The 57449-nt window shown below is 66.6% G+C and carries 53 protein-coding genes and 1 riboswitch (1 of these 54 running past the window's edge); of the genes, 36 read left to right on the top strand and 17 right to left on the bottom strand.

Translation table 11 applies throughout. The features are described 5' to 3' along the window. From Q7514_RS07565 to tsaD, 7 genes are all read left to right on the top strand, one after another. On the top strand, positions 1 to 1119 hold a 1119-nt coding region (locus tag Q7514_RS07565; protein WP_330132657.1), incomplete at its 5' end, for an NAD(P)H-hydrate dehydratase. A 58-nt stretch (positions 1120 to 1177) separates the two neighbouring features. Beyond that, on the top strand, positions 1178 to 2359 hold the full coding sequence (alr, locus tag Q7514_RS07570) for an alanine racemase (RefSeq protein ID WP_408016053.1): 1182 nt from the start codon (positions 1178 to 1180) through the stop codon (positions 2357 to 2359). Further along, positions 2356 to 3414 carry an alpha/beta fold hydrolase gene (locus tag Q7514_RS07575; protein WP_330132658.1) on the top strand — a complete coding sequence of 353 codons (1059 nt, stop codon included), beginning with the start codon at positions 2356 to 2358 and terminating at the stop codon, positions 3412 to 3414. The genes alr and Q7514_RS07575 overlap by 4 nt, the downstream gene beginning before the upstream one ends. Beyond that, positions 3380 to 3871: a tRNA (adenosine(37)-N6)-threonylcarbamoyltransferase complex ATPase subunit type 1 TsaE gene (tsaE, locus tag Q7514_RS07580; RefSeq protein WP_408016054.1), complete on the top strand. Its 492-nt coding sequence runs from the start codon at positions 3380 to 3382 to the stop codon at positions 3869 to 3871. The genes Q7514_RS07575 and tsaE overlap by 35 nt, the downstream gene beginning before the upstream one ends. 49 nt (positions 3872 to 3920) lie before the next feature. After that, positions 3921 to 4592: a tRNA (adenosine(37)-N6)-threonylcarbamoyltransferase complex dimerization subunit type 1 TsaB gene (tsaB, locus tag Q7514_RS07585; RefSeq protein ID WP_330132660.1), complete on the top strand. Its 672-nt coding sequence runs from the start codon at positions 3921 to 3923 to the stop codon at positions 4590 to 4592. Continuing rightward, positions 4589 to 5068, top strand: a complete 480-nt coding sequence (gene rimI / locus Q7514_RS07590) for a ribosomal protein S18-alanine N-acetyltransferase (protein ID WP_330132661.1) — start codon at positions 4589 to 4591, stop codon at positions 5066 to 5068. Before tsaB ends, rimI begins: the two co-directional genes overlap by 4 nt. Positions 5069 to 5082: 14 nt before the next feature. After that, positions 5083 to 6111, top strand: a complete 1029-nt coding sequence (gene tsaD, locus Q7514_RS07595; protein WP_330133072.1) for a tRNA (adenosine(37)-N6)-threonylcarbamoyltransferase complex transferase subunit TsaD — start codon at positions 5083 to 5085, stop codon at positions 6109 to 6111. A 25-nt stretch (positions 6112 to 6136) separates the two neighbouring features. On the opposite strand, the gene Q7514_RS07600 is transcribed toward tsaD, so the two are convergent. Further along, entirely contained in the window at positions 6137 to 7843 is a 1707-nt protein-coding gene (locus tag Q7514_RS07600) for an Hsp70 family protein (protein WP_330132662.1), read from the bottom strand. Positions 7844 to 8157: 314 nt separating this feature from the next. Between Q7514_RS07600 and groES the strand changes: the two genes are divergently transcribed. Both groES and groL read left to right on the top strand, forming a co-directional pair. Next, positions 8158 to 8460 carry a co-chaperone GroES gene (groES, locus tag Q7514_RS07605; RefSeq protein WP_006550071.1) on the top strand — a complete coding sequence of 101 codons (303 nt, stop codon included), beginning with the start codon at positions 8158 to 8160 and terminating at the stop codon, positions 8458 to 8460. 87 nt (positions 8461 to 8547) lie between these two features. Continuing rightward, a complete protein-coding gene (groL, locus tag Q7514_RS07610; RefSeq protein ID WP_330132663.1) occupies positions 8548 to 10164 on the top strand; it encodes a chaperonin GroEL in 1617 nt (538 codons plus the stop codon). 175 nt (positions 10165 to 10339) lie between these two features. Here groL and Q7514_RS07615 read toward each other — a convergent pair whose 3' ends face one another. Then, complete coding sequence (locus Q7514_RS07615) at positions 10340 to 10633, bottom strand: WhiB family transcriptional regulator (protein WP_054719026.1); 294 nt, start codon at positions 10631 to 10633, stop codon at positions 10340 to 10342. A gap of 536 nt (positions 10634 to 11169) precedes the next feature. On the opposite strand from Q7514_RS07615, the gene Q7514_RS07620 reads away from it, so the two are divergent. From Q7514_RS07620 to Q7514_RS07630, 3 genes are all read left to right on the top strand, one after another. Then, positions 11170 to 12063, top strand: coding sequence for a hypothetical protein (locus Q7514_RS07620; protein ID WP_330132664.1), 894 nt, complete (start codon positions 11170 to 11172; stop codon positions 12061 to 12063). 123 nt (positions 12064 to 12186) lie between these two features. Further along, positions 12187 to 12765, top strand: a complete 579-nt coding sequence (locus Q7514_RS07625; RefSeq protein WP_132471039.1) for a sigma-70 family RNA polymerase sigma factor — start codon at positions 12187 to 12189, stop codon at positions 12763 to 12765. Continuing rightward, complete coding sequence (locus Q7514_RS07630) at positions 12758 to 13786, top strand: anti-sigma-D factor RsdA (RefSeq protein WP_330132665.1); 1029 nt, start codon at positions 12758 to 12760, stop codon at positions 13784 to 13786. The genes Q7514_RS07625 and Q7514_RS07630 overlap by 8 nt, the downstream gene beginning before the upstream one ends. An 84-nt stretch (positions 13787 to 13870) precedes the next feature. Here Q7514_RS07630 and Q7514_RS07635 read toward each other — a convergent pair whose 3' ends face one another. Continuing rightward, positions 13871 to 14281 carry a DUF5319 domain-containing protein gene (locus tag Q7514_RS07635; protein ID WP_054713782.1) on the bottom strand — a complete coding sequence of 137 codons (411 nt, stop codon included), beginning with the start codon at positions 14279 to 14281 and terminating at the stop codon, positions 13871 to 13873. A 243-nt stretch (positions 14282 to 14524) separates the two neighbouring features. On the opposite strand from Q7514_RS07635, the gene guaB reads away from it, so the two are divergent. The 4 genes from guaB (at position 14525) to guaA (ending at position 20837) form a co-directional block, all read left to right on the top strand. Further along, the gene (gene guaB, locus Q7514_RS07640; RefSeq protein WP_330132666.1) at positions 14525 to 16048 is read left to right on the top strand and encodes an IMP dehydrogenase; all 1524 of its coding nucleotides are present in this window, start codon (positions 14525 to 14527) and stop codon (positions 16046 to 16048) included. A 71-nt stretch (positions 16049 to 16119) separates the two neighbouring features. Then, positions 16120 to 17259: a GuaB3 family IMP dehydrogenase-related protein gene (locus Q7514_RS07645; RefSeq protein WP_330132667.1), complete on the top strand. Its 1140-nt coding sequence runs from the start codon at positions 16120 to 16122 to the stop codon at positions 17257 to 17259. Between the two features lie 199 nt (positions 17260 to 17458). Beyond that, positions 17459 to 19186: a GMC family oxidoreductase gene (locus Q7514_RS07650; protein WP_330132668.1), complete on the top strand. Its 1728-nt coding sequence runs from the start codon at positions 17459 to 17461 to the stop codon at positions 19184 to 19186. A gap of 79 nt (positions 19187 to 19265) precedes the next feature. Further along, a complete protein-coding gene (gene guaA, locus Q7514_RS07655; RefSeq protein ID WP_330132669.1) occupies positions 19266 to 20837 on the top strand; it encodes a glutamine-hydrolyzing GMP synthase in 1572 nt (523 codons plus the stop codon). 71 nt (positions 20838 to 20908) lie between these two features. Here guaA and Q7514_RS07660 read toward each other — a convergent pair whose 3' ends face one another. Together Q7514_RS07660 and Q7514_RS07665 are read right to left on the bottom strand one after the other, a co-directional pair. Then, the gene (locus tag Q7514_RS07660) at positions 20909 to 21130 is read right to left on the bottom strand and encodes a hypothetical protein (RefSeq protein ID WP_330133073.1); all 222 of its coding nucleotides are present in this window, start codon (positions 21128 to 21130) and stop codon (positions 20909 to 20911) included. Between the two features lie 25 nt (positions 21131 to 21155). Then, positions 21156 to 22586, bottom strand: coding sequence for a PspC domain-containing protein (locus Q7514_RS07665; RefSeq protein WP_330132670.1), 1431 nt, complete (start codon positions 22584 to 22586; stop codon positions 21156 to 21158). A gap of 97 nt (positions 22587 to 22683) precedes the next feature. On the opposite strand from Q7514_RS07665, the gene Q7514_RS07670 reads away from it, so the two are divergent. Further along, entirely contained in the window at positions 22684 to 24021 is a 1338-nt protein-coding gene (locus Q7514_RS07670) for an ATP-binding protein (protein ID WP_408016055.1), read from the top strand. Then, complete coding sequence (locus Q7514_RS07675) at positions 24018 to 24704, top strand: response regulator transcription factor (protein WP_330132672.1); 687 nt, start codon at positions 24018 to 24020, stop codon at positions 24702 to 24704. The genes Q7514_RS07670 and Q7514_RS07675 overlap by 4 nt, the downstream gene beginning before the upstream one ends. Positions 24705 to 24729: 25 nt before the next feature. Here the strand turns inward: Q7514_RS07675 and Q7514_RS07680 are convergent, their stop codons facing one another. After that, positions 24730 to 25191 (bottom strand): hypothetical protein, encoded by a 462-nt coding sequence (locus Q7514_RS07680; protein ID WP_330133074.1) that lies wholly within the window; start codon positions 25189 to 25191, stop codon positions 24730 to 24732. A gap of 106 nt (positions 25192 to 25297) precedes the next feature. Next, positions 25298 to 26494, bottom strand: a complete 1197-nt coding sequence (locus tag Q7514_RS07685) for a serine/threonine-protein kinase (RefSeq protein WP_330132673.1) — start codon at positions 26492 to 26494, stop codon at positions 25298 to 25300. Positions 26495 to 26693: 199 nt separating this feature from the next. Here Q7514_RS07685 and Q7514_RS07690 point away from each other — a divergent pair, with 199 nt between their 5' ends. Both Q7514_RS07690 and Q7514_RS07695 read left to right on the top strand, forming a co-directional pair. Beyond that, positions 26694 to 27500, top strand: a complete 807-nt coding sequence (locus tag Q7514_RS07690) for a hypothetical protein (RefSeq protein ID WP_330133075.1) — start codon at positions 26694 to 26696, stop codon at positions 27498 to 27500. Further along, positions 27497 to 29071, top strand: coding sequence for a DNA polymerase Y family protein (locus Q7514_RS07695; RefSeq protein ID WP_330132674.1), 1575 nt, complete (start codon positions 27497 to 27499; stop codon positions 29069 to 29071). The genes Q7514_RS07690 and Q7514_RS07695 overlap by 4 nt, the downstream gene beginning before the upstream one ends. A 17-nt stretch (positions 29072 to 29088) precedes the next feature. Here Q7514_RS07695 and Q7514_RS07700 read toward each other — a convergent pair whose 3' ends face one another. Beyond that, a complete protein-coding gene (locus Q7514_RS07700; RefSeq protein ID WP_330132675.1) occupies positions 29089 to 29565 on the bottom strand; it encodes a DoxX family protein in 477 nt (158 codons plus the stop codon). A gap of 172 nt (positions 29566 to 29737) precedes the next feature. Here Q7514_RS07700 and Q7514_RS07705 point away from each other — a divergent pair, with 172 nt between their 5' ends. The 3 genes from Q7514_RS07705 to Q7514_RS07715 are packed head-to-tail and all read left to right on the top strand — an operon-like array spanning position 29738 to position 32014. After that, positions 29738 to 30499: an alpha/beta fold hydrolase gene (locus tag Q7514_RS07705; protein ID WP_330132676.1), complete on the top strand. Its 762-nt coding sequence runs from the start codon at positions 29738 to 29740 to the stop codon at positions 30497 to 30499. A 29-nt stretch (positions 30500 to 30528) separates the two neighbouring features. Then, complete coding sequence (locus Q7514_RS07710; RefSeq protein WP_330132677.1) at positions 30529 to 31056, top strand: hypothetical protein; 528 nt, start codon at positions 30529 to 30531, stop codon at positions 31054 to 31056. Positions 31057 to 31108: 52 nt separating this feature from the next. After that, a complete protein-coding gene (locus Q7514_RS07715; RefSeq protein ID WP_330132678.1) occupies positions 31109 to 32014 on the top strand; it encodes a sucrase ferredoxin in 906 nt (301 codons plus the stop codon). A 16-nt stretch (positions 32015 to 32030) separates the two neighbouring features. On the opposite strand, the gene Q7514_RS07720 is transcribed toward Q7514_RS07715, so the two are convergent. Beyond that, positions 32031 to 32741, bottom strand: coding sequence for a TetR/AcrR family transcriptional regulator (locus Q7514_RS07720; protein WP_330132679.1), 711 nt, complete (start codon positions 32739 to 32741; stop codon positions 32031 to 32033). An 81-nt stretch (positions 32742 to 32822) separates the two neighbouring features. On the opposite strand from Q7514_RS07720, the gene Q7514_RS07725 reads away from it, so the two are divergent. After that, complete coding sequence (locus Q7514_RS07725) at positions 32823 to 34010, top strand: FAD-dependent monooxygenase (protein ID WP_330132680.1); 1188 nt, start codon at positions 32823 to 32825, stop codon at positions 34008 to 34010. Between the two features lie 24 nt (positions 34011 to 34034). On the opposite strand, the gene Q7514_RS07730 is transcribed toward Q7514_RS07725, so the two are convergent. From Q7514_RS07730 to Q7514_RS07740, 3 genes are all read right to left on the bottom strand, one after another. Further along, the gene (locus Q7514_RS07730; RefSeq protein WP_330132681.1) at positions 34035 to 36158 is read right to left on the bottom strand and encodes an MMPL family transporter; all 2124 of its coding nucleotides are present in this window, start codon (positions 36156 to 36158) and stop codon (positions 34035 to 34037) included. Between the two features lie 285 nt (positions 36159 to 36443). Continuing rightward, the gene (locus tag Q7514_RS07735) at positions 36444 to 38021 is read right to left on the bottom strand and encodes a multicopper oxidase family protein (RefSeq protein WP_330132682.1); all 1578 of its coding nucleotides are present in this window, start codon (positions 38019 to 38021) and stop codon (positions 36444 to 36446) included. Between the two features lie 99 nt (positions 38022 to 38120). Continuing rightward, entirely contained in the window at positions 38121 to 39353 is a 1233-nt protein-coding gene (locus Q7514_RS07740) for an HNH endonuclease signature motif containing protein (RefSeq protein WP_330132683.1), read from the bottom strand. A 109-nt stretch (positions 39354 to 39462) separates the two neighbouring features. Here Q7514_RS07740 and Q7514_RS07745 point away from each other — a divergent pair, with 109 nt between their 5' ends. After that, positions 39463 to 40371: a D-isomer specific 2-hydroxyacid dehydrogenase family protein gene (locus Q7514_RS07745; RefSeq protein WP_330132684.1), complete on the top strand. Its 909-nt coding sequence runs from the start codon at positions 39463 to 39465 to the stop codon at positions 40369 to 40371. Between the two features lie 25 nt (positions 40372 to 40396). On the opposite strand, the gene Q7514_RS07750 is transcribed toward Q7514_RS07745, so the two are convergent. After that, positions 40397 to 40735 (bottom strand): DUF6191 domain-containing protein, encoded by a 339-nt coding sequence (locus Q7514_RS07750; RefSeq protein WP_330132685.1) that lies wholly within the window; start codon positions 40733 to 40735, stop codon positions 40397 to 40399. A gap of 188 nt (positions 40736 to 40923) precedes the next feature. On the opposite strand from Q7514_RS07750, the gene Q7514_RS07755 reads away from it, so the two are divergent. Genes Q7514_RS07755 through Q7514_RS07765 form a run of 3 tightly spaced genes read left to right on the top strand, consistent with a single transcriptional unit; the run spans position 40924 to position 45369 of the window. Then, positions 40924 to 44175: an error-prone DNA polymerase gene (locus tag Q7514_RS07755; protein WP_330132686.1), complete on the top strand. Its 3252-nt coding sequence runs from the start codon at positions 40924 to 40926 to the stop codon at positions 44173 to 44175. Positions 44176 to 44186: 11 nt separating this feature from the next. Further along, on the top strand, positions 44187 to 45068 hold the full coding sequence (locus Q7514_RS07760; protein ID WP_330132687.1) for a DUF4349 domain-containing protein: 882 nt from the start codon (positions 44187 to 44189) through the stop codon (positions 45066 to 45068). Then, positions 45061 to 45369, top strand: coding sequence for a rhodanese-like domain-containing protein (locus tag Q7514_RS07765; RefSeq protein ID WP_330132688.1), 309 nt, complete (start codon positions 45061 to 45063; stop codon positions 45367 to 45369). The genes Q7514_RS07760 and Q7514_RS07765 overlap by 8 nt, the downstream gene beginning before the upstream one ends. A 102-nt stretch (positions 45370 to 45471) precedes the next feature. On the opposite strand, the gene Q7514_RS07770 is transcribed toward Q7514_RS07765, so the two are convergent. Further along, positions 45472 to 45936: a tRNA (cytidine(34)-2'-O)-methyltransferase gene (locus tag Q7514_RS07770; RefSeq protein ID WP_330132689.1), complete on the bottom strand. Its 465-nt coding sequence runs from the start codon at positions 45934 to 45936 to the stop codon at positions 45472 to 45474. A 119-nt stretch (positions 45937 to 46055) separates the two neighbouring features. On the opposite strand from Q7514_RS07770, the gene Q7514_RS07775 reads away from it, so the two are divergent. The 3 genes from Q7514_RS07775 (at position 46056) to Q7514_RS07785 (ending at position 48742) form a co-directional block, all read left to right on the top strand. Continuing rightward, positions 46056 to 47525 carry a wax ester/triacylglycerol synthase domain-containing protein gene (locus tag Q7514_RS07775; RefSeq protein WP_330132690.1) on the top strand — a complete coding sequence of 490 codons (1470 nt, stop codon included), beginning with the start codon at positions 46056 to 46058 and terminating at the stop codon, positions 47523 to 47525. Between the two features lie 65 nt (positions 47526 to 47590). Further along, the gene (locus Q7514_RS07780) at positions 47591 to 48445 is read left to right on the top strand and encodes a bifunctional methylenetetrahydrofolate dehydrogenase/methenyltetrahydrofolate cyclohydrolase (protein WP_199233140.1); all 855 of its coding nucleotides are present in this window, start codon (positions 47591 to 47593) and stop codon (positions 48443 to 48445) included. Between the two features lie 12 nt (positions 48446 to 48457). Next, positions 48458 to 48742: a DUF3017 domain-containing protein gene (locus Q7514_RS07785; RefSeq protein ID WP_054718000.1), complete on the top strand. Its 285-nt coding sequence runs from the start codon at positions 48458 to 48460 to the stop codon at positions 48740 to 48742. 12 nt (positions 48743 to 48754) lie between these two features. Here the strand turns inward: Q7514_RS07785 and metX are convergent, their stop codons facing one another. Continuing rightward, on the bottom strand, positions 48755 to 49882 hold the full coding sequence (gene metX, locus Q7514_RS07790) for a homoserine O-acetyltransferase MetX (protein ID WP_330132691.1): 1128 nt from the start codon (positions 49880 to 49882) through the stop codon (positions 48755 to 48757). A 111-nt stretch (positions 49883 to 49993) separates the two neighbouring features. Further along, positions 49994 to 50108: riboswitch (SAM riboswitch) on the bottom strand. Between the two features lie 276 nt (positions 50109 to 50384). Here metX and Q7514_RS07795 point away from each other — a divergent pair. From Q7514_RS07795 to Q7514_RS07815, 5 genes are all read left to right on the top strand, one after another. Then, a complete protein-coding gene (locus Q7514_RS07795) occupies positions 50385 to 51608 on the top strand; it encodes an NADP-dependent isocitrate dehydrogenase (RefSeq protein WP_330132692.1) in 1224 nt (407 codons plus the stop codon). Between the two features lie 104 nt (positions 51609 to 51712). Next, a complete protein-coding gene (locus tag Q7514_RS07800) occupies positions 51713 to 52516 on the top strand; it encodes an exodeoxyribonuclease III (protein ID WP_330132693.1) in 804 nt (267 codons plus the stop codon). Positions 52517 to 52600: 84 nt separating this feature from the next. Beyond that, positions 52601 to 53650: a tryptophan--tRNA ligase gene (gene trpS, locus Q7514_RS07805; protein ID WP_330132694.1), complete on the top strand. Its 1050-nt coding sequence runs from the start codon at positions 52601 to 52603 to the stop codon at positions 53648 to 53650. An 18-nt stretch (positions 53651 to 53668) separates the two neighbouring features. Further along, complete coding sequence (locus Q7514_RS07810) at positions 53669 to 54724, top strand: YhjD/YihY/BrkB family envelope integrity protein (protein ID WP_330132695.1); 1056 nt, start codon at positions 53669 to 53671, stop codon at positions 54722 to 54724. An 86-nt stretch (positions 54725 to 54810) separates the two neighbouring features. After that, a complete protein-coding gene (locus tag Q7514_RS07815; RefSeq protein ID WP_330132696.1) occupies positions 54811 to 55851 on the top strand; it encodes an NAD(P)-dependent alcohol dehydrogenase in 1041 nt (346 codons plus the stop codon). A 175-nt stretch (positions 55852 to 56026) separates the two neighbouring features. Here Q7514_RS07815 and Q7514_RS07820 read toward each other — a convergent pair whose 3' ends face one another. Continuing rightward, positions 56027 to 56806 carry a succinate dehydrogenase iron-sulfur subunit gene (locus tag Q7514_RS07820; protein WP_054718349.1) on the bottom strand — a complete coding sequence of 260 codons (780 nt, stop codon included), beginning with the start codon at positions 56804 to 56806 and terminating at the stop codon, positions 56027 to 56029. Further along, on the bottom strand, positions 56806 to 57449 hold the 3' end of the coding sequence (gene sdhA, locus Q7514_RS07825; protein WP_330132697.1) for a succinate dehydrogenase flavoprotein subunit. The gene runs 1108 nt beyond the window's last position; only the last 644 of its 1752 coding nucleotides appear in the window; the start codon falls outside the window, past its right edge — the gene reads right to left on this strand; the stop codon is at positions 56806 to 56808. Before sdhA ends, Q7514_RS07820 begins: the two co-directional genes overlap by 1 nt.

Genomic DNA, 57449 nt, shown 5'->3' on the forward strand with positions numbered 1-57449 from the left:
CTCGGTGATCCCGACCTCGTGCTGGACGGCATCGTCGGAATCTCCGGCCGCGGTTCGCTGCGCCCGGCAGCAGCTGCTCTCGTCGAGGCGAACACCGCGCCGATCGTCGCGATCGACACGCCGAGCGGTGTCGACCCGGATACCGGCGTGGTCGACGGTCCGGCGGTGACCGCCGCTCTCACGGTGACGTTCGGCGCCCGGAAACCCGTGCATGTCCTCGCGCCGGCCCGATGCGGTCGCGTCGAACTGGTCGACATCGGTCTCGATCTCCCGCCCGCTGACCTGGTGGCGGTGGAGCCCGCCGAGTTGGGCGCGATCTGGCCGGTGCCCGGGCCCGACGACGACAAGTACAGCCAGGGCGTGGTCGGCATCGTGGCAGGCAGCGCGCAATATCCGGGAGCAGGGGTGCTGTGCACGGGAGCCGCGGTGGCCGCGACCTCCGGGATGGTGCGCTACGTCGGTAGTGCGGCAGCGGAGGTGCTCGCGCGCTTTCCGGAGGTCGTCGCGGCTCCGACATTCGACGCTGCGGCCCGGGCGCAGGCGTGGGTGGTCGGGCCGGGCGGCGGCACCGACGCGCAGGCGGAGAAGACCCTGCGCGACGTTCTGGCGACCGATCTGCCGGTACTCGTCGACGCCGACGGCCTGACGATCCTCGCGCGCAATCCGTCACTCGTGCGGGGCCGGTCCGCACCGACACTGCTGACCCCGCACGCCGGGGAGTTCGCGCGGCTCACCGGCAGCGACCCGCATCCGGACCGGGTCGTGGCGGCGCGGCGGCTCGCCGCCCAATGGCAGGTGCATGTGCTGCTCAAGGGCCGCGCGACACTCATAGCCCGACCCGACGGACACACGTTCGTCAACGACGCAGGTGGGTCGTGGGCGTCGACCGCGGGCGCCGGGGACCTCCTGGCGGGGATCGTGGGAGCGTTGATGTCGTCGGGCATGCCTGTCGACCTGGCTGCCGCTGCGGGTGCCCGTGCGCACGCACTTGCCGCAAATCTCGCAGCGCGGGGTGAGAGCGGTGAGAGCGCAGGAACCGCACCGGTATCGGCGAGCAGCATCGCCGAGTATCTCCGCGCCGCTGTGCGGATACTTCGGACCCACGCGTCCGAATCGTAATCGGACACACCCGGGCTCCCTGAAGACGCCGATCACCTCGGTGGCAGGATCAATACATGTGACCGCCCTGCAACGCACACCGTCCACCGGCCGCCGATCGCTTCCCCAAGCGGAGGCGATCATCGATCTGGACGCGGTCGTACACAACGTCAGGCGCCTTCGGGACTACGCCGGGGACGCAGCGGTCATGGCGGTGGTCAAGGCCGACGCCTACAACCACGGTGCCGTCCCCGTCGCCCGCGCCGCGCTCGCGGCCGGCGCGCGTGAACTGGGCGTCACCACGCTCGCAGAGGGGCTCGAGCTGCGCGCTGCCGGCATCGATGCGCCGGTGCTGTCGTGGCTGCACACGGTCGATGCCGACTACGCGCCCGCGATCGCAGCCGGAATCGAACTCGGTGTGTCGTCGCCGCGGCACCTCGCGGCCATCGTCGCGGCCGCAGAGAGCATCGGTGAAACCGCCGTCATCACCGCCAAGGTCGACACCGGACTCAACCGAAACGGTGTGGCACGCGACGAATGGCCCGAATTCGTGCGGGACGTCGCCCGCGGGCAGGCGGCCGGAGCGGTGCGACTGCGTGGATTGTTCTCACACCTCGCCCACGGCGACGAACTCGGTCACCCCGAGATCGATTCACAGCGCGACAGGCTCCACCAGGCAGCCGATGACCTTCGGCGCGCGTCACTGCCTCCGGAAGTCGTTCATCTGGCGAATTCTGCAGCCACCGTCACCCGCCCTGACCTGCGATTCGACATGGTTCGGCCCGGAATTGCGATATATGGGCTGACACCGATCCCCGAGCAAGGCGATTTCGGGTTCCGGCCGGCGATGACACTGCGAACAAGGGTGGCGCTCGTGAAGAAGGTCTCGGCAGGTTCGGGGGTGTCCTACGGGCACCGCTGGATCGCCCCTGCCGACACGACCGTGGCGCTTCTGCCGATGGGGTACGCCGACGGGATCCGGCGCAATCTCAGTGGCCGGATCGACGTTCTGCTGGGCGGACGCCGACGTCCCCAACTGGGTCGGGTGTGCATGGACCAGGTCGTCGTCGACCTCGGTCCGGACGGCGGGGGAGTACAGGAGGGCGACGAAGCGTTGTTCTTCGGTGACGGACGTCTCGGAGAACCGGGTGCCCAGGACTGGGCCGAGCTCCTGGACACGATCAACTACGAGATCGTGACCGGGATCGGTGGCCGAACCGTCCGCACCTATGTAGGTGGCGAAGGAGGCGAGTTGCGATGACGCTGATGGGTCGAATGGGTCTGCTGGGCGCGAGCCTGGTGACGCTTGCATCATCCGCGGGGCTGTACGCCGTGCGGAGCGCCGGGATGCCTGCACACGAGCTGTATCGGGACGAGGACTTCGACGCCGTTCTCCGTCTGCCGAAGAGGATCGTCATGACAGATGACGGCGTCCCACTCGTCGTGCGTGAATCCGGATCGTCACGCGCTCCGCTGACCGTCGTTTTCGTGCACGGTTACTGCCTGCGCATGCAGTCGTGGCATCTGCAGTATCGGCACGTGCTCGAGCGGTGGGGTGAGGACGTCCGGATGGTGTTCTACGACCAGCGCGGCCACGGCGAATCCGGTATGCCCGACCCCAAGTCGTGCACCATCGCTCAACTCGGACGCGACCTCGGCCGGGTCATCGACGAGACGACCCCCGGCGGGCCGGTCGTGGTGATCGGCCATTCGATGGGCGGCATGACGACGATCGCGCTCGCGTCGCAGCGCCCCGATCTGTTCGAGTCCCGGATCGTGGGTGCCGGGCTGCTTGCGACCACCGCGGCGGGTCTCAGCCGGACGGGGCTCGGCCGGAACCTCGAGAACCCCGTCATCGACGCCTTCCGATATGCCGCGCGTACCGCGCCCGGATTCGTGCAGGCGGCACGCGGTATGGCCCGTGCGGTCGTCACGCCGATACTGCGCGCGGCGTCGTACGGGACAGTGGTCAGTCCGCGCCTCGTCGCGTTGTCCGATCGGATGCTCGACGAGACCTCGGTAGTGACGATCGTGAACTTCCTGCGCACCCTCGAACTGCACGACGAATCCGCTGCGCTGTCCGTGCTGGGTTCGGTGCCGTCGCTCGTGCTCTGTGGCGACGCCGACATGGTGATCCCGTTCGCGAGCTCCGAGAAACTCGCCGAGGCGCTCCCCGGGTCCGAACTCAAGCGGGTCCGTGGCGGCGGACATCTCGTGCAGTTCGAGTTCCCGGAGGTCGTCAACCGTGGGATCGACCGGCTGATCCAGCGAGGCTTCGCACATGACATCTCGACGAGGCGAGCCGCAATTGTCTGACTTCGCACGCCACATCGAATTGCCGACCGTCGAGGACACCGAGGCGTTCGGGCGCCGACTCGCCCGAGACCTCCGCGCCGGCGACCTCGTAGTACTCGATGGTCCACTCGGGGCAGGTAAGACCGCGTTGACGAGGGGGCTCGCAGCCGGCCTCGGAGTGCAGGGCCGTGTGACGTCGCCGACGTTCGTCATCGCTCGGGAACACCGGCCGGGGCCGCGTGAAGGTGCGCCACCGGTGGGTCTGGTCCATGTCGATGCGTACCGACTGGGCGACGGCCCGGACGCCCTCGACGAACTCGATGCACTGGACCTCGACACCGATCTCGGTGCGGCCGTCGTCGTGGTCGAGTGGGGCGGAGGGCTCGTCGAGAAGCTCACCGACCGGCACCTGCGGGTGCGATTGCGTCGTGATCCCGAGTCAGATGTGCGTCGGGCGGAATGGGCCTGGGTCGACTGACCGGCGCTGAGGCCCTGGCAGGACTGCGGACCGGGTATCCTGGTGAATCGTGCTTGTGCTCGCCGTCGATACCTCAACACCCGTCGTGACCTCGGGGCTCGTCCGACTCGGCAGTGAGGGAGACGCATCCCACATCTCCACGGTTGCCGTGCGTCTGACCGACAATCCCCGGGCCCACGCAGAGATCCTCACCCCGCAGATCCTCGAGTGCTTCGATGAGTGCGGATGCGTACCGGCAGACCTCGACGCGATCGTCGTGGGTGTCGGACCGGGGCCGTTCACCGGGCTGCGCGTCGGCATGGTCACCGCCGCGGCATTCGGCGACGCCCTCGGGGTTCCGGTCCACGGTGTCTGCAGCCTGGATGCGATCGCGCAGGACGTGCACGGTGGAACACCCGACGGCGGCGATCTGCTCGTGGTCACGGACGCCCGACGTCGTGAGGTGTACTTCGCTCGGTATGACGGATCCCGGCGTCGTGTCGAGGGGCCCGATGTCCGCAAGCCTGCGGACGTGCCGTCGGCGCCCTCGCAACGGGTCGCGGGGTCGGCCCAGCATGCCGCCCTGTTCGAACTTCCCGCGGAGCCCGTGCACTCGCCGTCACCCGCAGGTCTGGTCGCCGCGGTTTCGGAAGATCTGCGCGCGGGAACTACTCCGGAGCCGCTGGTGCCGTTGTACCTGCGACGCCCCGACGCCGTCGCGACAGCGGACCGTCGCGCATGAGCGTGCTCATCGACGCACTCCGCGGCGACGACGTGGACAGATGCGCAGAACTCGAAACCGTGCTGTTTCCCGGAGACGACCCCTGGAGCGCCGAGGCGTTCCGTTCGGAACTCGCCGCTCCCCACAACCACTACGTTGCTGCGCGGGACGAGTCGGGGACTCTTCTCGGCTACGCCGGACTCGCACGGCTCGGCACCGGAATCGAACCGGAGTCCGAAGTACACACGATCGGCGTCGACCCCGGCGCGCGACGCAACGGGATCGGTAAGGCCCTTCTGACCGAACTGCTGCGTGTCGCGGATCGGTGGGGTGGTCCGGTGTTTCTCGAGGTCCGCACCGACAACGACGCGGCGATCGCGTTGTATCGGCGTGAGGGTTTCGAGGTCGTGGGGACGAGGAAGCGTTATTACCAGCCCAGTGGGGCCGATGCATACACCATGCGCCGTCCCGATCGGCGAGAGGAGCCACGACAGTGACCGGACCGATTGTGATGGGGATCGAGAGCTCGTGCGACGAAACGGGCGTCGGCATCGTCCGCTTCGTCGGTGACGGCACCCTCGAGCTTCTCGCCGACGAGGTGGCTTCCAGCGTCGACGAGCACGCCCGGTTCGGTGGCGTGGTGCCGGAGATCGCATCCCGCGCACACCTGGAGGCGATGGTGCCCACGATGCAGCGGGCGCTCGCCTCGGCCGGTATCGCCGAGCCCGACGCGGTATGCGTCACGATCGGTCCGGGATTGGCAGGTGCGCTCCTCGTCGGAGTTGCCGCAGCCAAGGCCTATGCAGCGGCGTGGAACGTCCCCTTCTATGCGATCAACCACCTCGCCGGTCACGTCGCCGTGGACACACTCGAACACGGGCCGATGCCGCCGTGTGTCGCGCTGCTGGTCTCGGGCGGGCACACCCATCTGTTGCACGTCGAGGACCTCAGCAAACCGATCGTCGAACTCGGCACCACCGTCGACGATGCGGCGGGGGAAGCATTCGACAAGGTCGCGCGACTGCTCGGACTCGGTTATCCCGGGGGTCCGGAAGTCGATCGACTCGCAAGAGAAGGAGACCGGACCGCCGTGGTGTTCCCGCGCGGCATGACCGGTCCGCGAGATGCCCGCAACGACTTCTCGTTCTCCGGGCTCAAGACGGCCGTGGCGCGGTTCGTCGAGGCGAAGGAACGGGCCGGTGAGGTCGTGCCGGTCGCTGATGTCGCTGCCGGCTTCCAGGAGGCCGTGGCCGACGTGCTCACGATGAAGGCGGTGCGGGCGGCTCGTGACGTCGGTGTCGACACACTGGTGCTCGGCGGGGGTGCGACAGCGAACACGCGGTTGCGTGAGCTCGCCGAGGAGCGCTGCGCGGAGGCCGGCCTGACCCTGCGCGTGCCCCGGCCGCGGTTGTGCACCGACAACGGCGTGATGATCGCAGCTCTGGGTGCGCATCTCATCGCGGGTGGGGCGACCCCGTCTGCCCTGTCCGTGGGGACGGATCCGGGACTGTCGGTATCGGTGGCGCAGGTGTCGGCCTGATTCTCGGCCGACAGAGCGACGATTCCTAGCGGATCGTCTCGGAGCCCGTCGATTCCGACGTATCCGAGGTTGTCGGATCCTCGCTGGTGCTGCTCTCGGTGGCCGATCGTTCCTCGATCGTCGGCGGGGTCGGCGAGTTCAGTCCGGGCGACGCGGTCAGCGCTGGGGTGGACGGCTCGGCTGTGATCCCCGGTTCCGGCTCGGTCGTGCCTGTGGGGTCGGTCGGAGTCGTGGGTTCCGTGGGTTCAGTGGTGGGGTCGGTCGGAGTCGTGGGCTCGGTCGGAGTTGTGGGTTCCGTGGGGTCGGTCGGAGTCGTGGGGTCTGTGGGGTCGGTCGGTTCCGTGGGATCGGTCGGACTCGTGGGATCCGTCGTGACCGTGGGGTCGGTCGGGTCTGTGGGGGTCGGCTGCGGCGACGTCGTCGTGTGCCATCTGTCGGTGGTTTCGTCGGGTGCCGCTTCGAGCGTCTGCACCTGATCGATCGGGGTCGGTGTGGCCGTGGGGTTGTCGTTCGACACCGGGATATCCGTCCGAGGAACGGTCGACGGTGGTGGAGTCGGAAGTGGTGCTCCGTCGAGGTCGCCGTCGGTGGTCTGCGTCGGTGACAGCGACGGGTCGGGATCGGACGACGGAATGTCGGTCTCCCTCGGGTAGGTCTGCTGAGAGGGTTCTTCCGTCACGACGACACCGTTGGTTCCAGCAGGAGAGACCGGTGTGCTGGCGGACCGGTCCGTGAACTTGTCGGTCGCGAGTCCTGCGACGACCGCGGCGAGCACGAGTGCTGCGGCCACAGCGCCGGACATGCGGGCTCCGGCCGATGTGGAGGATGCGGTCGCGGAGCCGACGACATCGTAACCGCCGAAGTGCGCGGAGCCGGACAGGTGCGCGGCGCCCTGGGCGGCCGCGGACGCCGGTTCCGGCACGGTGATGACGTGGCCGTCGAAGCTGTCGGTGACAGCGGCGGCCAGCGCCGGAACGGCCGCAGTACCGCCGACGAGGGCAAGCGTGTGCGGCCGCGGCAACGACTGGGTCGTGACCTGGCGGGTGAATACGGCGGCGGTGTCGGAGAGTTCGGCGGCGAGCGCGGCAAGATCGGCACGCGTCAGGATGACCGACGCATCGGGCCCGGCTTCGGCGATGTCGATACGGGTGCGCTCGGAGGTGGTGAGCACTTCCTGGGCACCCTGGCAGCGTGCTTTCAGCAGTGCGGGATCGACCTGCATACGCGTTCGCATGCGGTTGGTGGCGCGGTGGACGTGGTCGTAGATCACGGTGCCGACCGCATTGCCACTGACGTCCTCGGTGCGCGCAGATCGCAGTACCGTGCCGGATTCCTGATCGAGGACCGAGACGGTGGTGCCGGACGCGCCCATGTCGGCGATGGCGATCGAGCCGGCCTCGCTGCGCACTCCGACGGTGCGGAGGTACGCGAGAAGGGCTGTGGTCTCGGGAACGAGTCGCACGAGCTTTCCGCGGCGCTCCGCAGCGGTACGGATGGCGTCTGCCTGCTCTTCGGTGCGGTAGGCGACAGTGACGGCGTCGGGGATCGGTTGATCCACGACCTGTGTGGTCATCAAGGAGATTGCATCGAAGACCAGATCGCCGACATCACGGTGGTGGCCGGAATCGACCGCCAGCCTGCGGTACTCGGACGTGAGCCCGGTGGCAGTGTCGACGAGCAGGGTTGCGCCGACGCCGGAGGCGCCGACGGAGATCCCTAGCGACGTTGGCATTGTTCACCTCTCGTGCGTGACTGGCGACCGTCGCGGCCAGGTTCGCTCGCCGTCGGGGTCACCGAATGGTCACGCTCTCGGTTTCCGTTATTGAACCGTAACATGCGGGTGCTCCTGTTCGCTTTCCGCGTGTCAGCACCCGCAGCCCTTGAGCGCTGGCACTCGCGTGTATAGAGTGCTAGTGACACCGAGCGTCGGCCCGGCACCCGCGACGACGGGACTACGCGAGGAGTCACTCTGGTGACTGAACAAAACCGAGTTCGAGGACGACGAGAGCCTCGGACCCAAGTACCCCTGAAAGTGGAGGGCTCATCGTGGCGAGCGTGAACATCAAGCCGCTCGAGGACAAGATCCTCGTCCAGGCCAACGAGGCCGAGACGACGACTGCCTCCGGCCTGGTCATTCCTGATACGGCGAAGGAAAAGCCCCAGGAGGGCACCGTCGTCGCCGTCGGCCCCGGCCGCTGGGACGAGGATGGCGACAAGCGCATCCCGCTGGATGTCAAGGAAGGCGACGTCGTCATCTACAGCAAGTACGGCGGAACCGAGATCAAGTACGCCGGCGAGGAGTACCTGATCCTCTCGGCCCGCGACGTTCTGGCTGTCGTCGCAAAGTAGGCCGCAACAGTTCCGCCCCGGAGTTCCGTAACGGACCCGGGGCGGAATCCGTTGGGGATCATCCGAACCCAGGAGTAGTCGGAGAACATGTCCAAGCAAATCGAGTTCAACGAAACCGCGCGCCGCGCTCTCGAGCGTGGTGTCGACCAGCTCGCCGACGCCGTCAAGGTAACCCTCGGCCCCCGTGGGCGGCATGTGGTGCTCGCCAAGGCGTTCGGCGGCCCCACGGTGACCAACGACGGCGTGAGCATCGCCCGCGAGATCGAGCTGGAGGATCCGTTCGAGAACCTCGGCGCTCAGCTCGTCAAGAGCGTCGCCACCAAGACCAACGACGTCGCAGGCGACGGCACGACCACTGCGACGGTCCTCGCGCAGGCGCTCGTCAAGGCCGGCCTGAAGAACGTTGCCGCAGGTGCCAACCCCATCTCGCTCGGCGTGGGTATCTCGAAGGGGGCCGAAAAGGTCGCCGAGGCGCTTCTCGCTGCCGCGACCCCCGTCGAGGGAAAGAAGGCGATCGCTCAGGTTGCCACGGTGTCCTCGCGTGACGCGGAGATCGGCGAGATGGTGGGCGAAGCGCTCACCGTCGTCGGTGAGAACGGTGTGGTCACGGTCGAGGAATCCTCGACCCTGAGCACCGAACTCGTCGTCACCGAGGGCGTCCAGTTCGACAAGGGCTACCTGTCGCCGTACTTCATCACCGACGTCGACGCCCAGGAAGCAGTCCTCGAGGACGCCCTCGTGCTGCTGTACCGCGAGAAGATCAGCTCGCTGCCCGACTTCCTGCCGTTGCTCGAGAAGATCGCCGAATCGGGTAAGCCGGTCCTGCTCATCGCAGAGGACATCGAGGGAGAGCCGCTCTCGACCCTGGTGATCAACTCGATCCGCAAGACTCTCAAGGCTGTCGCGGTGAAGGCCCCGTTCTTCGGTGACCGTCGCAAGGCTTTCCTCGACGACCTCGCGGTCGTGACCGCCGGTACCGTGATCAACTCCGACATCGGTCTGTCTTTGAAGGAAGCCGGACTCGATCTGCTCGGCTCGGCCCGCCGCATCGTGGTGACGAAGGACAACACCACGATTGTCGACGGTGCAGGCTCGGCCGAGGATATCGAGAATCGCGCAGCTCAGCTGCGTCGCGAGATCGAGAACACCGATTCCGATTGGGACCGGGAGAAACTCGAGGAGCGGCTGGCCAAGCTCGCGGGTGGAATCGCCGTCATCCAGGTCGGCGCTGCCACCGAGACCGATCTGAAGGAACGCAAGTTCCGCGTCGAGGATGCTGTCAGCGCTGCGAAGGCGGCCGTCGAGGAGGGCATCGTGCCCGGCGGTGGTTCTGCACTCGTGCAGGCGTCGCTCGCGCTTGCCGAGCTCGAGGGCTCGTTGTCCGGCGACGAGGCCACCGGTGTCGCGGTGCTGCGCACCGCCCTCACCGCGCCGCTGTACTGGATCGCCTCGAACGCCGGGCTCGACGGCGCTGTCGTGGTGGACAAGGTTTCGGAGGCGCCCGCGGGCCACGGCTTCAACGCGGCCACGCTCACCTACGGCGACCTGATCGCGGAGGGTGTCGTCGACCCGGTGAAGGTGACCCGTTCCGCCGTCGTCAACGCTGCTTCCGTGGCACGGATGATCCTGACCACGGAGAGTGCGGTCGTGGAGAAGCCCGAGCCGGTCGAGGACGACGGTCACGGGCACGGACACGCCCACTAGGTAGCTCGGGCTCCTCGGGTAGGCCCTGAGGGTCGGGTAGATCCCGAGGGCCACGATGCGCGAAGCCCCGCACGGATTTCTCCGTGCGGGGCTTCGCCGTGTCTCGGTGCCGCCCATCCAGGTACCGGCTGTCAGCCCCGGTGCGGGCGCGGGGGAGCGTCGGCCCGGTCGGCGGTCATACCGCAACCTTGCGGCGATGGTGTCGCGTGTACAACTCACGTTCGCTCTCCGACATCCCGCCCCAGATTCCGTACGGCTCCGCGACACGGAGGGCGTGCTCGCGGCACTGGATGAGGACGGGGCAGCTCTGGCACAGCTCCTTGGCACGGTTCTCACGCTGGCTGCGGGCGCGTCCACGCTCGCCGTCCGGGTGGAAGAAAACGGAGGAGTCCGCGCCCCGGCACTTACCATGCATCTGCCAGTCCCAGAGGTCAGCGTTCGGACCGGGCAGGGTGTGAGGTGCGGGCATGTGCACTCCTTCGCAGCGTGCTCACCTGAACAGGCGAGCGGACCATCGTTCGGAAAGATGTCCCTCCGAGCCGGATCCGAATAATGTCCGGCCTCCTTACCGTAAAAGTGTTATCGATTATTCGTCAATGCCTTCGATCAGTGGCGAAGTCCATAACGAAAGCGGCAAGAATTAACGTCGGAAATATTTACATTGGTCGTCGACCATGATGGCCGTGTGGGCTCACCGACGAGTCCGCATGGTTGTGACTGCGCCGAAGTTTTGGACGTGCAGGGCATCTGAACTGGTCTTATGTACGACATGCGGAGCTCGATAGGCTGTGATACCCGGCGATAACGGACGCGTGACTCCTCGAATTACCTCACGCAAACGTACATGCAATATGTATGTAATTCACGTTTTGTTCAACTGGATGTCGATTTCGGGACCGGAAAAGGCACCCGTATCCATTGTTTGGGAATTGTTGCGCTCTCGGTGCGAAATGCTGGAATCCGAGGAATGGGAGACTTTGCAGCGCCGGTGCAATGATTCTCCGTATGTCGATCCTCAGCAACTCGGAATCCGAAATCGGCGCGGCCCCTCCGCGCGGCGCCGCATTGTCGTTGCGTGCAGCCGCCTTCGGCGGGAGCCCCGCGCACATACCTTCAGGGACAACGTCTGTGCTCCAGGAGCACTGGTTGCGTGCGGTCGCACTCGGTGGTCAGGGTCGATACAGTGCCGCCCGCGCAGAACTGGCACTGGTGACTCGGTCGGGCTCACGCGGGGTGTGGGCGTCGCTCGCCGAGAGCACTCGGGCATCATTGCTGCGGCAACTCGGATGGCACCGCGCTGCCGCAGTGCACGACGGTCGCGCGCTGGCCGCAGTTGCAGGAATGGACGCCGGTGCCCGCGGCTCGGACCGGGTCGCCGAGGCGCGCTGCGACGCACTGACCGGCCTGGCGGCCGATGCGCTCGGTCGCGGGCGGCTCGCGCAGGCACGCCGGCTGCTCGAGTGCTGCTCCGAGACCCTCGCCGGGTCTCGGCCGGGCTGTCATGGGCTGCAGGGGAAAGACGGGTTGTTGCGTCAGCGGATCCGGTTGTCGTGGGTCACGGCGGAAACGGCACTGGCGTCCGGCGACTTCGAGACCGCGCGCGTGTTCGCGGCCCGTGGTGCCGCAGACTCCGACACGTTCGGGTCGGTGCGCCACCAAGTGAAGTCCGATCTTCTCCGGGCCGCTGCGCTCACCGACGCTGCCGACCTGACTCCGGCCCTCGAGCTTGCGGTCGACGTGTGTGATCGGGCTGCTGTCCACGGGTTGATTCCGCTGCGGTGGGCGGCATCGATGTTGCTCGTCGGGCTGGGTGCGGGTGCCGATGCCGAGCGTGTGCGCAACGAATGCGCCACGGCCGTGGAGCGTGGTGGTGGCCACTTCACAACGATCCGGCCCTAGTTCGGTGCCCGCACCCGATGGTTGGTCATGCGGTGTCGTTACTCTGGAGGAGTTCCACTGCCAGGTGGAAGCACGCCCGGTTGGGGGACCGTGCCACTTGTAACGCCAGGACTTGCGCATTCGATGACTGTTATGGGTGAGGAGTTGGGCTCCGCCGTTGCTGCGGCTGCGCAGGGCGATCGGGCTGCTCTCGCTCGAGTACTTGCAAGTATTCGGCCTCTCGTCGTCCGGTATTGCCGGGCGCGGGTCGGATCTGCCGAGCGCGGACAGCTTTCGGCAGACGATGTAGCGCAGGAGGTGTGCCTGGCGGTGATGACGGCGTTGCCCCGTTACCAGGACCAGGGGCGTCCTTTCATGGCGTTCGTGTACGGCATTGCCGCACACAAAGTCGCCGATGCGCACCGCAACTCTGCACGTAACCGTGCGGATCCGGTAGCCGATGTACCCGAGGTGATGTCGCTCGACGACAGTCCCGAGGAACACGCGTTGAACTCGGAAGCGAGCCGGCAGATGAAGGATCTGCTCGGCACGCTGCCCGAGAAGCAACGGGAGATTCTCATCATGCGACTGGTCATGGGGATGTCGGCGGAAGAGACGGCGTCTGCTCTCGGAAGTACTGCAGGTGCTATCCGTGTGGCCCAGCACCGGGCCATCGCGAAACTCAAGAAGGAAGTGACGAGAGCAGGTGAGAGGAATGGGTAGGAGGCGCGGCGCGGGGCACGGCAGATCCGACGATTTTCCCGACGACGGCACCCCCGTGGACATCGCGGCAGTGCGGCGCGATGACGCCCTCATCGATGCGATCTCGGGCGACGGTCCAGTGGAGACCCAGTCGACCGAGGAGTACGAACTCGCCACCATGCTCGCGGGATGGCGAGCGGAGATCCTGGCGGATCCGCTACCGGCCGGCCCCGATCTCGACGAGGTCGTCGCGGCGGTCAACCGCGAACTCGGCGCCCGTGAGGCGCTGGCTGCGCAACCGCCTACGCGTTCCAAGGGCCAGCTTCGGCTCATTCGCCCGCTCGCCGGGGCTGCTGCGCTCATCGCAGCTGCTATCGGTGGTGCTGCCACCGTCTCGTACAGCGCCGAACCGGGCGACGCACTCTGGGGCGTCAAGGAGGTTGTGTTCAGCGAACAGGCAGAGTCGACGATGGCGCGGATCGACACCAGCTCGACCCTTCAGAGGGCAGAGGAACTGATCGCCGAAGGCGAGACCGAAGCCGCGACCGAACTGCTCCGCTCGGCGGAAGTCCGCTCGTCGGACATCAAGGATGCGGGCCAACGCAACGAACTCGGCGATTGGCTGCAGCGGCTCACCGAAGAGATGAACCGTGTCATCCCGGCACTGCCGCTTCCGCCTCCTATTCCGGGTACGCCGCTTCCTCCCGGACCGGGAGCTGAGGTAGTCCCGTCGGTCCCGCCGAGCACCCCGGGTGCACCGCAGCCGACGGCGCCCGTCGACACCACGACGAATCCGGAGCCGAGCGTCGATCCGACGATCCTGAACGCACCTACGTCGCCGGTGGAAACAACCTCCCCGTCCGTGCCGCCGAGCACCGGGACACCCAGCCCGGATAGTTCGACCGGCACGACGCAGCCCGCCCCGACAACCACGGTGTCCGCACCGGACCCGAGTACGTCGTCCGGCACACAGGGATCGAGCACCGCGCAGCCCTCGTCGGCCGACCTGGACCTCGACCAGGCGACCTCCGGCGGCGCCTGACGTCAGACCACGGAAAAGCCCGGCAGCGTGAGCTGCCGGGCTTTTCGTCGCTGTGTCGCCCTGCTCCTCAGGAATCGGGGGTCGTCAGGAATCGAGTCCGTAGGGGTCGACCGGCAGAGCTTCGTTCATCGACGCGTCGGCGTACCCGCGACAGTAATCCCAGGTGACGTACGCGTCGGGGGACGGGTCGAAGGCCGGCTCGTGGGGGCGGACCGTGCCGTCGACCAGCAGTTGGAGCAGGTTCGCGCGGAGCATGTCCCAGTCGTGGTAATGCTCCTGGTGGCAATCCTCACAGCACACGACGAGGCCGCGGACTCCGCGTGGAGCCAGCAATGCCTCGTACACTGCGAGGTCGGCAAGATCCTCTTCGACCGCGAGTCGTTCGGCAGGGTCCAGCGGCTGACCCGGCTCGATCGCGTCCAATGCGGCGGACGGATCGTCGGGATCTCCTGCAAACGGATCCGGTGGCAGACCGGGGGGCAACTGATCACGCACGCCACCACGGTACGCAGATCGAGGGGGTCCGCGCCAGCCGTCGAGCATGGACACGCCGGTGGACCGACCATAATGGGGAGATCTCAAGCACGCCGACACGGGTTGCGGCAAGTCGCGCGGTTGCCAACAGATACCATGGTCGTCGACGGCTTCGCCATAAGTGGCGCTGCCGTGTCACACAATCCCACTGCCGGACGGTCCGTCCGTCCGCACCCATCGATCACCACGGAGGGTCCGAACCGCATGAGTAGTACCGGAGGGCACGTGCACACCGGCGGTGACGACCCGAACAAGGTCGCAATGCTCGGTCTGACCTTCGACGATGTGCTGCTGCTGCCCGCGGCGTCGGACATCGTTCCCAGCAAGGTCGACACCTCGAGCCAGCTCACCCGCGAGATCCGGCTCCGGATCCCGCTGGTCAGTTCCGCTATGGACACGGTTACCGAATCGCGCATGGCCATCGCAATGGCGCGCGCCGGCGGCATGGGCGTCCTGCACCGCAATATGCCTGCGGAAGCGCAGGCCGCGCAGGTCGAGACCGTCAAGCGCTCGGAGGCGGGCATGGTCACCGACCCGGTGACCTGCAAGCCCACCGACACTCTCGCCGATGTCGACGCGAAGTGCGCGCGATTCCGGATCTCGGGTCTCCCGGTAACCGACGACGCAGGCCAACTCGTCGGCATCATCACGAACCGCGACATGCGGTTCGAGGTGGATCAGAGCCGCCCGGTCGCCGAGGTGATGACCAGGGCTCCGCTCGTCACCGCGAGTGAAGGCGTGACCGCGGAGGCCGCACTCGGACTCCTGCGCCGCCACAAGATCGAGAAGCTGCCGATCGTCGACGGACAGGGCACGCTCACCGGTCTGATCACCGTGAAGGACTTCGTCAAGACCGAGCAGCACCCCAACGCCACGAAGGACCGCGACGGACGGCTCCTCGTCGGTGCTGCAGTCGGTGTCGGCGACGAGGCATGGTCGCGCGCGATGACCCTTGCCGATGCCGGCGTCGACGTGCTCGTCGTCGACAGCGCGCACGGACACTCCGCCGGAGTGCTGTCCATGATCTCGAAGCTCAAGGGTGAGGTCGGCGACCGCGTCCAGATCATCGGCGGCAACGTCGCCACCCGCGAGGGCGCCACCGCACTCATCGAAGCCGGCGTCGACGCGGTCAAGGTCGGAGTCGGACCCGGGTCGATCTGTACGACCCGTGTGGTCGCCGGTGTCGGTGCTCCGCAGATCACGGCGATCCTCGAAGCCACCGCGGCTGCCAACGCCCTCGGTGTCCCCGTGATCGCCGACGGTGGCCTGCAGTTCTCGGGAGACGTTGCGAAGGCGCTCGCTGCCGGCGCATCCACCGCGATGCTGGGCTCGCTCCTTGCCGGTACCGCCGAATCGCCGGGCGAGCTGATTCTCGTCAACGGCAAACAGTTCAAGAGCTACCGCGGGATGGGTTCGCTCGGCGCCATGCAGAGCCGCGGCGAGGCCAAGTCGTACTCCAAGGACCGCTACTTCCAGGACGACGTCCTGTCGGAGGACAAGCTCGTCCCGGAAGGCATCGAAGGCCGGGTTCCGTTCCGCGGACCCCTGCAGCAGGTCACCCATCAGCTCATCGGTGGTCTGCGCGCCGCGATGGGATACGCCGGGGCCTCGACCATCGAAGAACTGCAGCGCGCCCAGTTCGTACAGATCACCGCTGCGGGTCTCAAGGAGAGCCACCCGCACGACATCACGATCACTGCCGAGGCACCGAACTACGCTGCCCGCTAGGTTCGGTGCGTTCGCAGTAGGTCTCGTCTCGGTAGACGGGACAACCGCACTCTCACGAGAAAGGGGCGCGCGTGCGCGACCTCGTTGAAATCGGCATGGGCCGGACGGCCCGCCGCACGTACGAGCTGGACGATGTGGACATCGTGCCGTCGCGTCGTACTCGCTCGTCGAAGGAGGTGTCGACGGCCTGGCAGCTCGATGCCTATCGGTTCGACATTCCCGTGCTGGCGCATCCGACCGACGCGCTCGTGTCGCCGGCGTTCGCTGTGGAACTCGGCAAGGCCGGTGGCCTCGGTGTGATCAACGGTGAGGGTCTGTGGGGACGGCACGCCGATGTCGACGCCGTGATCGCACGTCTCGTCGACATCGCCGAGAGTGATCCGGATCCGAGCGCTGCCATTGCGTACCTCCAGGAACTACACGCAGCGCCGCTGCAGGCCGATCTGTTGGCCGCGGCCGTCGCGCAGGTGCGCGACTCGGGGGTCACCACTGCCGTGCGCGTGAGCCCGCAGAACGCCCGCACGTTGACACCCGAACTGGTCAAGGCCGGTATCGACCTTCTGGTCGTGCACGGCACGATCATCTCCGCGGAGCATGTGGCGCACGGCGAGAGCGAACCGCTCAACCTGAAGACGTTCATCTCGGAACTCGATGTACCGGTGGTGGCGGGTGGCGTGAGTGATCACCGCACGGCTCTGCACCTGATGCGCACGGGTGCGGCGGGCGTCATCGTCGGTTTCGGGTCGACGCACGGAGCCACCACCACGAGCGCATCGCTCGGGATCGGTGTCCCCATGGCCACCGCGATCGCGGATGCCGCTGCGGCTCGTCGCGATTATCTGGACGAGACCGGAGGCCGGTACGTCCACGTCATCGCCGACGGTGACGTGGAGACCTCCGGCGACCTCGCCAAGGCGATCGCATGCGGTGCCGATGCTGCAGTGCTGGGTGCACCGCTCGCCATCGCCGCGGAGGCGCCGGGTCGTGGATGGTACTGGCCGTCTGCAGCTGCGCATCCGTCCCTTCCTCGTGGCGCCGCACTCCAGGTCGCGTTCGACGAGCGGCCGAGCCTCGAGCGCGTGCTGATCGGGCCGTCCGACGACCCGTACGGTTCGCTGAATTTCGTCGGTGGTCTGCGACGGGCGATGGCGAAGTCGGGATACTCGGATCTCAAGGAGTTCCAGAAGGTCGGGTTGTCGGTGCGCGCCTGACCGAATCCGCCGTGACGTTGTGGCCGGATGTGACAATGTGTGCGTTGTAGTGCACCGATGTCGCATCCGGCCACTTTTGCCTCGGGTGACCTGCAGTTTCTGCAACCATCCGTAACAGTTAGGATGCCCTTGTGTGCGTAGTCACATGCGGGGCATGCATACTGGCCGGTAACAACGCAGGTTCGGCGGAGGTACTCCAATGGGTAGACAGCGGGTCACGGACTACGACGTTCTGATCGTCGGGTCGGGTTTCGGTGGCAGTGTCACCGCATTGCGACTGGTGGAAAAGGGATACAAGGTCGGCGTTCTCGAGGCCGGTCGCCGGTTCGCCGACGCCGACTTCGCGAAGACCAGCTGGGATCTGAAGCGTTTCCTCTGGGCGCCGAGACTCGGATGCTTCGGCATTCAGCGGGTCCATCTGCTTCGCGACTGTCTGATCCTCGCCGGAGCGGGCGTCGGCGGCGGATCGCTCAACTATGCCAACACGCTGTACAAGCCGACCGCCGCGTTCTTCCAGGACCAGCAGTGGGCGGACATCACCGACTGGCACGACGAGCTGAGTCCGTTCTACGACCAGGCGCGACGCATGCTCGGTGTCGTGCAGTACCACCGCATGACCGCGGCGGACAAGGTGATCAAGGAAGTGGCCGACGACATGGGCGTGGGCGACACGTTCATCCAGACACCGGTGGGTGTCTACTTCGGTGAACCGGGGAGGACCGTCCCGGACCCGTACTTCGGCGGCGCCGGTCCGGACCGTGCCGGCTGCATCGAATGCGGCGAATGCATGACGGGGTGCCGCCACGGAGCGAAGAACACCCTGATCAAGAACTACCTCGGGCTCGCCGAGAGTGCGGGCGCGGACATCCTCCCCATGACCACGGTGACCGATCTGCACGAAGGCGCTGACGGCACGTGGACGGTGCGTACCGAACGCACCGGGGCGCTGGTGCGCAAGGGCAAGCGCAACTTCACAGCGTCACACGTCGTGTTGGCCGCCGGAACCTGGGGTACACAGCACCTGCTGCACCACCTCAAGGACACCGGGGCCTTGCCGAAACTGTCCGACCGTCTCGGGGAACTCACCCGCACGAACTCCGAGTCCATCGTCGGCGCGGGCAAGCTGAAGGTCGATCCCGAGATGGACCTGACCGACGGCGTCGCGATCACCTCGTCATTCCACCCCACTTCGGACACCCACATCGAGCCCGTCCGGTACGGCAAGGGTTCCAACGCCATGGGCCTGCTTCAGACACTGATGACCGACGGCGACGGCCCGGTCCCGCGCTGGGTGAAGTTCCTCGGCCAGGTAGCGAAGAATCCCGCCAAGATGCTGCGGATGCTCTCGGTGAAGGACTGGAGCGAGCGGACCATCATCGCACTGGTGATGCAGAACCTCGACAACTCCATCACCACCTACACCAAGAAGGGCGCGTTCGGGCGACGCAAGGTGACCAGCAAACAAGGCCACGGGGAGCCGAACCCGACGTGGATCCCGGCCGGGAACGAGGCGACTCGCCGGATCGCAGAGAAGATCGACGGTATCGCCGGCGGCACCTGGGGTGAGATCGTCAACATCCCTCTCACCGCGCACTTCCTCGGCGGCGCAGTCATCGGAACCGACCGGGAGCACGGTGTCATCGACCCGTACCACCGGGTGTACGGCTACCCGACCCTGAGCGTCGTCGACGGGTCCGCCATCTCCGCGAACCTCGGAGTCAACCCCTCACTGACCATCGCGGCACAGGCGGAACGTGCGGCGTCGCTGTGGCCGAACAAGGGTGAGCAGGATCTGCGTCCCGCGCAGGGCGAGTCGTACGGCCGGCTACAGCCGATCGCGCCGAAGAACCCCGTCGTCCCGGAAGGTGCGCCCGGCGCGCTGTCCCTGCCGATCGCCCCGATCACCGGCGGATCGGGAGCGGCCTGAGCGCCACAACAGATGTGAACTACGTGGGACCTGAGCGGCCGCGTCCGGATCCCCGGGCGCGGCCGCTTAGACTGTTCGGGTGTCGCAAACCCAGCAGTCCCGACCCGTACTCGTCGTCGACTTCGGAGCCCAGTACGCACAGCTGATCGCACGACGCGTGCGCGAGGCCAATGTGTATTCGGAGGTTGTCCCGCACACCACGAGCATCGATGAGATCGCGGCCGAGGAACCCCTTGCGGTGATCCTGTCCGGCGGCCCCTCGAGCGTGTACGAGGACGGCGCCCCGAAACTCGACCCGAAGCTGTTCGACCTGGATATCCCGGTGTTCGGCATCTGCTACGGCTTCCAGGCCATGGCGAATGCTCTCGGAGGCACGGTCGCGCACACCGGAGCCCGTGAGTACGGCCGTACGGACCTGTCGGTGTCCGGTGGTGTGCTACACGACGGTCTGCCCGCGACGCAGCCGGTGTGGATGAGCCACGGTGACGGCGTGACCGTCGCACCCGAAGGATTCGAGGTGACCGCCACCAGCGCAGGCGCACCCGTCGCCGCGTTCGAGAACCGCGCGCGTCGCCTCGCCGGCGTCCAGTACCACCCCGAGGTGCTTCATTCGCCGCACGGCCAGCAGGTCCTGAGCCGATTCCTGCACGAGATCGCGGGCATCCCCGGCGAGTGGACCGCCGCCAACATCGCGGACGCACTCATCGAGCAGGTGCGCGAGCAGGTCGGTGACGGCCGCGCGATCTGCGGGCTCTCCGGTGGTGTCGATTCCGCGGTTGCGGCCGCGCTCGTACAGCGCGCCATCGGCGACCGGTTGACCTGTGTATTCGTTGACCACGGACTGATGCGTGAGGGCGAGCGGCAGCAGGTCGAGCGCGACTTCGTTGCAGCGACCGGTGCCCGACTCGTCACCGTCGACGCATCCGAGACGTTCCTGAGCGAACTGTCCGGTGTCACCGACCCCGAGGCCAAGCGCAAGATCATCGGCCGCGAGTTCATCCGCAGCTTCGAAGGCGCGGTGTCCGAGGTACTCGGCGAGGGCGCATCGAAGGGCGAGAAGGTCGAGTTCCTCGTGCAGGGCACCCTGTACCCCGACGTCGTCGAATCCGGCGGCGGGTCCGGAACCGCGAACATCAAGAGCCACCACAACGTCGGCGGGCTCCCGGAGGATCTGCAGTTCGACCTCGTCGAGCCGCTGCGCCTGCTGTTCAAGGACGAGGTGCGCGCGGTCGGTCGTCAGCTGGGCCTGCCCGAGGAGATCGTGGGCCGTCAGCCGTTCCCCGGGCCCGGCCTCGGTATCCGCATCATCGGTGAGGTCACCCGCGAGCGTCTCGAAATCCTGCGGCACGCCGATTCGATCGCCCGCGAGGAACTGACCTCCGCGGGTCTGGACGGTCAGATCTGGCAGTGCCCGGTGGTGCTGCTCGCCGACGTGCGCAGCGTCGGTGTCCAGGGCGACGGACGCACCTACGGTCACCCGATCGTGCTGCGTCCGGTGTCCAGCGAGGACGCGATGACCGCAGACTGGACGCGCCTGCCCTACGAGACCCTCGAGCGGATCTCCACGCGCATCACCAACGAGGTGGCCGACGTCAACCGCGTGGTGCTCGACGTGACGAGCAAGCCGCCGGGAACCATCGAGTGGGAGTGACGGCACCGTCGGTGTCGTGAGAAATGTCTGTGCCCCGGACCGTCAGGGTCCGGGGCACAGACATTTCTTCTCTAGTGCTGGTTCTTCCGGCGCCCCGGTATCAGCACGAGGATTGCGCCGATGACGATCGCTGCCCCGACGAGAACCCATCCGGTGTCGAATGTGCCGAGGAAATCGAGAGAGAAGGGTCCGATGAGGGCCCACCCACTGACCACGAGCGCTGCGATGGCAGAGAGCAGAAGCAGGATCGAGGGGCCGCGTCGTGGCTTGCCGGTCGTGCCGGCGTCGTCGATCCTGGCGTCGAATGTGGTGTCGAAATCAGCCACGATGCACCTCCGTGTTTCCCATAACTGTGTCGATGTCGATGGACAGGACCGGTCCTCCGGGGCCGTCGGCCCCACCGTCGAATCCCTGCATGGTGCACGGAGACGCGGCCGTCGAGTTGCACGTGATGTCGACGTCGAGGTTCGGCGGCAGGAAGATCTGCGAGTCGCCGAGCCGGGTATCGATCGAGATCTCGTGGTCCTGCGTCAGTTCGAGGTTCTTCAGATCGAGCTGTAGGTCCCCGAGTTGCACGGAGTATTCCGAGCCCAACTCGGCGGCAGTGCGGGGTGCGAATCGTTGTTCGCCCGATGACTGGATGTCGAGCGGTCCGACCAGCGATCCCAGAATGACGAACCCCATCAGCGGGCCGGTCACCACGAGGAGGCCGTATCCGCGGTGCAGGAACGCACCGAGCAGCAGACCCAGACCGATCACAGCGAGGGCGATCGCCCCGATCCGTGCGGGGGTCAGCCACTGGATGTCGGTGGAGACGGCGACCGTCCCGGCAGCTGCGGCGGCCAGCACTGCGAACCCGAGAATCATCGTGGTCAGACGCGACCGCGGTTTCTTCTCGACGGGAACGGGCGAGTGTGTCGGTGCCGGTTCGGGGAGGTCCCACGCAAACGGCGCGACACCGAGGGGATCCCAGGTGGGCGGCGTGGCACTGCCGGTATCGAGCTGCCGGTCCTGGACCTGTGCGGTGTCGTTCGACTCGGGCGCGTCCTTCGACAACGAGACGGTGCTGTCGTTTTCCGAGGTGTCGTTGTCCGGGTCGTTGCTGCCCGGGCCGTCGGTCGCACTACCGGTGGCGTCACGCTGTACGGCCGTGGATTCGGACACGAACGGTGACTGGGACGGCTGGGTGAACGTCGGGTCGGTGAACGGTGTCTGGGTGAACGGTGTCTGGGTGAACGGTGGCTGGAACGGTTGACCGAACGGCTGCGGCGGGAACATGTTGCGGTGGAACGAGAACCCGTTGGCCGGCGGCGGGAGGGTAGGAGGTTCGGGCCGGCGTTGATACAGCAACCACCAGCCGCCGAGCATCAGCACCATGCTGATGAAGCCGGAACCGCCGGAGCCGACACCGACCGGGCCGACCGCGCTTGCGGCGATCGCGAGTGCGACGAGAAGGACGACCACCTTGCTGCTCGAATCGGAGCTGTGTCCGCGGCCGACGAGCGATTCGATCGCCGACACCTGATCGCCGTGTCGGGTGAAGAGCACCCACGCCGCCAGGTACAGCACGATGCCCGCGCCACCGAAGAGCGCTGACACGACGAACGCTATCCGCACCAGCACCGGGTCGATGCCGTACCGCACACCGATACCCGCGCACACACCGGCGACGTGTCCCTGCTCGGGCAACCGCACAGGGCGGGTGCGCCACATGTCTGTGAGTTGTTCTGGGAAGGTTCGCGTGGTCATGGCATCCATCCTGGCGGCCGAGATCGTTCCGCACATCAGGGACGAACCCTGATTTCGTGGCGGTGGTCGGAGGCCCCGACCTCAGGGTCGTTCCCCGATGCCTCGGGACGGCACATCGTGTCAGTATCGATGTGTGGACCTTGTATCCGGATTGCCCGTGCCTGTCGAGCGCCTCCAACGGAGAGTCGGAGGGCGAGTCGTCGGTGGGGTCGCAGGTGGTCTCGCCGACCATCTCGATATCGACGTCACCAAGGTACGCGTCGCGTTCACGGTGCTCGCCGCTCTCGGTGGGCTGGGGATCGTTGCCTACGGGCTGTTGTGGATGTTCGTTCCGCCCGGAGCCGATACCGATCGGCCGTCCGGAACCGAACGCCGCCGCGCCGTAGGACTCGCGGTCATGGGTATCGCACTCGCCATCGGATTGTCCTGGCTGTTCAGCGGGGGTGCGGCCTCGGCGATTGCGCCGGTCGCCGTCGTGTCGGTGGGCGCTGCGCTCATCTGGCGGGAGTTCGACGCCGAAGGTCCCCGTTCGGTGTTCGGCCTGCCTGCGAAACCGACCGTGCTCACGTGGGCGCGAGTCCTCGGCGGCCTCACCCTCGTGGTCACCGGTCTCGGTGTCGTCGTCCTCGCGCAGGTCGACGTCGAGGCACTGCGGTCGTCGTTGCTCGCCGTCATCGTGACGTTGGTCGGAGCTGCGCTTCTGTCCGTACCGTTGTGGATCCGTATGTGGCGGGCGCTGGAGAGCGAGCGCGCGGCACGGGTCCGCACCGAGGAGCGCGACGAGATCGCCTCGCACCTGCACGATTCGGTGTTGCAGACGTTGGCGCTGATCCAGAAGCAGGCGGATAGCCCGCAGGAGGTCGTGCGGCTCGCACGCAGCCAGGAACGCGAGCTGCGGCGCTGGCTCTTCGGCGGCGACGAGACTCCGCGCACGTCCCTGGCGGAGGCACTGCGCACCATCGCGGGGGAAGTGGAGGATCAGCGCGGTGTGTCCGTGGCTCCTGTGATCGTCGGCGACGTGGCACCCGACGACGAGGACATATCGGCGGAAGCGTTCACGGCGGTGCTCGGCGCCACCCGGGAAGCCCTTGTCAATGCTGCGAAGCACGCGCAGGTCGACAACATCGATCTGTTCGCGGAGGTCGAACCTCACGAGATCAGCGTGTTCGTCCGGGATCGCGGTGTCGGTTTCGACCCGGACACCGTGCCGGAAGACCGGCAGGGACTGGCACGCTCGATCACTGCACGGATCGAACGACGCGGTGGACGGACCGTGGTCAAGACCTCTCGCGGGAAAGGTACCGAGATCCGCATCCACATGCCGCGATCCGGTGGAGGACACGCCGAGGAGGCGACCCCAGGGGGCACAGGTACGGAGGAGACGACCCTAGAGTGGGAGGTGACACAGCCCCACCACGAGGAGCAGCCCCAGTGAGTTCGACCCCGGCGACACCGTCCGAGATCTCCGAATCGACCCGGCGTTTCCGGGTTTTTCTCGTCGACGACCACGCGGTGTTCAGGTCCGGCGTCCGGGCGGAATTGGGGCGCGAACAGGACATGGAGATCGTCGGTGAAGCCGGCGGCGTGGCAGAGGCCATCGCGGGGATCGACTCCACGAAACCCGACGTGGTGTTGCTCGACGTGCACATGCCCGACGGGGGCGGTGTTGCGGTCCTGGGTCGTATCGACTCGGGTTCGGTGTGCCTGGCGCTGAGCGTGTCCGATGCCGCAGAGGACGTCATCGCGGTGATCAGGGCGGGTGCTCGTGGTTACGTCACCAAGACGATCTCCGGGCCGGATCTCGCCGACGCCGTACGGAGGGTCGCCGGGGGAGACGCGGTGTTCAGCCCGCGGTTGGCCGGGTTCGTGCTGGATTCGTTCACCGGTAGGTCCACCGCGCCGGAACCGCCGCTGGATCCTGAACTCGATTCGCTGACCCCGCGCGAACTCGAGGTGCTGCGACTGCTTGCCCGCGGATACACGTATCGCGAGATCGCCGAGGAACTCGTGATCTCGGTGAAGACCGTCGAGACGCACGCGTCGAATGTGCTGCGTAAGACCCAGCAGTCCAACCGGAATGCGCTCACCCGGTGGGCGCATCGGCGGCGTATCGACTGATGCGGGTCGGGGCCGGTCGTCTCCGTCAGTGCGTGACGAGTCGTTCGGTGCTCTTCGCCTCGATCGCCTGTGTCACGTTGTCGATGCCGGATCGGACGGTGGCGCCGTATCCGTCGTCGGCGAGGGCGTCGACGTAGATGCGTGCCGCGGTGAGGTGCTCGGTAGCGGCATCGAAATCGCCCAGTCGACGGTGGTCGTCGGCGAGGTTGAGATGCAACGACGGATAGAACCCTCGGATCTGCAGCGAGACATGCTCTTGCTGCACTCGGGTGTCGTCGAGAGAATCGGCGGCCTCGAGTGCCCGGGCGTCCCATACGAGGGAAGTCGCGGCATCGTCGTAGAGGTCGGCGAGGAAGTGCGCGAGAGTGCAGCGGTGCAGGGCGTCGCCGTCGGGTCCGATCTCGTCCCACAGGCTTTCGAGACTCTGACGTGCGGCGTCGGAATCGCCGGAACGGCCTACGGTGACGGCGTCGATGATGGCGGCCATGGTCGGATCGGGTGTGGTCGGATCGGGTGTGGTCACGGGTCTCCTCGGTGCTGTGTCGCTGGGTGTGACCGAAGAGTGGCACACGGCACCGACACGATGCCGGGAATCAGGCCACGAGGAACGCGATGACGAGCGCGACGACGAACGCGACCAGGATGACCGCAGCCATCACCGCCATCGCCATCGGTGCATACGCGAGGACCTTCTCCTGCGTCGATTCCGGGAGGTCACCCTTGGGAGTCAGGCGGTCGAGGGCGCCGGCCACCCACGACGTGGGCGAACCGGTGTTTCCGGTCCGCGGTGTCGCGGGCATGGTCAGGGGCTGGTCCATGAACGAACTGCGGGGGCGTGTCTGGTCGTCCACCGGAGTCGACCGTTGCGCCCAGGACGGAACAGTGCCGTCCTGGGACACGATCGGCCGGCCGCGGAGCATGGCCGGGTTTCCTCCGGGGCCGAGCACCACCTCGGCGAGGCGATTGCGTGCCTCGATCATCGTCGGCCGACGTGCCGGGTCGGGTTCGAGCATGGTGAGCAGGGTGTCGGTGAGGAGCCCGGTTCTGGTGGGCGGGATGATCTCGCCGCGGGCAACACGGTGCAGGAGCGCGATCGAGTCCGCTTCGTAGCCGAACGGTGGCTGTCCCTCGATCGCGGTGTAGAGGGTGGCGCCGAGGGAGAACACGTCGCTGGCTTCGGTGGGATCGCTGCCCCGGGCGACCTCGGGAGCGAAATATGCGGGGGTGCCGATGATCACGCTGGACGGATCGTTGTCGCCCTTGGCACGGGCGATGCCGAAGTCGCTGATCTTCACGACGCCTGCGTCGTTGCCGCGTTCGGCGATGAGGATGTTGCCGGGCTTGACATCGCGATGCACGATGCCGGTCGCGTGAGCGGCGGTGAGCGCGTCGGCGACGTCGGCGCCGATCTGCGCGACCACATACGGCGGCAGGGCGTCGATCGCGTTCATGACCTGAGCGAGGCTGCGGGACGGTAGGTGCTCCATGACCAGCCACGGTTCGCCGTAGTGGAGCGCGACGTCGTACATGGAGATCGCGTGCTCGTGGGTGAGCTGAGCAGCGACCCGGCCTTCGCGGAGAGCGCGTCGGCGGATCTCCTCGGCGGCGGCAGGGTCGAGGTCTGCGGTGGAGATCACCTGCTTGACGGCCACGCTCCGTCCGAGTCGGTTGTCGTGGGCGAGCCATACGGCGCCCATACCTCCGCCACCGAGCTTGGAATCGAGTCGATAACGCCCGGCCACCAGGTGATCCGGACCGACGACCCTTCCCTCTCGTTCCCGTTCTGCCACCTCACGAGGGTAATCGATCCGGGCGGATACCTCGGCAGGTCGACGGATCGAGGTGTGGGTGATCACTTGACGCAGGTGCCGGTATCGGGTCTACTGGAGGGGTTCGAAAATACGTTCGAATTCAATTCGGGCTGGGCCACGTCTTCCCCGTGGTCGGCAGGTCGTGAGCGAATGCGACAGGCGGATGACAGGGGTGCATGTGGGTGAAGTGGCCGAATTTCCGATCGGTGAAGATGCGGTCGACGGCAGTGGAGAGCAGAGTCGAGCGGAGCGGATCGAGGCGTTGAGACGTCGGATCTCCGCGGTTCCGACAAAAGGGGAAGCCTCCGCGCCCACTCCGGCGCACAGTCCGGTCGAGCGGTTGCTTCCGGTGCCGGAACCCCTCACCGAACTACTTCCGAGAGGAGGGCTGGTCCGCGGCACCGTGGTGTCGGTATCGGGGTCGGCATCGTTATTGCTGGGCATGGTAGCGGCGGTGACCGCGGCGGGTGGGCACGCCGCCGTCATCGGCCAGCGAAGGCTCGGGTTGCTCGCGGCGGCGGAGATGGGGGCCCGGCTGAGCCGGGTTGCGGTGATCCCCGACCCGGGATCCGACCCTGTGGAGGTTGCGGCGGTACTGCTGGACGGGCTGGACCTGGTGGTACTCGGTTTGGGAGGAATGTCGGTTCCGCCGGCTCGGGCCCGCGTGGTCGCTGCTCGTGTGCGGAGCAAGGGGGCGGTTCTGGTGGTCACCGACGGGCACTGGAACGGCGCGCAGGTACGTCTCGAGGCGCAGGTGAGCGGTTACGAGGGGTTGACCGGGCCCGGCCGTGCGCGGCTGTGCGGTACCAGACTGTCGGTGCGGGCCCTTGGACGCGCGGCCGTTCCTCGGACCGCGCGCATCGATGTCTGTGCCGAACCCGGCGGTGTGCGGTGGGCATCCGGTGAGCGACGGCGAGCGGACGCCGTATCGAACATTGCTGTTTCGAGCACCGATGCTGCCTCGAACCTCGAGGTGGCTCGGTGACCCGAGATGACCGGTCGACGTCGCGTGTCGTGGCGGTGTGGTGCCCGGACTGGCCCGCGGTGGCCGCGGCTGCGGCAGCGGACCTTCCCGCCACCATACCGATTGCCGTGGTGTCCGCGAATCGGGTGGTCGCATGTTCGGCGTCCGCCCGGGCAGCCGGTGTCGTACGCGGCTCGGTGCGTCGCGAAGCTCAAGGGAGATGCCCCGAACTTCATGTGGCGCAGAATGATCCGGATCGGGATGCGCGACTCTTCGAACCCGTGGTCGCGGCGATCGATGAGGCCGCCCCCGGCGTCGAGGTGTTGCGTCCGGGCCTCGTGGTTCTCGCGGCGCGCGGCGTCGTGCGATGGTTCGGGTCAGAGGAGGCCGCCGCCGAACGTCTCGTCGACGAGGTCGCGTCCGTCGGTGTGGAATGTCAGGTGGGTGTCGCCGACGAACTGTCCACCGCGGTGCTCGCCGCGCGTCGGGCCGCGTTGGTGCCGAGCGGAGCCGGCCCCGAGTTCCTCGCTCCGCTGCCGATATCACAGTTGTCGGTGGAGTCGGCGCTGGCCGCTCCGGAGCGAGCCGACGTTGTGGATCTGCTTCGTAGGCTCGGGGTGCGCACGATCGGTGCCTTTGCGGCGCTGTCCGTTTCCGATGTGGCATCGAGGTTCGGTGCCGATGCGGTGGCGGCGCACCGGAGTGCACGCGGGCTACCCGAACGCCCGCCGTCGGGGCGTGCGGTTCCCCCCGATCTCACCGTGGCACACCCGTGCGACCCTCCGGTCGAGCGAGTGGACACGGCGGCGTTCATCGGCCGGATGCTTGCCGAACTGTTGCATACCCGCCTCGGCGCGGCCGGAGTGGCGTGCACACGGTTGCTCGTCTCTGCCCGCACCGACAACGGGGAGGAACTGGCTCGGACGTGGCGCTGTGCCGAACCGCTGACCCCCGAGGGGACCGCCGACAGAGTGCGTTGGCAACTCGACGGCTGGCTCACCGGGCGCAGCGCCGACCGTCCCACCGCCGGGGTCACCATGCTGCGTCTCGAGCCCGTGGAGGTGGTGAACTCCGGTGCCTTGCAGTTGGGTCTGTGGGGCGGCGTCGGCGACGAGGACGAACGGGCACGACGGGCGCTGGTCCGGGTGCAGGGTCTGCTCGGGGGTGACGCGGTCAGAGTGGGAGTGCTCAGCGGTGGGCGCGGACCCGCCGAACGGATCACGCTCGTACCGGTGGGGGAGGAGGCGGTGCCGCGGTCGGACCCGGATGCGCCCTGGCCGGGACGACTACCGCCACCGGCTCCGGCCATGGTGCTGCACGTGCCACCGCCGATTGCGGTGGACGACGACGTGGGTGAGGAAGTGACAATCACCGAGCGGGGCCTGCTCAGCGGTCGGCCGACGCAGCTGCGATGGGGAAGTCGCAGCTGGCAGGTGACCGGATGGGCGGGACCCTGGCCGGTGGACGAATACTGGTGGGATTCCGAAGTCGCCCGCGACATCGCGCGACTACAGGTGCTGCTCGACGGAGGGCGGGCCCTGCTGATCGTCCACGGAGCCGATGGTTGGCGGGTTGAGGGTGTCTACGACTGATCAGGGGCGGTGACTGATCAGGGGCGGTGACTGATCAGGGGCGGTGACAGATCAGGAGCGGTGTGGTCGGCGGACTCCCCGCCACCTCGGCCGGGCTGCCGGGTGAGGACCTTGCCGAGTGCCGCTCGGCCCGGGCCGACGAAGACCAGTAGAAGCAGTGCCCAGCAGAGCAGGACGGACGAGTCGCCGTCGTTCTGAATGGGCAGGAATCCGTCGGGCTGATGTTTCCAGAAGTACGCCACCGCCATGGTGCCCGATCCGATGAACGCCGCGATCCGCGTGCCGACTCCGGTGATGATCAGAACTCCCACGACCAGTTCGATGATTCCCGACCACCACGACGGCCACGCGCCGAACGATGCCGTCTGGCCGCTGAAGGGCTCGACCGGCCACGCGAACAGGGTGGACGTTCCGTGGCACATGAACAGAAAGCCCACCACGATGCGGAAAGCGGCCACGGCCCAGGGAGTGTAGTGTTCGAGTCTTGTTGTCATCGGATCCCATCCGTTGGTCGACAGCGACCCACCCCCAGGGGACGAAGTCTTCATCGAGTGAGGTCGAAAGTCACAGCAGGCGCTGCGGTAGCGCAGCTTAGGCTAAGTTAACTTTCGGCGCCACACCTTCCTTACGGCGGCCGGTATCACCTGGCGACTAGGCTGGTTCGCCGTGGAAACTTCTGCGTTCACGGCGACGCCGAACGGTGTCGCGATCGCCTACCGGGATTCGGCACCTCACGGAGACGGCGGGGGCGTTCCGGTTGTACTGGTGCACGGTATGGGCGGTGACGGGCGCACATGGGCCAGGTTTGCGCGGCGGCTCACTGCCGCCGGCCGCAGGGTCGTCGCAGTCGATCTGCGCGGGCACGGCCGCAGCGCCCGCGCGTCGTCGTACCGGTTCTCGGAGTTCGCCGCCGATGTCGCGGGGCTGTGTGAACACCTTGGTTTCGACACGGTGGACCTGGTGGGTCACTCCCTCGGTGGACACACCGGGTCGCTGGTGGCGCAGCAGCGGCCCGGATTGGTGAGACGGCTTGTCCTGGAGGAGACGCCGCTACCGTTGCGTGAGGGGGATCCGGTTCCCGAGATTCCTGCGCACCGGCCCACTCCAGCGGAACTGTGGCACGCCGCGACCAGTATGGTGCTCAACCCGCGGGCGGTGTTCTCGTTCGACCGATCGATGACCGAGGCAGTGGTATCCGAGTTCCACACCCCGAATCCGGTGTGGTGGCAGCAACTTCCGTCGCTGGAGTGTCCGACGATGCTGCTGCGCGGGGTGCGCCGCGGAAGCATGGTCGATCCGCGACTGCTCACCGTCGCGCTGTCGCTGCTTCCGGACGGTGCGGTGCGGGAGATTCCGTGCGGACACAGCATTCATCGCGATCGGTCGGAGGAATTCGCGGCAGCGGTGATGCCCTTCCTCGCCGACTGAGCTTGTCGAACCTGGCCTACGATCGGGGCATGGCCTTGTCCTCGCCCGACCGGAAGCTTCTCGCTACATCCGCACTGTTCGTCGTCTCGCAGGCGAACATCGCCCGCGTCCTCGGTTCCACCGCGCTGACCGTCGGGATGGTTCAGACGACGTTCTCGGCGTCGAAGTACCGGAAGATCCTCGACAATCTCGGACCCGGTGAGATTACCCGTTACCGAGAGCACTACTACTGGGACATGTTCCACCCGCTGACCTTCGCGGTGGCGTTGCGGGCCGGTGCGCGCGCACTCGACCACCATCGGTCGCTGTCGCCGGGTGTGCGCAGAATCCTGCTCACCGCACCCGTGATCGCCGCGGCGGGCGACTACGCGGAGAACGTCGCCGGCCTGTACCTGCTCGACCACCGCGACAAGATCACCGACGACACGGTGCGCGCCGCATCCACGATCAGCGTCACCAAGTGGACGCTCGCAGTCGGCTGCCTCGCCTATCTGTCCCAGGGCTTCCTCAGAGTCTGGACACAGGCGGGGGTCAGGCGACTGCGGCGCAACCGCTGACACCGTCGCCGCCCGACTTTCTTCGGATGTGCAGGCGGGACACAATAACGACGTGACCACCGCTGCCCCCACCTGCTCTGCCCTGTCCGCCGTCGACGAACCGCTGCCCGGCACCACCGCGACAGCTCCCGGCTACGTATGTTTGGAGTTCCCGTCGGCGTGGGGCCGCGACGTACTCGACGGCACTGCGCTCGGTGCAGAGTTGTCGAGTGAGCTCTCGGCCCGCGCGGATGCGGCCGGGGTACGGATCATGTTCATCCGACGTCCGGGCCGCGACGTCCCGCGTCCGTCGAAGACCGTGCTCCTCGCTCGCACCGAACCTGGTAACGCGTGGTGCGAACGTCTCGAGGTCACCGATCCGGCGGAGCTGCTCGATATCGTGCCGCGCGTGGTCGCCGGACCTTCTCCGGGGCTGGGGGAGGCGGTGTCGGGCCCGACTGTGCTCGTCTGTGCGCACGGCAAGCGCGACCAGTGCTGTGCCGTCCTCGGGCGCCCGATTGCGGCGGCGCTACAGGCGGAATTCACCCTCGGAAGCACCGAGACCCATGTTTCGGACTCGGTATGGGAGTGCTCTCACACCGGAGGGCACCGATTCGCCCCGTCGATGATCGTGCTACCCACCGGATATTCGTACGGTCGCCTCGACGCCACTCAGAGCGCCGAGGCGGTGCGCGCGGCGGCACGCGGTGAGGTCTATGTGCCCGGCGCGCGTGGCCGCAGCACGTGGGGAGCGGCGGGTCAGGTTGCCGAACTCGCGGTCCGTGACATTGTCGGAGACCACTCGATGGATGCCTTCACCGTCGACGAGACCGGAGCGGAGCCGCTGGTACGACACCGCGACGGTCGGGCCTGGAGGGTCGATGTCGAGACCCGGGAGCTCGCCGCGCGACCCGCGAGTTGCGGGGCCACGCCCAAACCCGTGCGTCCGGTGATCGCCACGAAAGTAACTGCCCTGTAACGCTATCGAGAGCGGGTCACTCTGCGGTCAGTGTCGCGACGCCGTCGAGGATCCGGTCGAGACCGAACGAGAATGCATCGTCGCGCCGCGCCCCATCGACGCGATCCGCGAACGCCGCCGCCGTCTCGGGAAACCGGTCGCTGTGGGTGGCGAGTATGGGTCCGAGAAGTTCGGCGAGTTCGGCCTCGGGTCGATCGCTACCTGATTTCTGCTGTGCGCTTCCACGTACGTGGAAGGTGAGCATGGCGAGGACGTCGAGGCGTTGAGACCCGTCCAGCGGTGTTTCCCGCAGCGCCAGGAGTCCTTCCTCGAACCAGGCGAGTTCGTGTGGACCGGGTATGCGCGTGCCGACGGTGATGTCGAGCGACCACGGATGGGCGCTCATACGTCGGTGCAGCTCGATCGCCCACCCGCGCAGTCTGTCACGCCATGGGCCGGATCGAAGTGCGGGCGGGTTGCCGAGGGCGTGGTCGAGGGCGAGTGCGACGAGTTCGGTCTTGCCCGGTACGTACCGGTACAGGCTCATCTTCGCGACGCCGAGTACGTCGGCGACCCGCTGCATCGTGACGGCATCGATGCCGTCGGTGTCGGCGGTCGCGGCTGCGGCGGAGACGATCTCGTCGCGGGTCAGGCGGGGTTTCGGGCCGCGTTTGGTGCGCGGAGGGTCGGGCCAGAGGGCCTCCGTCAGGGACGGCGCACTCCCTGGCTCGGGCGCTGCCTCGGACATGGTTCCTCCCGTCGAGCCTTGAAACTGCGTCTACCGTACGCTACTTTTAAAAGCGTCTAATGGACGCAATTAAGGGGTGTCATGTCTTCACGCAAGGTACTGATCTCGGGAGCGAGCATCGCCGGACCGGCGCTGGCACTGTTGCTCGGACGCAACGGATACGAGGTCACCGTTGTCGAACGGGCGCCGGCCGTGCGGCCCGGCGGGCAGGCGGTCGACTTCAAGGGGCGCACCCATCGCCGGGTACTCGAGCGGATGGGCGTCATGGACGCAGTGCGGGCCGCGCAGACGCCGAAGACCGACATCCGGTTGGTCGATGCCGACGGGCGCATCAAGGCGGTGATGCCCGGCGAGTTCATCGGCGGCGACGTCGAGATCCTTCGCGGCGACCTCGCCTCACTGCTCCACGAGCACGCCGCACAGCAGGCCGGATTTGTCCTCGACGACGAGATCGTCGCATTGACCGAGCACGCTGGCGGGGTCGCGGTCTCGTTTGCGCACGGCCGCGACGACCGTTTCGACCTGGTCGTCGGCGCCGACGGAATCCACTCCGCCGTTCGAGCCCTGGCTTTCGGACCGGAGACCGACCACCTGCGCCGGCTCGGTTATCACTACGCCGTCGTCAACGGAGACATGTCGACGGACGATCTCGTCACCCTGCTGCCTGACGGACGCGCCGTCGGATACGGCTACAACGAACCCAGCAGGTTCGCGACGCTCGGCGGACCGAAAGCCTCGCAGATGTTCGTCTTCCGCACCGATCCGGACGTGCCGGGCTACGACCGGGGCGACGTGCGCACGCAGAAGGAGTTCCTTGCCCGACACTTCCGGGGTGCCGGCTGGCGGGTACCTGCCATGCTCGACGCCGCCTTCGCCGCAGACGACTTCTATCTCGACGAACTGGCCCGCAGCACGATGACCTCGTTCACTCGTAGCCGTGTCGCGCTCGTCGGCGACTCCGGGTACGCCAACACGCTCGGCGGATTCGGAACCGGACTCGCGATGGTCGGTGCCTACGTCCTGGCCGGTGAACTCGTCGCTGCGCGCGGCGACCACGTGGCGGCATTCGCCGGGTACGACGAGCGGATGCGGTCACTGACCACGGTCGCGCGTCGCGGTGGTGCCGGCCCGTTCCTGGCCCCGCCCTCCCGGCTGCGGATTCGCCTACGCGATCTCACCTTCGCCAACCGGACGCTCTTTCACACCATGATGCGCGTGACCGATCTGTTCGCCACCGACGAGAGCGTGCCCGACTACCCGCTGCAGTGACGGGTCGCCTGCAGTGACGGGTGGTCAGTGACCGAGCCCGACCTTCTCGTGGATCCTCTTCATCCACTGCGGAGCCCACCAGTTTGCTTCGCCCATCAGTTTGATCAGCGACGGCACCAACAGCATGCGCACGACGGTCGCATCGATGACCAGGGCGATGATCATGCCGACACCGAGGAATCGCATGATCGACAAACCTGAGATGGTGAACGCGCCTGTCACCACGATCAGCAGCAAGGCCGCGGACGTGACCACACGTCCGGTGCGCGCGATGCCGTACTCGACCGCTTCTTCCGTCGTCGCTCCCGCCGCGCGCGCTTCGACCATGCGCGACATCAGGAACACCTCGTAATCGGTGGACAGACCGAACACCACGGCGAGTATCAGCACGACGAATGTCGGTTCCAGTTCGTTGGGCACCACACCGATCAGTGAGGCCCCGTGCCCGAGTTGGAACACCCAGGTGAGCACCCCGAAGGTCGCGGCGAGACTCAGGCCTGCCATCAGCACCGCCTTGATCGGCAGCACCACCGACCCGAATGCGAGGAACAGCAGGATCAGGGTCGAGACAACCATGATCAGGACCATCCACGGCAGTGCATCGGAGACTGCCGTATTGGCGTCGTCGACGAGTGCCCGGCCGCCGCCGACGAGCAGTTCCGTGCCGTCCGGGACGGGGATCGTCCGCAGTTCGTCGGTTATCTCACCGGCCCGGTCGGTACCGTCCACACCCTGCGCGTAGACGGCCTGCACCACGGCAACGTCGTCCTGCTGTCCGACAGTGACGACCTGTGAGATCCCGTCGATGCCGGCGACCTCACGCGACACTGCACGGATGGCATCGGAGTCGGTGGTCTGTCCGCCTTCGTCGCGCAGCACGAGCGTCGGGCCGTTGCCCGTGCTCGGGAATTCATCGAGAAGCGTCTGGGTCGCTGCGCGCGCGGCACTGTTCTCGGGCAACGCGGTGTACTCGACTTCGCCGAACTGGGCCTGGAAGACCGGGGTGGCGAGGAACAACAGGCCCGCGGTGATGGCGATCGCGATGACGGCGGGTCGCTTCATGACCTTGCGTACGACACCGCCCCAGAACTTGCGTGCCCGAGCCTCGCTGCGCGTCGAGGCTTCGCGGTCCCAGGTCCACGCGTTGATGCGGTGCCCGAGGAGCGCCAACACGGCCGGCACCGCCGTCAGCGACAGGACGGCCGCACTGAACACCGAGGCCATCGCTCCGAGACCGAGCGACCGGAGCACCGCCTGCGGGAACACGAGCATGCCGGCGAACGCGCAGATGAGCAGAGCCGCCGAGAACATCACGGTGCGGCCCGCGGTCAGCATCGTTCGTTTCGTCGCGGCGGCAGGGTCCGATCCGGATGCGAGTTCCTCGCGGTATCGGCTGACGATGAACAGGCCGTAGTCGATCGCCAGACCCAGACCGATCAGCGACGTGATGTTGAGCGCGTACGACGACACCTCGGTGACCGTCGACAGCAGACGCAGCGTCGCGAGAGAAGAGAAGATGGCGAGCACCCCGACGAAGACGGGGACGGCCGCAGCCACGACACCGCCGAAGATGAAGACGAGCAGGATGAGCGTGATCGGAATCGCGATCGCCTCGGCCTTGACGAGATCCCTCTCGAGAGTGTGGGTGAAGTCGATGGAAACGACGGTGTTGCCCGCGAACTGCGACTCGACCCCCGGTACCTCGAGTTTGTCGAGGGCCGACCGGAAGTCTGCCGACGTCACGCCCGAGTTCGTGCCGAGCGTGATGGTTGCCGCCACGCTTTGCCCGTCTGTCGAGAGCAACAGCTGATCCGTCGGTGGAGGTGCCGTCCAGTAGGTCGTGATGGCCTCGGACGGGTACTGCTCGTCGAACGCGGCGAGTGTCTGCTCGATGTCGGGCCGGATGTCGTCGACGTTGCTGCCCTCGGGCGCGGTGTACATCGCGATGATGTCGGCTGTCTGCGACCCGAATGTGTCGTAGATGATCTGCTGGGCCTGCATGGCTTCGCTGTCGGCGACGTAGTAGCCGGCGCTGGACAGCTTGCCGAAGACGCCGATGCCCCATGCTCCTGCAACGAGAACGACGAGCAGGACGAGGGCGAGGACCCACCGGCTTCTCGTCACGACGATCTCGGCCCAACGATTCATTCGTACTCCCGGTCTGCTCGATGTTGCCGAACGGCAACTGTAATCGCGAGCAGGACCCGGGTGATCCTCGGTGGGGCGGGAAGCGGGGCCGGCGGGACGAAAGGTGGACCGACGCGCCGGATGCCTCACGGCACGGGGCGCAACGTGGTTCCAGCCGGACGGTATTCCACGAAGGCAATTCATATTGGCTCCGGGGCGTACGCGACGCGCCGATCCGAATGGGTCAACGCGGTCGCACGAGGATCTATTCCGTGCGCCGAGTCGTGCGACGAGGCGCACACCCGACTACCCGGTGTGGCCCTCTCCGCTGTGGCCGTCGCCGCTGTGGGCCGAGTGGACGGACAGGACGCCCACCTGATCGACTTCCTCGGCACCGACGACCACGAACTGACCCATCATGCCGTCGTCCTCGTGACGGAGCAGATGACAGTGGTACATGTACGGAACGTTGGGGTCGGTGTGGTCATCGAATCGCATGAGCAGTCGCACCGTGGCGCCGGGCGGTACGTAGACGGTGTCCTTCCGGCCGGTCAGCGTCGGATGGTCGGTAGGCATACCGGTCGCCTCGACGACCTGGAACTGCACGTCGTGGACGTGGAAGTTGTGGACCACCCCGCTGATGTTGGTGACTTCCCACAGTTCGGTGGTGCCGGCGACGACGACCTCGTCGATCCGATTCATGTCCATCGCGCGGTTGTTGATCTCGGTCGAGCTCGTGAGGTCGAAAGTGCGAGTGACGGTCGGTTCGCCGAGATCCTCCAGCGTCGCCAGCCGTGCCGGGACCGGTTCGTTCGATTCGAGAGTGTCGGCGGCCCGGAGTTCGAGAACGTCGACGCTGTCGTCGCCGCCCGAGAATCGGGTCTGCCAGAAATCGGCGCGCAGATCGGGAGGGGTGCTGCGGAGCACATTCCGGGTTCCTGCCGGCGCCTCGACCACGATCTCCGCTCGTTCGCCGGGCGAGAGCTGGAGGCTGCGGAGCGCGACGGGGGATTCCAGCAGCCCGCCGTCGGTACCGATCAGATCGAACGGCAGACCGGTGTCGAACGAGAAGTTGTAGATTCGTGCGTTCGACGCGTTGAGCAGGCGCAGCCGGACGCGTTCGGTGGTCACGTCCAGGAACGCGCCGGGAGTGCCGTTGACGAGAATCTCGTCGCCGAGGATCCCGACGTTGGCGAAAATCGCGCCGTCCTCGTCGAGCTGTGTGCCGTCGAACTTCTTGTCCTGCACAATGACCGGGACGTCGTCGACTCCGTACTCGTCGGGGAGTTCGGGGTCGTCCCGCTCATCGAGTAGGAACAGTCCCGCGAGCCCACGGTATACGTGCGATGCGGTGGAGCCGTGAAGGTGCGGGTGGTACCAGAGCGTGGCGGCGGGCTGGTCGATCGTCCACTGCGGAGACCATGTGGCGCCGGGTTCGACGCTCTGGTGAGGACCACCGTCCATCGCGGCGGGAAGGTGCATCCCGTGCCAGTGCAGCGTGCTCGTCTCGCCGACCTCGTTTCTCACATTCACCCGGACGTTCTCGCCGCGTGTTGCCCGCAGAGTCGGGCCGAGATAGTCGCCGTTCACACCCCAGGTCTGCGTATCGGGCCCGTGTCCGAGGTCGCTGGTGCCCCGTTGCATCGTCAGGTCGAACACCCTGGTTCCGTCTTCGGCGACCGTGCTCTCGGCGAGTGGTGGAATCTGCAACGACCGGTCGAATGTCACCTGGCCCGTCGTGTCGATCGCGGTTGTGTTCCAGAAGTAGAGTCCGGCGCCTGCCACGCCGAGAATCAGCGTCGCGCCGATGGCGAACACGGTCGCCACGATCCGCCCGAGTAATTTCACATGTTCGATCCTGGTCGTCGGCCAGTGTGTACACATCAGGTGTGGAACCTGATTTCCGGATGGGGGAGAACCACTACAGCGTTACCAGGGCACACGGGTGCCCTGGTAACGCTGACTGTGTTCTCTCTACGTGGGTCAGGAGACCAGATCCGGCCTGTTCCCGGGTATCGGCGTACTGAACAAGTCGACGCTCGCGGGCGGAATGAACTGCGGCCGAAGATGTTCGGTCAACTCGACTTCCCAGTCGGTGTGATGCATCAACCGATGATGATGTCCGCACAACATCACGAGGTTGTCGAGGTCGGTGTCACCGCCGTCGACCCAATGCCGCACATGATGCGCGTCTGCCCACGCTGGTGGTGTCGAACAGTAGGGGAACGCGCATCCGCCGTCCCGCACAGTCAACGCTCGACGTTGCGCCGTCGTCGCAGTCCGGTACGTCCGCCCGTGCGCCAGCGGCACGCCGTGTTCGTCGAGCAGGATCCTGGTGACCTGGCAATCACACGCGAGCATCCGCGCGGCATCGAGCGACAGCGGCCCGGCCCACGACTCGGTCGCGTACCCCTCCTCGGGGCTGTTCGCGAAGAGTTCTTTGATCGCGGTGTTCTCGGTCAGATCTGTGATCGACGCGGTGACCGTCACATGCGGTTTCACACCGCCTTCGACGGGGACGAGACCGGCGGCTTCGACGCACTGCAGAAGCTGATCGAAGGCGTCGGCGTTGCGCCGCGAGGCCGGCCGATCGTCTTTGACACCACCCACCTCGGGCCTCGGTGCCGCCAGCGGGGAAAGCAGATGCCGCAGGCGTGCGCCGGTGACGGCGTCGAATTCTCCTTTGATCGCCACTCGCCCGTGCAGAGTGGTGGAGACGAACAGTTCGTTGCGGGTGGTGTCTTCACCGGGTGGTGGTCCGTCGTCGGTGCTGTAGAGGTGTTCGAGTCGGCGGATCAGGGCTCGGACGGTGGTTTTGGTGGCGACCTTCTCGCTGGCGTGGTCGATGAGGATGGTGCGGGCTTTGTCGAAGTCGCAGGGGTTCATGGTGCGGGGGTAGTGCTGGCAGAAGTAGGCGATCCGGCGGGCTTTGTCCGCGTCGAGCAGGCCGGATGAATAGGCTGTGCGGACTTCCGGTTCGAGCCGCAGCAGGCGGGCGAGTGTCTCGATGCGGTGGCATTGACCGATTTCGAGGTTGGTTGCGGCGGCGAGCCAGTGTGCGGGGCTGCGGTAGCCGCGGTCTGTGACGGTGTCGCGTTCGAACATCGCGATCATCAGGTCTACCCGTTGTACCTGGAGGGTGTGGATCTCGGCGGAGACGGCGAGTGTCTCGGCCATGAGTTGTGTGTCGTTGAGTTTCCAGAGTTCCCCACCCATGATCAGATATTATCGAACAGAATTGCGAATAACAAGAGAAGCCGAACATTTATTCGACTTCTTTCGAGGTTGCCGCTCACGTGGGTCAGCAAGCCACTAATCTCGATCCATGCGCATTCATCTCGGACCCGGGCACGACGACCATCTCGCTACTGCGATCGTCGAGGGCGGGGGGACACTCGCCGAACTCGACGACGCGGATGCCCTCGTGTGGGACGGCGGTCCCGACGATTTCCCGAAAGACCTGCCCGACCACATCCGTTGGGTACAGCTCACCTACGCGGGTATCGAGCCGTTCTTCCGGGCGAGGCTCATCGACGACCGGCGCATCTGGGCGAATGCCTCTGGTGTGTATGCCGACAATGTCGCCGAATATGCAGTCGCGGGTCTGCTCGTGGGACTGCGCCAGTTCCACTCGTCACTGGCCGCAACGACCTGGCAGAAGGACGAGATCGACCCGCGGGTGCGGACACTCCACGGATCGACCGTGGCGATCGTCGGATGCGGTGGGATCGGCCGGGCCATGATCCCGCGGCTGCACGCTCTCGGTGTGGAAGTGGTGGCCGTCAACCGCTCAGGCCGTCCGGTCGACGGAGCGAAGAGCACGTTGCCGTCGACTCGCACCGCCGAAGTGTGGTCCATGGCCGATCATTTCGTGATCGCGGCTCCCGCAACCGGAGAAACCGATCGTCTTGTCGACGCCGCAGTGCTCGAAGCGATGCCGGACACCGCATGGCTCGTCAACGTCGCTCGCGGCAATCTTGTCGACACGGACGCGCTCGTCGATGCGATGCGGGCGGGGAAGGTCGCCGGTGCGGTGCTCGATGTGACCGATCCGGAGCCCCTGCCCGATGGCCACCCGCTGTGGGATCTCGACAATGTGGTGATCACCCCGCACATCGCCAACACCCGGAGTCACCTCACCGCGAACTTCGCGCCGACGCTGCGAGAGAACGTGCGCCGATTCATTGCGGGCGAAGAGTTGCTCGCTCGGGTCGAGCCGAACGCCGGGTACTGACCCTGTGCCGAATCCTGCGCCACGATCATGAATTGTGGCGCAGGATTGCGGTCCCCTTCTCGAGGTCTACATCGAGTGGGGGAGCTGCCGTGGAATGGTCGATCCGGGAGATCTGCTGTCGCTGTTGTTCTTCGACGACGTGCCGGTACGACGGCGACATCAGCGATTGCATCTCACCGAACACTCCCGCGCTCGCGCCGGAGGGGCGGTTGCGTTTACGCCAATAGACCCAGCCGCGTCGTTCGGCGAACAGGCCGAGACGGTCGATCGCGAACACGAGCAGCAGCACGGCGACGATTCCCACGGCGGTGTACACGAGGCGCTCCTTCGGTGGCGGTCCGCTGTCGACGATACGTGTGCCCATCGGGGTCGTCGTGAGATCGAGGCGTCGAATCAGTCGAGCAGGCCCGCCGTGCGCTGTTGCCCGTGGCGGCGGGGGAGATGATGCCGATCGGCCACCGGCATGAGGTTTTCTGCCGTTCATCAGAGCACCGCTCCCCGTTTTTCGAACGTATGTACGATGGTGTGTAGCGTGCGACGTCGGAGGTGGACATGGGATGGGACAACGGTCCGCCGACCTGGTCGGAATTGGAACGCGTTCTGTCCGGTCGGCCGGCCCCGGAACATCCCGGTGACGGCAACGATGCTCCCGCCTGGTCGCGCACCCGCCCCGACTACGAGGGGAAGGTGCAGTTGCCGCACGGCCCTGTGGTGCCGTACGCCGAACTGCACTCGCACTCGGCCTACAGCTTCCTCGACGGCGCCTCCACGCCCGAAGAACTCGTCGAGGAGGCCGTCCGGCTCGGACTCGACGCACTCGCACTCACCGACCACGACGGTCTCTACGGTGTGGTGCGGTTCGCAGAGGCCGCACGTGAACTCGACATGCGTACTGTCTTCGGAGCCGAACTGAGCCTCGACGACGCGCACCTGCTCGTCCTCGCCCGCGGTGGGGAAGGCTATCGCCGCCTGTCGCGACAGATCGCCGCCGCGCACCTGGCCGGAGGCGAGAAGAACAAACCCCGCTACGATTACGACGCCCTCACCGCTGCTGCCGGGGGGCACTGGCAGATCCTCACCGGATGCCGCAGGGGACATGTACGTCAGGCCCTCGACGCGGACGGGCCCGACGGCGCCGACCGCGCACTGCGCGATCTCGTCGACCGATTCGGAACCGAGCGCGTCACCGTCGAACTCACCTGGCACGGCCTACCCGACGACCACGAACGCAACACCGTTCTCGCGGAACTCGCCGGGCGATACGGACTCTCGTGCGTGGCGAGCACGGCTGCGCATTTCGCCGCCCCGAACCGGCGACGGCTCGCGATGGCCATGGCTGCAATCTCCGACCGGCAGAGTCTCGACGCCGCCGCAGGCAGACTGCCTCCGGTCGGTGGCGGCCACCTGCGATCGGGTGCGGAGATGGCACGCCTGTCCGAGGCGTTTCCCGGCGTCGTGCAGGCCGCCGCGGACCTCGGCCGCGAATGCGCCTTCGACCTTCGCCTCATCGCACCGAAACTGCCGCCGTTCGACGTACCCGACGGACACACCGAGCAGACGTGGCTCAGTGAACTCACCTACGACGGGGCGCTGCGCCGATACGGACCACCGGAGCACTGTCGGGAGGCCTACCGGCAGATCGAACACGAACTCGCCATCATCGGACAGCTGGGCTTCCCCGGATACTTCCTCGTCGTCCACGACATTGTGCAGTTCTGCAAGAACAACGACATCCTTTGTCAAGGAAGAGGATCCGCGGCCAATTCCGCTGTGTGCTATGCGATCGGCATTACCAACGTCGATCCCGTCGGCAACGGTCTGTTGTTCGAGAGGTTCCTGTCGCCGGAGCGTGACGGGCCACCGGATATCGATCTCGACATCGAATCCGACCGCCGTGAAGAGGCCATCCAGCACGTCTACGGGAAATACGGACGCACCCACGCTGCGCAGGTGGCCAATGTCATCACCTACCGCGGTAAGTCCGCGGTGCGCGACATGGCGCGCGCACTCGGTTATGCGCAGGGGCAGCAGGACGCGTGGAGCAAGCAGGTCAGCCGCTGGGGCGGGGTGGGCCCCGGATCCGATACCGCGACCACTACCGATATCCCGGAACCGGTGCTCCGGCTCGCAGCTCAGATCGAGGGCCTGCCGCGACATCTCGGAATTCACTCGGGAGGGATGGTGATCTGCGACCGTCCCGTCGCCGATGTCGTCCCCATCGAATGGGCACGGATGGCCGGTCGCACCGTCCTGCAATGGGACAAGGACGACTGCGCCGCCGTCGGACTCGTCAAATTCGATCTGCTCGGCCTCGGCATGCTCTCCGCGCTGCACTACATGATCGATCTCGTCGCCGAACACGAAGACATCCACGTCGATCTCGCGCAGCTCGATCTGTCGGAGGAAGCCGTCTACGAGATGCTGCGCCGCGCGGATTCCGTCGGCGTGTTCCAGGTGGAGTCGCGCGCGCAGATGGCGACACTGCCACGGTTGAAACCGAGGCATTTCTACGATCTCGTCATCGAGGTGGCGCTGATCCGCCCGGGACCCATCCAGGGCGGATCCGTGCACCCGTACATCCGTCGGCGCAACGGCCTCGAGCCCGTCGTCTACGACCATCCGTGCCTCGAGCAGTCGCTCGAACGCACTCTCGGGATCCCGCTGTTCCAAGAGCAGTTGATGCAGATGGCCGTCGACGTCGCCGGATTCACCGCGGCGGAAGCCGACCAGCTGCGTCGCGCGATGGGATCGAAGAGATCCCCGGAGAAGATGGAACGTCTGCGCGGCCGGTTCTACCGGGGCATGCGCGAACTGCACGGCCTCACCGGTGGCGTCGCCGACCGCATCTACGAGAAGCTGTACGCCTTTGCGAATTTCGGTTTCCCCGAAAGTCATTCGCAGAGCTTCGCGTCGCTGGTGTTCTACTCTTCCTGGTTCAAACTGCATCATCCCGCGGCGTTCTGCGCGGGCCTGTTGCGTGCGCAACCGATGGGTTTCTACTCGCCGCAGTCGCTGGTGGCCGATGCCCGGCGACACGGTGTCGTGGTGCACGGACCGGACGTCAACGCGAGCCTCGCCCACGCCACCGTCGAGAATCGAGGTCAGGAGGTGCGCCTCGGGCTGGGGGAGGTGCGACACATCGGCGACGACCTCGCCGAACGCATCATCGAGGAACGACAGACACACGGTCCGTATCTCTCACTGCTCGACCTGACCGCCCGCATCGAACTTTCCACGCCTGCGGCCGAAGCCCTCGCGACGGCCGGTGCCCTGGCGGGTTTCGGTACCACCAGGAGAGAAGCGCTGTGGGCAGCCGGCCCGGCGTCGACGCAACGCGCGGGCCGACTACCGGGCATCGGCGCGTCCGCTTCGGCTCCCGCCCTGCCCGGTATGAGCGATGTCGAACTCGCCGCCGCCGACGTGTGGGCCACCGGAGTGTCACCGGACAGTTATCCGACGCAGTTCCTGCGCGGCCGGCTCGATGCACTGGGGGTGATCCCCGCGTCGCGTCTGCTGCAGATCCCGGATGGGACGCGGGTGCTCGTCGGTGGCGCGGTCACCCACCGGCAGCGTCCCGCAACCGCGGCCGGCGTCACCTTCCTCAACCTCGAGGACGAGACCGGCATGGTGAATGTGGTGTGCTCGGTGGGGCTGTGGGCGAGATACCGGACCCTCGCGCACACCGCGCCCGCGCTGCTGGTGCGCGGACGAGTCCAGAACGCGGACGGTGTCGTGACGGTGCTGGCAGACCGGCTGCAGCGGATGGATCTACGAACATCGGTGAAATCCCGCGACTTTCGATAGCATCGCGCCCCATGAGACGCCTGATGATGGTTGCGCTCCTCGCGCTGGTCGCGTTCGTCGCCGCTGCGTGCGGTGAAGGAGGTGGTGGCAGCGGCTCGGGACCCATGACGGATTCGGCACCCGCGATGTCCGAGTCCGCGCCGGCGCTCACCGACGGCGCCCGCTCCTCGTCGCCGGCCGGCGAGGCAGAACCGGACCGGAAGGAGGTTGTGACCGGGCGCATCATGCTCACCGCCGACGATCCTGTCGCGGCCGGTCGTGAGGTGGTCACCATCGTGGAGGGCGCCGACGGTCGCGTCGACTCGATCACCGAACGGCCCGAATCGAGCAGTGTGCTCACCGTCCGTGTCCCCGCCGACGGGCTCGACGCCGTGATCGATGATGTGCGGCAACTCGGCCGTGTCACGAGCCTGACCACGAGCCGTGACGACGTCACCCTGCAGTACACCGACCTCGAGGCCCGGGTCGGTGCGCTCCGCGCCTCGGTCGACCGGTTGCGCACGCTCATCGAGACGGCCGACAACACCGCCGACGTCATCGAAGCGGAGAATGCTCTGGCCGAGCGGCAGGCCGACCTCGACAGCCTCGAAGCCCAGCGTCGGCAACTGGCCGACATGGTCGACCTGTCGACGCTCACCGTCGACATCAGCACGCAGCAACGGCCGTCGGACAGCGACAGTTTCTGGGACGGCGTCGTCGAGGGGTGGAACAGTCTGTGGACGACCCTGGGGGCCGCGGTGGTCGCAGCGGGTGTCGCGCTACCGTGGTTGGCGTTCCTGATCGTGTGCGCCGGCATCCTCTACCTGGTGATCCGGTTGATCGCCCGATCGGGACGGTCTTCCGCCGGAAATCCCGGCGAAGCCACCGACGAGAGGACCGACAACGATGCGTGAGGTCGATCTGGCTGCACTGGAAACCGCACTCGCCGAGGGAGCGCCCGTCATCGATGTGCGCGAACTCGACGAATACGTCCAGGTGCGGGTTCCGGGCGTGACGCACATTCCGCTCAGCGAATTCGTCGCACGAGTCGAGGAGATTCCTGCAGCCGAGACCGTGTACATCATCTGCGCGGTGGGTGGACGCAGCCTGCAGGCCGCCGATTACCTGTCCGGGCGTGGCATCAACGCGGTCTCCGTTGCCGGTGGCACCGACGGATGGCAGCAGTCGGGCCGTCCCGTCGAGAGCGGCGCCTAGCACTCGCCCCTCGTCCGACAAACGGTACAGTCCGAACGAATGGCACACTGCGGCTGTTCAACGAGGCGAAGGATTCATTCGCTCAGAGGCATGGAACTCGGATCAGACCGCGCCGTCGAACCCGTGCTGACGCCACGCCTCGTAGGCCACCACCGCGGCGGCGTTCGACAGGTTCAGCGATCGACGCCCGGGCAGCATCGGAATACGGACCTGCGCCGTGACATGCGGATCGGCGAGCACCTCGTCGGACAGGCCGGTCGGTTCGGGACCGAACAACAGGACGTCACCCGGCCGGTACTCGATGTCGGCGTAGCTGTTCTCGGCATGTGCCGTGAACGCGAAGACACGCTCCGGATTCAGGGTCTCCCATGCCGCCTGGAGATCGGCATGCACCGTCACCGATGCCAGATCGTGGTAGTCGAGCCCGGCCCGACGGAGTTTCGGCTCGGACAGGTCGAATCCGAGGGGTTCCACGAGGTGCAACTCGTCGCCGGTCGCGGCGACCATTCTGATCGCATTCCCCGTATTCGGTGGAATACGGGGCTCATGGAACATCACTCGGAACACTCGATCCAGCTTGCCAGCCGGGCCGTGGCCGGGCGCACGCGGGGGATGCGGCACCGGCGGGGAGCTGTTTGAATCGGGCCGTCGGAAGCACAGCGAGACCGCGGAGGCGAACCATCGCAATGACACGCAGACACGGGGTCCGTCTGGCTCCGCGCGACGCTCTACACGTGTTCGTCGAGGAGGCGAACCCGGACGACCCACCTGCGGTCATGGTGAGTTTCTACGTGTTCGACACGGAACGGGGCGCGAACCCGATCCGCACGCGTGCCGAGGCGGCGACCTGGTTCCTCGATCGATTGCATCGGACGCCGGCGCTTCGCCGACGTCTGCATCGAGTTCCCGCCGACCTCGACTACCCGTACTGGGTCGAGGCGGACATCGACCCGGATCACCACATCCGTTTCACCACGGTCGGCCGCACCACCCGCAGCGCACTGCACAGGCTCATGGCTTCGATGAAGGAAAGCTCCCTCGACCCGGCCCGGCCCCTGTGGGAGGTACACGTGTTGACCGGCATCCGAGGTGTCGCCGACCTCCCGGACGCGTCGACCATCGTCGCGCTTCGTATGCACCATTCGGTCACCGACGGACTGGGTGCCGCCGGGATCGCTCGCGCGCTGTTCGACGACCCGGATGCCGCGCCCACCGGGGGAGGTGCGCCCACCTCGGTTCCGGGAGCACTCCGCGCGGCATCGGCACTACCCTTCCGGTTCGCGCGTATGGCACCTGCGGTTCTCACTGCTTTCCGCGCGCGGAAAGCCCTGACCACACTGACCGCGGCGGGGACGATCACCACACCGACGCAGCACCGTCCACGAACGCGTTTCGACACCCGCGGCAGCGGGCCTCGGCAATTGGGCCGGGTCCGCATGGATCTGCGTGACGTCCGGACCCTCGCTCGCGCAACCGGAACATCCGTCAACGATGTGATCCTGACAGTGGTCGGGGGCGGCCTGCACTCGTATCTCGAGCATCACGGTGAGACCCCGCCCGCGTCGCTCGCGGCGATCGTTCCCCGGTCGACCCGACGCAGATCCGGCGTCGAAACAGGGGACGTCGAAACAGGGAAGGCCCGTGCGGCGAACGAGGTCACGCTCATGTATGTCGACCTGCACACCGACCACGCGGACCCGCTCGGACGACTCCGCCTCGTCGGGGAGTCGGCGAACCTGGAGAAGCAGCGTGTCGCGCGTCCGGAAACGGCGGCGACCACTGCCCCCGTCGATGTCTCGCCCGCACTGGATCTGAAAGTGTCGATTCGTCGCGCCCGCGACCGGCAGATCTCCTCGAGGAGTGACATCGTCGCCCTGGCGAACACCACGGTGACCAATGTGCCCCGCGGTACGGTCGAGGGCCTACGATTCGGCGACAGCCCGGTGGTGGAAGCGCTCGGCACGCCGATGCTCAGCCGGAACTTCGACCTCGTCCATGCGGTGGCATCGCTCGGTGACGTTCTGGATCTGACGTTCCTGGTGAGCGATTCGTCGATGCCGGACCCCGAGGACTACGAACGGCGGCTCGCCTCGGCATTCGGAGATCTGTGCCGGACCTGTGCCCCCGGCGACAACCCGATGGACGCTCGCGGCTGATCCCCGCCGGGGAGGATACGACACCGCCCGCCGCCGGCGAGCGGATACCTGGAAGAATGAGTGGCGTGACTGCGACCATCCTGGACGGCAAAGCAACCCGCGACGAAATCTTCGAGGACCTGGTGGTCCGTGTGGCAGCGCTGAAGGACAAGGGCATCACGCCCGGCCTCGGCACGATCCTGGTGGGCGACGACCCCGGATCTGCAGCGTATGTGCGCGGTAAGCACAACGACTGCGCCAAGGTCGGCATCACCTCGATCCGCAAGGATCTGCCCGCCGATATCACTCAGGAGCAGCTCGAAGCGGCGATCGACGAACTCAACGCCGACCCCGCATGCACGGGCTACATCGTGCAGTTGCCGTTGCCGAAGCACCTCGACGAGAACGCCGCCCTCGAGCGCATCGACCCGGCCAAGGACGCCGACGGACTGCATCCCGTCAACCTCGGACGCCTGGTGCTCGGCAAGGAAGCGGCGTTGCCGTGCACCCCGCGCGGCATCGTCCACCTGCTGCGTCGCTACGAGGTGCCGATCAACGGCGCCCACGTGGTGGTCATCGGCCGCGGCGTGACCGTCGGCCGTCCGATCGGGCTGCTGCTGACCCGCCGCAGCGAGAACGCGACCGTGACGCTGTGCCACACCGGTACCAAGGACCTCGCCGCCGAGGTGAAGCGCGCCGACATCATCGTCGCCGCCGCAGGCGTGCCCGCACTCATCACCGCCGACATGGTCAAGCCCGGTGCAGCGGTACTCGACGTGGGCGTCTCGCGCACTGCGGACGGCCTGCGCGGCGACGTCGCCGACGACGTCCGCGACGTCGCAGGGTTCATCTCCCCGAATCCCGGCGGTGTCGGACCGCTCACCCGCGCGTTCCTGCTGACGAACGTCGTCGAGCGCGCCGAGCACGACGCCGGTCTCTGAGCGACCCGCAGGATGGACAGTTCGGCGCGACTCACACGACTGAACCTGCCGCTGCTGGCGGTCACCCTGGTGATCGCCGCAGCGGTGGTCCTCGTGCTGGCCGATCGCTGGCGCCGGGGCGCGTTCGTGTTCGGCGGTGCGATGATCCTTGCGGGAATCCTCAGGTGGGCTCTCGACTCGGATCAAGTGGGAGTGCTCGCGGTGCGAAGCAAACGTTTCGACGTGGCCGCGATGCTCGCGATGGGCGGAGCGATCGTGACACTGGCAGTCTCGATCGATCCGCTCGGCACCGGATAGAGCACACGGCTCTCAGGAGTCCGCCAGCTCCATCAGTTCGACGAGCAGCTTCGCGACCGCATCGGCCTCGGTGAGGAAGCCGTCGTGTCCGTCGCGTGACTCGAGGACGCGCAGCCGGTCGCAGTGGGGCAGACCGTCTGCGATCTCCTGCTGCAATCGGATCGGGTAGAGCCGATCGGAATCGACACCCGCGACGATCGTCGGCACACGCGTGCTCCCCAACGCGGCTTCGAGGCCACCGCGACCGCGGCCCACATCGTGCCGGTTCATCGCGTCGCTGAGCACCACATAGGTCCCGGGATCGAATCGGTTGACGAGCTTCGACGCCTGGTGGTCGAGATAGCTCTGTACCGCGTAGCGCCCATCGCGCCACGGATCCTCGTCGCCTTGAGGAAGATTCGCGAACCGCGAGTCGAGTTCTTCCTCGCTGCGATACGACAGGTGGGCCATGCGGCGGGCGATTCCCAGCCCCGCCTCCGGTCGGCGGCCACTCTCGTAGTAGTCGCCGCCCTGCCAGTCCGGGTCCGCCGTGATGGCAGCGATCTGGGTGCTCTGGACACCGATCTGGTCGGCGGTTGCACGGGCACCCACTGCGAGGACCAGTGCCGCCCGCACCCGGTTCGGGTGGGTGACGATCCATTCGAGTGAACGCATGCCGCCCATCGATCCGCCCGTCACCGCGGCCAACGTGTCGATGCCGAGAGTATCGAGAAGGGCGGCTTCCGCGGTGATCTGATCGCGGATGGTGATCCGGGGGAATCGCGAGCCCCACGGCTTTCCGTCGGGCGCGGTGCTGCCCGGTCCGGTGGTGCCTTGGCATCCGCCGAGGACGTTCGTGGCCACCACGCACCACCGGTCGGTGTCGATCGGGGCGCCGGGGCCGACCATGCCGGACCACCAGCCGGGGGACGGGTGATCCGGTCCGGCGGGTCCGGTGATGTGTGAGTCGCCGGTCAGGGCGTGCTCGACGAGTACGACGTTGTCGCGGGTGGGCGACAGCGCGCCCCACCGCTGCAGAGCAACGGTGACGTCGGGAAGGATGTCGCCGCTCTCGAGGGTGATGTTGCCGATGTCGACGGTGTCGAGCTGTCCGTCTTCCGCGGGGAGTTCGATCCGCCGACGGTTGGTACCTGCTGTCAAGATGCGACCGCCTCGAGGCCGGTGGTGATGGTCATCCGTGTCCTACTTGCCATGTCGGAGGGCTGGAAGGGGAGCCGGTATCGACAGTTCATCAGCATTTCGAACCTCCCAGGAGCCGGCTTGTCGTCTGCGGTGCGCCGACGACCGTGTCCTCACCCGGAGCACCCCACCCTGGCCGGAGGGTTGCCGACCAGCAAGCCGGGGCTTCGCGCTGGCACTCATGACCTCGTCGGAAGTCTAACGGCTGGGTTCCACGGTCCGATAGGCGGCTCTCGACCTCACTCCGGCAGGTGTCGGACAGGGTGAAAGTTACCGGTCAGTAGTGTTCGTGACGGTCTGACCAGGGTTGTGTGCGGATCGAATAGCAGTACGCTTGTTCTGTTTGGCTCCGTACCGGACGCGTGCAGAGCCACGCTCGGATACCTGAGCTGAAGCCGGCCGTATTCCTGAAGTGCGGCCGATCGGGGACTCGACTGCCGTCCAAGGAGGACACGAACCGCGTATGTCCAAGATCAAGGTTGAGGGTAAGGTCGTCGAACTCGACGGCGACGAGATGACACGCATCATCTGGCAGTTCATCAAAGACAAGCTCATCCATCCCTACCTGGATGTGGATCTCGAGTACTACGACCTCGGCATCGAGAATCGCGACGCGACCGACGACCAGGTCACCATCGACTCCGCACACGCGATCAAGAAGTACGGCGTCGGCGTCAAGTGCGCGACCATCACTCCAGACGAGGCGCGCGTCGAGGAATTCGGCTTGAAGAAGATGTGGCGTTCGCCCAACGGAACCATCCGTAACATTCTCGGCGGCACCATCTTCCGCGCGCCCATCATCATCTCCAACGTGCCGAGGCTGGTTCCGGGCTGGACCAAGCCGGTCATCGTCGGTCGTCACGCATTCGGCGACCAGTACCGCGCGACCGACTTCAAGGTGCCCGGAGCCGGCACCGTCACCATCACCTACACACCGGACGACGGCTCCGAGCCGATCGAACACGAGGTATGCAGGATTCCCGAGGACGGCGGCGTCGTCATGGGGATGTACAACTACAAGAAGTCCATCCAGGACTTCGCGCGCGCCTCACTGTCCTACGGTCTGCAGCGCAATTACCCGGTCTACCTGTCGACCAAGAACACGATCCTCAAGGCCTACGACGGCATGTTCAAGGACGAGTTCCAGCGGATCTACGAGGAAGAGTTCAAGGCGGAGTTCGACGCTGCAGGACTCACCTACGAGCACCGCCTCATCGACGACATGGTGGCATCGTCCCTCAAGTGGGAAGGCGGCTATGTCTGGGCCTGCAAGAACTACGACGGTGACGTCCAGTCCGACACCGTCGCGCAGGGTTACGGCTCGCTCGGCCTCATGACCTCCGTGCTGATGACCCCGGACGGCAAGACCGTCGAGGCAGAGGCCGCACACGGCACCGTCACCCGGCACTACCGGCAGCATCAGCAGGGTAAGCCGACGTCGACCAACCCGATCGCGTCGATCTTCGCCTGGACCCGCGGTCTCGAACACCGCGGAAAACTCGACAGCACCCCCGACGTCATCGAGTTCGCGCAGGCGCTCGAAGACGTTGTCATCAAGACAGTCGAGGCGGGCAGCATGACCAAGGACCTCGCGCTGCTCGTCGGCCCCGAACAGTCGTGGCTGACCACCGAGGAGTTCCTCGGTGCACTCGACGAGAACCTGCAGAAGGCGCGCGCCTCGCAGTAGGACCCGGTTGCTTGGATGGTCGGTGTGCAAGCACGACACGGGCCGCCCTATCAGGGGCGTCCCGTGTGTCCCGTCCGTCGGAGGCGTCGGATACGGTGTCCGACGTGTCCCTCACCATCACCACCGTGAACGTCAACGGCGTGCGCGCAGCGGCCGGCAAGGGCCTGCTCGCGTGGCTCGAATCATCCTCCGCGGACATCGTCTGTCTCCAGGAAGTACGCGCGAGCGAGAAACAGTTCCACACCGCGATCGCGCCGGCGCTCGACGCCGGTTGGCATGTCGGGGGAGCCGAGGCGTCCGCAAAGGGACGCGCGGGCGTTGCGATCCTGTCGCGCATACCGGCGGACGCCGTGCGTGTGGGTTTCGACGTCGACGAGTTCGCCGACTCGGGCCGCTACATCGAGGCGGATTTCGGGGACGTGACGATCGGCAGCCTGTACCTGCCCACCGGTGAAGCAGATACTCCGAAGCAGGACGACAAGGAGCGCTTCATGAAGGGCTTCGCCGCGTACCTGGGGGAGCGCGCCGCCGACGTGATCGCGGCAGGCCGCGACATGGTGGTGTGCGGCGACTGGAACATCGCCCACACCGAGCGCGACATCAAGAACTGGAAGGGCAACGTCAAGAAATCCGGCTTCCTGCCCGGCGAGCGGGCCTGGGTGGATGATCTGCTCGCGACCGGTCAGTGGCTCGACGTCGTACGCGACCTGCACGGCGACGTCGCCGGACCTTATTCCTGGTGGTCCTACCGCGGCAAGGCATTCGATACCGACGCCGGCTGGCGGATCGACTACCACCTCGTGACCCCGGTCCTGGCCGCCCGGGCGACCGACGCGCGGGTCGAGCGCGCTGCGACCTATGCCGAGCGCTGGTCGGACCACGCCCCGGTCACGGTCACGTTCGAGTAGGCGTCATCGATCACGACAGCGTTCACTGCGGTGCTTGTCGACCTCGTTCCGCCCCGGAAACCGGTGCGTGAAATTATCGAGGTCATGTCGACTGCAGATCAGAACGCCACAGCGCAGGACACCCGCCCCGCCGCGCGGCCACGGGTGCTCTCGGGTATCCAGCCCACGTCGGATTCGTTCCACCTCGGGAACTTCCTCGGTGCGTTGCAGCAGTGGGTTCCCGCGCAGGACGAGAACGACGCCTTCTACTTCATCCCCGACCTGCACGCCATCACCGTGCCGCAGAAGCCGAAGGAACTACGCAAGCGGGTCCTCGTCGCCGCCGCGCAGTTGCTGGCGATCGGGATCGACCCGGAGCGCTCCGTACTGTTCGTGCAGAGCCAGGTTCCCGAGCACGCCGAGCTGTCCTGGGTGCTGAACTGCCTCACCGGTTTCGGTGAGGCGAGCCGCATGACGCAGTTCAAGGACAAGTCCGCCAAGCAGGGCTCCGAGCACGCAAGCGTCGGCCTGTTCACCTACCCGGTGCTCATGGCTGCGGACATCCTGCTCTACCGCGCCCACCAGGTCCCGGTCGGCGAGGATCAGCGGCAGCATCTCGAGCTCACCCGCGACCTCGCACAGCGCTTCAACAAGCGTTTCGGGAAGACCTTCGTCGTCCCTGAAGCGTTCATCGTCAAGGGCACCGCCAAGATCTACGATCTGCAGGATCCGACGTCGAAGATGAGCAAGTCGGCCGCTACCGACGCCGGCCTGATCAATCTGCTCGACGATCCGAAGGTCTCGGCGAAGAAGATCAAGTCGGCGGTGACCGACAACGACCGCGAGATCCGGTTCGATCCGGAGAACAAGCCGGGCGTGAGCAACCTGCTCACCATCCAGTCGGCGCTGTCGGGCCGCTCGATCGACGAACTCGTCGCCGGGTACGAGGGCAAGGGCTACGGCGACCTCAAGGGCGACACCGCAGAGGTGCTCACCGAGTTCGTCACACCGTTGCGAGCGAAAGTGGACGAGTACCTCGCTGACGAGGCAGAACTGCTCCGGATTCTGTCGAACGGTGCGGATCGGGCACGTGAGGTGGCTTCCCGGACTCTGGCCCAGGTCTATGACAAGGTGGGATTCCTACCGCGAAAGTGATTGCGTAAGGAGACCCAGATGGTCGGTGGCCCCGACGTCGACGACAAGCCCGGCTTCCTTGAACGCCAACGTGCGGCCCGTCCGTGGCTCGACCATCTCGTTCGCTCCGGGACGCGTTATCAGGAGAACAAAGGGGACTACTACGCCGCGGGCCTGACCTACTTCACGGTCCTCGCCATCGTCCCGGTCATCATGGTGGCGTTCTCGATCGCCGGGTTCATCCTCGCCGGTCGCCCGGAGATGCTCGAGCAGATCAGCGATGCGATCACCGAGAACATCCCCGGTGAGCTCGGCGGCACGGTCCAGGGAATCATCGATTCCGCGATCGATTCCCGCGGCGCGGTGGGTGTCATCGGTCTGATCACCGCGTCGTACGCCGGTCTCGGCTGGATGGCGAACCTGCGTGACGCGCTCACGGCGATGTGGGACAACCCGCGCGAGAAGGGCAACTTCCTCGTCGTCAAGCTCAAGGACGGCGGTGCGCTGATCAGTCTGGGTCTCGCGATGATCGTGTCCTTGGGGTTGTCGGCGATCAGTAGCGGGCCGGTGATGCGGTGGATCGTGGAACTGCTGAACATCGAGAACATCGTCGGGGTGGGCGTGCTGCTGCGTATCGTGGCGCTCCTCATCGCGACTGCCGCTACAAGCGCCGTGTTCACCTGGGTCATTGCGCGTTTGCCACGCGAACCGGTCACCTTCCGCAGTGCGATCCTCGCCGGCGTGATCGCAGGCATCGGCTTCGAGATCCTCAAGCAGGCCGGATCGATCTACCTGGAGAGCGTCCTCCAGGGGCCCGCGGGTGTCGCGTTCGGCCCGATTCTCGGCATCCTCGTCTTCGGCAACATCACCGCGCGACTCGTGCTGTTCTGCACCGCATTCGCGGCGTCGACGAAGGCGAATCTCGCGCTCGCGCACGTTCCCGCACCGGATCCCGCGGTGATCACACCTCGTGTCCAGGTGAATGAAGGGCCCGGGGTGCGGGGCGGACTTGCTCTGCTCGGCGCCGGCGTGCTCGGCGGCGCGCTCGTCGGGGCCCGGGCACGCCGTGGCGGTACCGGGCGTGCACGCCACTGATCGGATTCCCGGATCGGATGTGAACAGCGGGTGTAGTTCGACGCAGAACACCGGCGACCGTGCGCGTTCTGTCGTAGGGTCCGGATATGAGAGCGCTCCAATACACCGCTGTCGGTTCTGAGCCTGTCGTCGTCGAGATTCCCACTCCGGCACCCGGCCCGGGCGAGATTCTGCTGAAGGTCATCGCTGCCGGACTATGCCACTCCGACATTTTCGTGATGGATCAACCCGAGGATTCGTACGGATACGGCCTGCCGCTGACCCTCGGCCACGAAGGCGTGGGCACGGTCGCCGAGCTCGGCGCCGGTGTCAGCGGGATCTCGATCGGCGACGCCGTGGCCGTGTACGGGCCGTGGGGTTGTGGCACTTGTCACGCGTGCACCCTCGGCCGTGAGAACTACTGCACGCGCGCGGCAGAACTGGCGATCGCCCCACCAGGGCTCGGCGCGCCGGGGTCGATGGCGGAGTACATGATCGTCGATTCGGTGCGGCATCTCGTTCCGATCGGAGATCTCGACCCTGTACGTGCGGCACCGCTGACCGACGCCGGGCTCACGCCGTACCACGCTGTCCAGCGTGTACTGCCGCTGCTCGGGCCGGGGTCTACCGCCGTCGTCGTGGGTGTCGGCGGACTCGGCCACGTCGCCATCCAGATCCTTCGGGCGATCACCGCAACGAGGATCGTGGCCGTCGACCTCGACGACGAGCGGTTGGCGCTCGCCCGCAGCGTCGGCGCCGACGATGCGGTGCGTTCCGACGCGGGCGCCGCGGACGCCGTGCGGGCGTTGACGAACGGACTGGGTGCCACTGTGGTGTTCGACTTCGTGGGAGCCCAGTCCACGATCGACATGGCACAGCAGGTTGTCGCAATCGACGGGCACATCTCGATCGTGGGGATCCACGCGGGTGCGCACGCGAAGGTCGGATTCTTCCTCGTTCCCTTCGGCGCATCGGTCGTGACCCCGTACTGGGGCACGCGCAGCGAATTGATGGAAGTGGTCGCACTCGCTCACGACGGAAAACTCGACATCCACACCGAGACGTTCGGCCTCGACGAAGGCCCCACGGCGTACCGGCGGCTCCGCGAGGGCACGATCCTCGGTCGCGGGGTAGTTGTTCCCGGCTGACAGCACACGGTTCTTGTTCCCTGTACAGCGAAGGCCCGCAGTACAGCGAAGGCCCGCAGTACAGCGAAGGCCCGCAGTACAGCGAAGGCCCGCAGTACAGCGAAGGCCCGCAGTACAGCGAAGGCCCGCACACGAGTGTGCGGGCCTTCGCCGGGGCTGCAGAGGTGGTCTGCTGTCAGCGCGCAAACATCAGCGCGCGCTTGACTTCCTGGATCGCCTTCGTCACCTGGATGCCGCGAGGGCACGCGTCGGTGCAGTTGAAGGTGGTGCGGCAGCGCCACACACCTTCCTTGTCGTTGAGGATGTCCAGGCGCTCGGCGGCACCTTCGTCACGCGAATCGAAGATGAAGCGGTGAGCGTTGACGATGGCAGCAGGACCGAAGTAACTGCCGTCGCTCCAGTACACCGGGCACGAGGTGGTGCAGCACGCACACAGGATGCACTTGGTGGTGTCGTCGAAACGTGCGCGGTCGTGCTGCGACTGGATGCGTTCGCGGGTCGGCTCGTTACCGGTGGCGATGAGGAACGGCTTGACGGCACGGAACGCGTCGAAGAACGGCTCCATGTCGACGATGAGGTCCTTCTCGACCGGAAGACCACGGATGGGCTCGATCGTGATGGTGACGGGCTTGCCGTCCTTGGGGAGCATGTCCTTCATCAGGATCTTGCAGGCCAGCCGGTTGACGCCGTTGATACGCATCGCGTCGGAGCCGCAGACACCGTGTGCGCAGCTGCGGCGGAACGTGAGGGTGCCATCGAGGTAGCCCTTCACGTACAGCAGCAGGTTGAGCATGCGGTCGGTGGGAAGCGCGGGAACCTGGAACGAATCCCAGTGCTGGCCCTTGTCGTCCTCCGGGTTGAACCGGGCGATCTTGAGCGTGACCATGGTCGCGCCTTCAGGCACGGGAGGCAGCTCGGACGCGGGGGCGTTGTCGTTCTTCTCGAGAGTTGTCATCAGTACTTACGCTCCATGGGCTCGTACCGGGTCTGGACCACCGGCTTGTAGTCCAGGCGGATGTCGGAGATCAGGTCCTCGCCCACCTTGTAAGCCATGGTGTGCTTCATGTAGGTCGCGTCGTCCCGGTTCGGGTAGTCCTCGCGTGCGTGTCCGCCGCGCGATTCCTTGCGATTGAGGGCACCGACGACGGTCACCTCGGCCATCTCGAGCAGGAAGCCGAGCTCGACCGCCTCGAGCAGGTCGCTGTTGTAGCGCTTGCCCTTGTCATGGACCGTGATTTCCTTGTAGCGCTTCTTCAGCTCGTGGATGTCGCCCAGCGCCTGGGTCAGCGTCTCCTCGGTACGGAACACCGACGCGTTGTTGTCCATCGACTGCTGGAGGTCGCGACGGATATCGGCGACACGCTCGCTGCCCCCCTGGTGGAGGATCAGGTCGAGCCAGTCGTCGACGTACCTCGTCGGGTTCTCCGGCATGTCCACGTGGTCGTGGCTGTTCGCGTACTCCGCGGCAGCGATGCCGGCGCGGCGGCCGAACACGTTGATGTCGAGGAGCGAGTTGGTGCCGAGGCGGTTGGCACCGTGCACGGACACGCATGCGCACTCGCCGGCCGCGTACAGACCCGGGATGACGTTGTCGTTGT

Origin of the sequence: Rhodococcus artemisiae, from assembly GCF_036327795.1 — a bacterium.
Classification (GTDB): Bacteria; Actinomycetota; Actinomycetes; order Mycobacteriales; family Mycobacteriaceae; genus Rhodococcus; species Rhodococcus artemisiae.

Bases quoted from the DNA above. Each gene is read 5' to 3' on its own strand.
- Q7514_RS07650 (WP_330132668.1), top strand. From the start codon at position 17,459: ATGGGTAGACAGCGGGTCACGGACTACGACGTTCTGATCGTCGGGTCG.
- Q7514_RS07735 (WP_330132682.1), bottom strand. From the start codon at position 38,021: ATGTGTACACACTGGCCGACGACCAGGATCGAACATGTGAAATTACTC.
- Q7514_RS07795 (WP_330132692.1), top strand. From the start codon at position 50,385: ATGTCCAAGATCAAGGTTGAGGGTAAGGTCGTCGAACTCGACGGCGAC.
- tsaD (WP_330133072.1), top strand. From the start codon at position 5,083: ATGGGGATCGAGAGCTCGTGCGACGAAACGGGCGTCGGCATCGTCCGC.
- Q7514_RS07615 (WP_054719026.1), bottom strand. From the start codon at position 10,633: ATGCCCGCACCTCACACCCTGCCCGGTCCGAACGCTGACCTCTGGGAC.
- trpS (WP_330132694.1), top strand. From the start codon at position 52,601: ATGTCGACTGCAGATCAGAACGCCACAGCGCAGGACACCCGCCCCGCC.
- Q7514_RS07750 (WP_330132685.1), bottom strand. From the start codon at position 40,735: ATGGGCACACGTATCGTCGACAGCGGACCGCCACCGAAGGAGCGCCTC.
- Q7514_RS07670 (WP_408016055.1), top strand. From the start codon at position 22,684: ATGCCTCGGGACGGCACATCGTGTCAGTATCGATGTGTGGACCTTGTA.
- Q7514_RS07710 (WP_330132677.1), top strand. From the start codon at position 30,529: ATGGCCTTGTCCTCGCCCGACCGGAAGCTTCTCGCTACATCCGCACTG.
- Q7514_RS07740 (WP_330132683.1), bottom strand. From the start codon at position 39,353: ATGGGTGGGGAACTCTGGAAACTCAACGACACACAACTCATGGCCGAG.
- rimI (WP_330132661.1), top strand. From the start codon at position 4,589: ATGAGCGTGCTCATCGACGCACTCCGCGGCGACGACGTGGACAGATGC.
- Q7514_RS07760 (WP_330132687.1), top strand. From the start codon at position 44,187: ATGAGACGCCTGATGATGGTTGCGCTCCTCGCGCTGGTCGCGTTCGTC.
- Q7514_RS07765 (WP_330132688.1), top strand. From the start codon at position 45,061: ATGCGTGAGGTCGATCTGGCTGCACTGGAAACCGCACTCGCCGAGGGA.
- Q7514_RS07700 (WP_330132675.1), bottom strand. From the start codon at position 29,565: ATGACAACAAGACTCGAACACTACACTCCCTGGGCCGTGGCCGCTTTC.
- Q7514_RS07820 (WP_054718349.1), bottom strand. From the start codon at position 56,806: ATGACAACTCTCGAGAAGAACGACAACGCCCCCGCGTCCGAGCTGCCT.
- Q7514_RS07680 (WP_330133074.1), bottom strand. From the start codon at position 25,191: ATGGCCGCCATCATCGACGCCGTCACCGTAGGCCGTTCCGGCGATTCC.
- Q7514_RS07725 (WP_330132680.1), top strand. From the start codon at position 32,823: ATGTCTTCACGCAAGGTACTGATCTCGGGAGCGAGCATCGCCGGACCG.
- Q7514_RS07620 (WP_330132664.1), top strand. From the start codon at position 11,170: ATGTCGATCCTCAGCAACTCGGAATCCGAAATCGGCGCGGCCCCTCCG.
- Q7514_RS07665 (WP_330132670.1), bottom strand. From the start codon at position 22,586: ATGACCACGCGAACCTTCCCAGAACAACTCACAGACATGTGGCGCACC.
- Q7514_RS07745 (WP_330132684.1), top strand. From the start codon at position 39,463: ATGCGCATTCATCTCGGACCCGGGCACGACGACCATCTCGCTACTGCG.
- Q7514_RS07575 (WP_330132658.1), top strand. From the start codon at position 2,356: ATGACGCTGATGGGTCGAATGGGTCTGCTGGGCGCGAGCCTGGTGACG.
- guaB (WP_330132666.1), top strand. From the start codon at position 14,525: ATGAGTAGTACCGGAGGGCACGTGCACACCGGCGGTGACGACCCGAAC.
- Q7514_RS07730 (WP_330132681.1), bottom strand. From the start codon at position 36,158: ATGAATCGTTGGGCCGAGATCGTCGTGACGAGAAGCCGGTGGGTCCTC.
- Q7514_RS07720 (WP_330132679.1), bottom strand. From the start codon at position 32,741: ATGTCCGAGGCAGCGCCCGAGCCAGGGAGTGCGCCGTCCCTGACGGAG.
- Q7514_RS07630 (WP_330132665.1), top strand. From the start codon at position 12,758: ATGGGTAGGAGGCGCGGCGCGGGGCACGGCAGATCCGACGATTTTCCC.
- tsaE (WP_408016054.1), top strand. From the start codon at position 3,380: ATGACATCTCGACGAGGCGAGCCGCAATTGTCTGACTTCGCACGCCAC.
- Q7514_RS07755 (WP_330132686.1), top strand. From the start codon at position 40,924: ATGGGATGGGACAACGGTCCGCCGACCTGGTCGGAATTGGAACGCGTT.
- Q7514_RS07810 (WP_330132695.1), top strand. From the start codon at position 53,669: ATGGTCGGTGGCCCCGACGTCGACGACAAGCCCGGCTTCCTTGAACGC.
- groL (WP_330132663.1), top strand. From the start codon at position 8,548: ATGTCCAAGCAAATCGAGTTCAACGAAACCGCGCGCCGCGCTCTCGAG.
- Q7514_RS07775 (WP_330132690.1), top strand. From the start codon at position 46,056: ATGACACGCAGACACGGGGTCCGTCTGGCTCCGCGCGACGCTCTACAC.
- Q7514_RS07815 (WP_330132696.1), top strand. From the start codon at position 54,811: ATGAGAGCGCTCCAATACACCGCTGTCGGTTCTGAGCCTGTCGTCGTC.
- Q7514_RS07625 (WP_132471039.1), top strand. From the start codon at position 12,187: ATGACTGTTATGGGTGAGGAGTTGGGCTCCGCCGTTGCTGCGGCTGCG.
- Q7514_RS07785 (WP_054718000.1), top strand. From the start codon at position 48,458: ATGGACAGTTCGGCGCGACTCACACGACTGAACCTGCCGCTGCTGGCG.
- Q7514_RS07600 (WP_330132662.1), bottom strand. From the start codon at position 7,843: ATGCCAACGTCGCTAGGGATCTCCGTCGGCGCCTCCGGCGTCGGCGCA.